Source organism: Streptomyces changchenzhani (genome assembly GCF_039766235.1).
Classification (GTDB): Bacteria; Actinomycetota; Actinomycetes; order Streptomycetales; family Streptomycetaceae; genus Streptomyces.
The window spans coordinates 225,639-281,958 of sequence record NZ_JBDHNH010000001.1 but is presented as its reverse complement, the minus strand read 5'-3'; the positions used below and the strand labels follow the sequence as shown (position 1 = coordinate 281,958).

The following is a 56,320-nucleotide window of genomic DNA, read 5'->3' as shown; positions in this document are numbered from 1 at the left end:
CAAGCCGCCGCTGCGCGACGCGCTGACCCAGCCAGTGCGGGTCCTGCTGCCGGACGGGACGACGCAGACCGTACGCCCGTACACCGCCTGGTGGCTGCGCGACCACCCGGTGCTCGGCGGGCGCCGTCCCGCGGGTCTGCGCGCGGCGGGCAGCGACCCGCTGCTCGACGGGCTCTACACCCCGGCGGACGCGACCGGCTTTGACGACGAGCAGGTCCTGCGGGCCCTCGGCGTACGGACCACCGTCGCCGCCCTGCTCGAAGAGCCCGGCGGCGCGGCGGAACTCCTGGGCCGCCTCGCGGACCCGGCCCGCACCGTCGGCCCGCGCCAACTGCACGCCCTGTACGGCATGTTGGCCGACCTCGACCCCGAGCAGGTGACGCTCCCGGACGAGCTGCGCGCGGTCGTGGACGGTGAGCTGCGGGTGGTCGACGCGGCGGACGCGGTGGTCGCCGACGCCCCCGACCTGCTGCCGCTCACCTCGGGCCTGGCACTGCTCCCGGTGGCCCCGTCCCGCGCGGCCGACCTGGCCGAGCTCTTCCAGGTGCGCAGGCTGAGCGAGTCGGCGGACGCGGAGGTCACCTCGCAGGGCACGATGCGCGAGGTCCCCGAAGCGGTGCTGACACTGCTCGGCGCGGGCACCCCGGCCACGTACCTCGAACACGAGGAACTGCTGGCCGGCGGCGTCGAGTTGGACTGGCGCCGCACCCCGGACGGAGTTGTCCACGCGGCCACCCTTGAGGGTGTGGCCGCGGCTCTCGCCTGGTCGGCGGGGCAGTGGCCGCGCCGCTTCGAGGTGGCGGCGCTGCTTGAGGACTCGTCGCGTACGGACGAGATGGAACGGGACCGCTGGTTCGACTGAGGGCCCGCCCGAAGAACTCGGTTTACTGATCCTCCACATACTCCATACACTTTGGTCAACATTTTAAGATCCTGCCGGGGGGAACGCGGCAGGGTCGCTTCCACGTGGGGAAATACATTGCGCATACGCGCCACTGTGGCCGCCGTGACCGGCGTCCTGGCTCTGACAGCTCTTGGCGTACCGGCCGCGCAGGCGGACGAGGCACCGAAGTCCAAGGCTGCGGCTCTGACCGTCCTGGCTCCGAGCGACGGTGACAGCTCGGCGGGCGACACCAAGATCACGAAGGTGGTCGTCAACGGCGGCAAGAGCCTGTCGCTCGGCACCACCGCGCGGAAGACCATCACCGCGGAGGTGACGGCCACCGACCCGGAGGGGATGTACGAGACCCACTCCTTCCTCTGGAACGGGCCCGGCGCCGACGCCACGAACAACGCGCTCGGCATCTTCCAGCCGAACAGCCCGACCGGTACCTGCACCGAGGTCAACGCCACCACCACGACCTGCAAGTACACGATCGTCGTCGACCCCGCGCGCATGTCCAACAGCACCGCGGGCACCTGGAAGCTGTGGGTCTACGCCATCGGCAACGACGGCGACCACGTCGCCAAGAACGTCGCGGGCACCACCAAGGTCCTGCGCGCCTCCACGCTGACGGCCAACGCCGCCCCGGAGCCCGTGCGGAAGGGCAAGCCGATCACGGTCACGGGCAAGCTGGCCCGTGCCAGCTGGGACACGTTCCAGTACGCCGGTTACAGCGCCCAGCCGACGCAGCTCCAGTTCCGCGCCGCGGGCACGAGCACGTACTCCACCGTCAAGACGGTGAAGACGAACGCCATCGGCAACCTGAAGACCACCGTCACGGCCGTCAAGGACGGTTACTGGCGCTGGAACTACACGGGTTCGTCCACGTCGACCCCGGTTGCCGCCGCAGGCGACTACCTCGACGTGCGCTAGTCCGGTCAGTCACCACTGAACCACCCCCGCTACGCGGGAAAGCGGCGGCCGACCCAGCGCCACACCAGCTCCAGGCCGGCCGCCGCCACCGCCGCGATGCCCACTGCGGCCCACGGCATCGTCGTGCCCACCAGCTTCAGGGCGAAGAAGTCCTGCAGCCACGGCACGACCAGCACGATCAGGAAACCCAGGCTCATCGCGGCGACCAGCCCGATACGCCACCATGTGTACGGGCGGGCGATGATCGCCAGGACCCAGATGGAGACCAGGAAGAGCGCGAGTGTCGCCGCGCTCGTCTCCGCGGCCAGCGCGTCCGGGCCCGAGTAGTGCGACCGGGCCAGCAGGTACGTACAGAACGTCGCGGTCGCCGCGATGATGCCGCTCGGGATCGCGTACCGCATCACCCTGCGCACGAAGTGCGGCTGTGCGCGCTCCGTGTTGGGGGCCAGCGCGAGGAAGAACGCCGGGATGCCGATTGTCAGCGTCGACAGCAGCGTCAGATGCCTCGGCAGGAACGGGTACTCCACCTGGGAGCAGACCACCAGGATCGCAAGGAGCACCGAGTAGACCGTCTTCGTCAGGAAGAGCGTGGCGACCCGGGTGATGTTGCCGATGACCCGGCGCCCCTCCGCGACCACCGAAGGCAGCGTCGCGAAGCTGTTGTTGAGCAGCACGATCTGCGCCACGGCCCGCGTCGCCTCCGAGCCCGCGCCCATCGCGACCCCGATGTCCGCGTCCTTGAGCGCCAGGACGTCGTTGACGCCGTCGCCCGTCATCGCGACCGTATGGCCCTTGGACTGAAGGGCCGCGACCATGTCGCGCTTCTGCTGCGGGGTGACCCGGCCGAACACCGAGTTGCCCTCCAGCGCCTCGGCCATCGCGTCCCGGTCGACGGGCAGCGTACGGGCGTCGACGGTGTTCTCGGCGCCCGGCAGATGGAGCTTGGCGGCGACCGCTCCCACCGACACCGCGTTGTCGCCGGAGATGACCTTGGTGATGACGTTCTGGTCGGCGAAGTACCGCAGAGTGTCGGCGGCGTCGGGGCGCAGCCGCTGCTCCAGGACGACCAGGGCGGTGGCGCGCGTCCCGTCGGTCATGTGCGGGTGGTCGAGCTCCTTCGTGGCACGGGTGAGGAGCAGGACGCGCAGGCCCTGCCGGTTGAGCAGCTCGATCTCGTCGAGCACCGGGTCGCCGTCGGGCAGCAGTACGTCGGGTGCGCCGAGCAGCCAGATGCTGGTCGGGCCCTCGGGCTCCTCGAAGCGTGCGCCGCTGTACTTGCGGGCGGAGGAGAAGGGCAGCGCATCGGTGCAGCGCCACTCCGCGTTGTCCGGGTAGGTGTCCTTGATCGCCTGGAGGCTGGCGTTCGGCCGCGCGTCGGACGCGCCGAGGGCGCCGAGCACGGTGTGTACGTACGCCTCCCGGACCCCGGAGTCCGCCAGCACCCGCACCTCGGTGACATCCATGCCGCCCTCGGTGAGGGTGCCCGTCTTGTCGAGGCATACGACGTCCACGCGCGCGAGGCCCTCGATCGCGGGCAGCTCCTGCACGAGGCACTGCCTGCGGCCGAGCCGGATCACGCCGACGGCGAAGGCGACCGAGGTGAGCAGTACGAGCCCCTCGGGGATCATCGGCACGATGCCGCCGACGGTCCGCGCGAGGGAGTTCTTGAAGTCGTTGTCCTTGACGACCAGTTGGCTGATGATCAGGCCGATCGAGGTCGGGATCATCAGCCACATGACGTACTTGAGGATGGTGTTGATGCCGCTGCGCAGCTCGGAGTGGACGAGCGTGAAGCGGGACGCCTCCTCGGCGAGCTGCGTGGCGTAGGCCTCGCGGCCGACCCGGGTGGCGGTGAACGCGCCGCCTCCCGCGACGATGAAGCTGCCGGACATCATCTGGTCGCCGAGCTGCTTGAGTACGGGGTCGGCCTCGCCGGTGAGGAGCGACTCGTCGACCTCCAGGCTGTCGACCTCGATGACCTCGCCGTCCACCACGACCTTGTCGCCGGGGCCCAGCTCGATGAGGTCCCCGAGGACGATCTCGGAGGTGGAGATCCGGGCGGCGATGCCGTCGCGGCGGACGGTCGGTTTGGCCTCGCCTATGAGGGCGAGCCCGTCGAGGGTCTTCTTGGCGCGCAGCTCCTGGATGATGCCGATGCCGGTGTTGGCGACGATCACGAAGCCGAAGAGGCTGTCCTGGATCGGTGCGACGAAAAGCATGATCACCCACAGCACGCCGATGATCGCGTTGAAGCGGGTGAAGACGTTGGCCCGGGCGATTTCGGTGAGGCTGCGCGAGCTGCGTACCGGTACGTCGTTGACCTCACCGCGGGCGACCCGCTCGGCGACCTCAGTGGTGGTCAGCCCGGCCGGCGTTGCCGGTGGGGTGGGGTGGCGGGCGGACGGGGGCAGGGACGCGGGGTGCACGGGGTCGAGTTCGACGCCCGCGTCGATCATGGGCCCGCTTGTGCCGCTGCTGTCCGTGTCGGTCTTCGGCCGCTGGTCCATGGGTTCGACGGTACGGCGGGATGTGCGGGTTTACCCGTCGAGTGGGGTGGATTGGGGGCTGCGGTGCGGAAGATCGGCCCGAGGTAGGACGGGGGATATGGCGGGGGTCATCCGGGGGTCGTACGAGCGCCGGGGGGTGCGGGGGCGGGTAGGGGACAAGCGCCGCAGGCAACCCGCACCGCCCTACCGGCCGCACGTACCGCACCCGCACCGCCCTACGCGTCCGGAGCCGTCGCTTCGGTGTCGCCCGCCGCCGAGGCGCCCGCGTCAAAAGCTTCCGCGTCCGCCTCCGCCGCCCGCCGCAACGCCGCCTCGCGCCCCCGGACGTACCAGATCCCGATCAGTCCGAGCCCGGCCCCGGCCAGGCAGCACCACACCCACCACGTCCAGCCGCGGTCGTCGAACCAGCCATAGAACGGCAGCTGCACCAGGAAAAGGGCGAACCAGAGGATCGTCCCGCCGACGACGGTGCTGACAACGGGCCCCTCAAGGGCCTCGGGTGCCTCGTGCTTGGGGGTCCACTTCGCCATGGGGACAGTGTAGGCGGCGCCTCGACGCGGCCCCTCGGATCAGGTGGCCCATGGGTCTACGCGCGGAGATAGCGATCTTTGCCTTATGTGTTCATACTGAAACTGCTTGCGCCTGACTGGATTTGTTCGTCAGAACATCCAAGGAGCATCCAAGGCCGACCGTCCCCGGCGCTCCCCGCACCGCGCTCCCTTCTCCCCGCATGAGGTCACGCATGTCCCCCTCGGCCACGGCTCCGGCCGACGCCAAGCAGCAGCCGCCGTCTCCTCCGGAGCCGTCCGGCGGTCTCGACCGCTACTTCAAGATCACCGAGCGGGGCTCCACCATCCCGCGTGAGATCCGCGGCGGACTCGCGACCTTCTTCGCGATGGCGTACATCATCGTGCTGAACCCGATCATCCTGAGCAGCGCGAAGGACATGTACGGGCACCAGCTCGACAGCGGCCAACTGGTCACCGCCACCGTGCTGACCGCGGCCTTCTCCACGCTGCTGATGGGCGTCATCGGCAATGTGCCGATCGCCCTCGCCGCCGGCCTCGGCGTCAACACCGTCGTCGCGCTCCAGCTCGCACCCCGGATGAGCTGGCCCGACGCGATGGGCATGGTCGTGCTGGCCGGCTTCGTCGTGATGCTGCTCGTCGCGACCGGACTGCGCGAGCGCGTGATGAGCGCGGTGCCGCTCAGCCTGCGCAAGGGCATCGCGATCGGCATCGGCCTGTTCATCATGCTGATCGGCCTGGTCGACGCGGGCTTCGTCTCGCGCATCCCGGACGCCGCGCACACCACTGTCCCGCTCCAGCTCGGCGGCGACGGCCACCTCAACGGCTGGCCCGTCCTCGTCTTTGTCCTCGGCACGCTGCTCACGCTCGCGCTGCTGGTGCGCAAGGTGCCCGGCGCGATCCTCATCTCCATTGTGGTGATGACCGTGCTCGCGCTGATCGTCAACGCGGTCGCGGATGTCGCGAGCTGGGGTCTGACCACCCCGGAGTGGCCCGGCAACCCGGTGGCCAGTCCGGACTTTGGTCTGGTCGGCGAGCTCAGTCTGTTCGGCGGCTTCGAGAAGGTCGGTCTGCTGACCGGCGTCCTCTTCGTCTTCACCGTGCTGCTGTCCTGCTTCTTCGACGCGATGGGCACGATCCTCGGCGTCAGTGACGAGGCGAAGCTGCTGGACGAGAAGGGCAACCTGCCGGGCGTCAGCAGGGTGCTGTTCGTCGACGGCATCGCCGTCGCCGCGGGCGGCGCGACCTCCAGCTCAGCCACCACCTGCTTCGTGGAGTCCACCGCCGGTGTCGGCGAGGGCGCGCGCACCGGCCTCGCGAACATCGTCACCGGCGGCCTGTTCGCCGTAGGCCTCTTCCTGACGCCCCTGGTCACCATGGTCCCGTCGCAGGCGGCCACTCCGGCGCTGGTCGCGGTGGGCTTCCTGATCCTGTCCGGCTCGATCCGCGCGATCGACTGGGACGATCACACGGTCGCCATTCCGGCGTTCCTGACCATGGTGATGATGCCGTTCACGTACTCGATCACGAACGGCATCGGTATCGGCTTCGTCGCCTTCTGCGTGCTGCGTCTGGTGGCCGGGCGCGGGCGTGAGGTGCCGGTGGCGATGTACGCCGTTTCGGCGGTGTTCGCGTTCTACTACCTGATGCCGGCGCTCGGCCTGACGTAACACCTGACGTAACAGGCGGGCCGCCAACAGGCCGGCCGCCCGCAGGCCCGGACCCGGGCCTCAGGCGGCCCCGTAGAACTTCTCCGTCTCGTCGACCGCTGTTTTGAAGCGTTCGTCGAAGTCGTCGCGAATGAGCGTTCGGACCACATAGTCCTGGACGCTCATTCCGCGTTTGGCGGCATGGTCCCGGAGGCGGCCGAGCAACTCGCCGTCTATCCGCAGGCTGAGCACTGTCGATCCCATGAGGAACAGGGTCGCGGGAGCTGCCCCGGCGGTACGTCACTTTTCGGAGTCAACTCACTCGTACGGGTGATTATTCATGTCCCACTGCAATCGGGTGGTATTTAGCGTGGGTAATGAGTTAGGCTAACGAACATGTCTGACCTGCCCCACGATGGCAATGCTGCCGCCGTGAATTCCCTGCGCTCCGCCGTCATGCGGCTGGGCCGACGCCTGAAGCATCAGCGCGTCGACGAATCGCTGAGCCCGACCGAAATGTCGGTCCTCGGCACCCTGGCCCGCTGCGGCTCGGCCACCCCCGGTGAGCTGGCCCGCAAAGAGCATGTGCAGCCGCCGTCGATGACCCGGATCGTGGCGCTGCTCGAAGCCAAGGGGCTGGTCAGACTGGAGCCGCACCCCGACGACCGCCGGCAGAAGGTGGTCAGCCAGACCGAGACCGCCGAGGCGATGCTCGAAGAGAGCCGCCGCAAGCGGAACGCCTGGCTGGCCGGACTCACCAGCGGTCTGAACGAGGACGAATGGGCGAAGCTGCGCGCTGCGGCCCCCGTCCTGGAGAAGCTCGCGCATCTCTGACAGCACCCCGCTGACCGCATACGACCCCGCGCGCCGCCAAGGAGGCGAACCACATTTGAGTACGGGACCCGGAGCAGACTCCGCCCCCGCACCGAACACCCACCACGACACGGATTCCACCACATCAAAGCCCAAAGGGACCGGGACCTTCTCGTCCCTGAAGATCCGCAACTACCGGCTGTTCGCCACCGGCGCCGTCGTGTCCAACACCGGTACGTGGATGTCCCGCATCACCCAGGACTGGCTGGTCCTCGACCTCACCGGGTCGGCGGCGGCCGTCGGCATCACCACGGCCCTCCAGTTCCTGCCCATGCTGCTCTTCGGCCTGTACGGCGGTGTCATCGCCGACCGCTACCCCAAGCGCCTGCTGCTGCTCTTCAGCCAGGCCGCTCTCGGCCTGTGTGGTGTCGCACTCGCGACCCTCACGCTCACCGGGCACGTCCAGGTCTGGCACGTCTACCTGATCGCGTTCCTGCTCGGCATGGTCACCGTGATCGACAACCCGGCCCGGCAGTCCTTCGTGTCCGAGATGGTCGGCCCCGACCAGCTGCGCAACGCCGTCAGCCTCAACTCGGCCAACTTCCAGTCCGCCCGGCTGATCGGCCCCGCCGTCGCCGGTGTGCTCATCACGACCGTCGGCAGCGGCTGGTCCTTCATGCTCAACGGGCTGTCGTTCCTCGCCCCGATCGTCGGCCTGCTGCTGATGCGCACCGGTGAGCTGCACAAGGTCGAGCGGGTGCAGCGCGGCAAGGGCCAGCTCAGGGAGGGCCTGCACTATGTCGCGGGCCGCCCCGACCTGCTCTGGCCGATCGCCCTCGTCGGCTTCGTCGGCACCTTCGGCTTCAACTTCCCGATCTGGCTCAGTGCCTTCGCCGACGGGGTCTTCCACGGCGGCGCCGGTCTGTACTCGTTCTTCAACATCCTGATGGCGGCCGGTTCACTGGCCGGCGCACTGCTCTCCGCCCGTCGCCGCTCCTCGCGGCTGCGGATGCTGGTGGCAGCCGCGATGGCCTTCGGTCTGCTCGAAATCGCCGCGTCGCTCTCGACATCGCTGTGGCTGTTCTCGCTGCTGCTCGTGCCGATCGGCATGATCGGCCTGACGGTCAACATCACCGCCAATACGAGCGTCCAGATGGCGACCGACCCGCCGATGCGCGGCCGGGTGATGAGCCTGTACATGATGGTTTTCGTCGGCGGCACGCCGGTGGGCGCACCGCTGCTCGGCTGGGTCACCGACACCTACGGCGCCAGGATCGGCTTTGCCACCGGCGGCCTGATCTCCCTGACGGCGGGCCTGGTCATCGCGATCGTGCTGGCCCGGCTCGGCGGCCTGCGGCTGAAGATCGACCTGCGGCGCGGACACCAGCACGTGAACGTGGTGCAGCGCGAGGGCGTACGCCCCAAGGAGCTCGCGACGGTGGCCTGACACCGCCGCGCATCGCGGAACAGAGCCCGGACGCACCCTGGAAACCGTCCCCGCGTCCGGGCCCTGCGCGTGTCCGTTCCCCTGAACTCGCGTGTCCGTTCCCCTGAACTCGCGTGTCCTTTCCCCCACACAGCCCGGCCCCCGACACCGCCCGATCACCGAAACTGTGCGCATGAGACTCTTCGCCGCCGTACTGCCACCCGCCGGAGCCGTCGACGAACTCGGCCTCGCCGTGGACCGTTTGCAGACCCTGCCCGACGCGGACGAGCTGCGCTGGACCGCGCGCGCCGGATGGCACTTCACCCTCGCCTTCCTGGGCGAGGTGGACGACGCGCTGCTCCCCGCCGTCAAGGAGCACCTCGGCCGGGCCGCCGCCCGCCAGGAGCCCTTCCCGCTGCGCATCGACTCCGGCGGCCACTTCGGGCAGCGCGCCCTGTGGGCCGGTGCCTCGGGCGGCCTCGACCCGATGCGCCGGCTCGCGGAGCGCGCGGACGCGGCGGCGCGGCGGGCCGGAGTGACGATGGAGGAGCACCGCACGTACCGGGCACACCTGACGGTCGCCCGCAGCCGCACGGGGGAAACCGACCTGCGGCCGTACGTCGCGGCCCTCGGCGGGTTCGAGGGCGCCGGGTGGACGGTGGGGGAGCTCGCGCTCGTACGCAGCAACCTGCCGGCCGCCGAGGTGCGCGCCGAGGAGCCCCGGTACGAGACGGTGGCGGCCTGGGCGCTGGGGCACTGACCCAGGGGTGTCCCTCGGCCGTTAGGCTCGGCGGGTGGACCCCAAAATCAGAAACCAGGTCATGGCCGGCGTGCTCGTACTGCTCTTCGTCGTCGTCGCGGTGGCGGCCGCGGTCGGCGGCTGACCGGCCGGGTCCGCCGCCGCGACGCATGCGGCGGGCCGTCCTACCAGGCGAACGCCTCGGGGGACGGGCCGGGACCCGGGAAGATCTCCTCCAGCGACTCCAGCATCTCCTCCGGCAGCCCGAGCTCGATCGCGCGCAGCGCCGAGGCCAGCTGGTCCGAGGTACGCGGGCCGACGATGGGCCCGGTGATGCCGGGCCGGGTGAGCAGCCAGGCCAGGGCCACCTCGCCGGGCTCCAGGCCGTGCTTGGCGACCAGGTCCTCGTACGCCTGGATCTGCGCGCGCACCTTGGTGTTCGCGAGAGCCTCCGCCGACCGGCCGGTGGCCGCGCGGGCCGAACCGCCCTCGCTCTCCTTGCGGATCACGCCGCCCAGCAGACCGCCGTGCAGAGGCGACCACGGGATGACCCCGAGGCCGTACGCCTGCGCGGCCGGGATGACCTCCATCTCGGCGCGGCGCTCGGCGAGGTTGAACAGGCACTGCTCGCTGACCAGGCCGTACGAGCCGAGCCGCCGGGCCGCCTCGTTGGCCTGGGCGATCTTCCAGCCGGGGAAGTTCGACGAGCCCGCGTAGATGACCTTGCCCTGCTTGACCAGGACGTCGATCGCCTGCCAGATCTCCTCGACGGGGGTGTGACGGTCGATGTGGTGGAACTGGTAGAGGTCGATGTGGTCGGTCTGCAGCCGCTTGAGGCTGGCGTCGACCGCGCGCCGGATGTTGAGGGCGGACAGGCGGTCGTGGTTGGGCCACGGGTCGCCCTCCGCCATGTTCGCGAACACCTTGGTGCCCAGGACGACCTTGTCGCGGCGCCCGTCGCCCTTGGCGAACCAGGACCCGACGATCTCCTCGGTGCGGCCCTTGTCGGCGCCCCATCCGTAGACATTGGCGGTGTCGAAGAAGTTGACGCCCGCGGCGAGCGCGGCGTCCATGATGGTGTGGCTGTCGGCCTCATTGGTCTGGGGGCCGAAGTTCATTGTGCCGAGGACGAGTCGGCTGACCTTGAGGCCCGTGCGTCCGAGCTGCGTGTACTTCATGGACGTACAGCCAACGCCTTCGAGCGCGCTCGATGCAAGGGCATCCGTGCGACGGCGGGTCGCCCGTACCGGACTGACGCCCGGGGAAGTGCCGTTCATGGGAGCGGAGTTGCTGAAGGAGATGGCGGACCGCATATTCCGTGCGATACGGTAACCGCGTCATCACGCTCCGTAAGAAACATGGACGGAGCGGTCCCCGGCGGTGCTAACGACACCAACCGAGGACCTTCACCGCAAGTGGAAGAACAGGTCCCACCGGGATGTTCCGGCATGCTATCGCGCCCACCCGGCGCTTCACCAAGGCTTCGCACGATGTCGTGCGCCATCCGCGTCTGAACAACGACGCCAAGATCCTGCTCCTGTACATCCAGGGGCTCCCCGCCGGCGAACTCGGCAAGCCACTCAGCGCACTCGCGCTGCGGGTCGGCGTCAAGGGCGCCGCGTACCAGCGGGTCAAGCAACTCCTCATTGCCTGCGGCTACTTCTTCGAGTGGAGCCACCAGGGCGAGCGGGGGTGATGGGTCACACGCCAACTGCTCGCGAATGTCACCCTCACGGCTGACGAGGCAGTGAGGTGCCGGGACGGTGACGCCGCCGTCCCTCCGCCACCGCCACCGAGTGCCACGTATCCGGTGGCCGGTGAACCGGAACGCCGGGTGGTCGGTGACTCACCCCCACAGGAAGAACAACTACAGAAGAAGAACGATCCCCACCCCCCACCCCAAACAGGCGCGGAGCTCGGGGAGGCCGAAAGGGACACGGGGGCCGACGATCTCGAAGTCCGGGCGGTGGAAAGCATGTTGCTCTCGCTGCGCCACACGCATCGGGAACTGCACCTCGGCGTACGGGAAGCCCGGCGGCTCGCGCAGGACGCGGTGCAGTGGCTGCGGTGCGGGGTGCCGGTGGGTGAGTTGCGGCGGCGGCTGACGGAGGAGCTGCCGAAGGAGGGCGTGCGGTGCGCGGTCGGGTTCCTGCGCTACCGGCTGGTCGAGAAGGCACCCGGGCCGCCCGCCTTCGGACCACCGCCCTCACTGTCGGCGTCAGAGGCCGCGGCGTTGACCCGGGAGCGGTCGGTGCTGGTCACGTGTGAGGGGCCGGGGGCCGAGCATGTCTTCCGGCCGCTGAACGGCGAGACGTGCTGCGCACCCTGCCGCCAGGAGGCCGCCTGGCAACAGCCGGCCCCACCGCCCCCTGCCGCCGCTGACGTCTCCTGGCGCGAACGCGTGGTGACGGCGGCCGCGCGCGGGTGAGTTATGCCGTCACCGGGGACGCATGGGATTCGTAGCGCGCGCCGACGCCCCACGCCTGGTGCATCGCGTCTGCGAACGCCGCCGCGAGTTTGTGTTCGCCGGTCGGGCCAGGGTGTGTGCCGTCGTAGGTGTCGGTGTGGATGTCGTACGCCGTCGGGTGGGACGCCAGGAGCACGGGCGACGCGGGGGCGTCGAGGTCGGCGACCGCCTTTGCTAGGAGCTCGTTGAAGTGGTCGCACTCGGCGGCGAAGGCGGGGTCGGTCTCGGCGCGGATGTTGGGTATGACCGGCAGGAGCACCGCGCGGATGTGCGGGTTCGCCGCGCGGGCCTCCGCGATGAAGTGCCGGGCGTTGCGCGCCGTTTGGGTGGCGTCCGTGTAGAAGCCGAGGTCGATCAGGCCGAGCGAGACGAGCAGGACGTCCGGGCGGGTGGCGGTCACCGTCTCGCGGATCAGCGGGGCCATGTGCAGCCAGCCCTCGCCCCAGCCCGCCAGGTGCTTGTGGGCCTTGGGCGGGAACGCGGGGTCGCCGTACGTGGACGAGACCGGGGCGTTCGCGAAGGTGTCGTACACCTCGGTGCGAGGGCCGACGATACGGAACGGGCCGCCGAAGGACGCCGCCAGGTGCTGCCACATGCGGAAGCGCCAGGTGAAGTCGCCGGCGCGCCCGATGGTCATGGAGTCGCCGACGAACAGGAAGCGCATCACGTCATTGTCGCGGATCTCTGCGGTGACCTGCGACGTGATGCTCGACACCTGATGCTCGACACTTGGTTCATGCGTTCGCTCTTGTACGTCGTTCCCGGTGCCGCCGCCCTCGCCGCCCTCGTCCTGCTGGGGGCCGGTACGGCCGTCGCCGACGACGGTGACTTCACGATCAAGGATCCACGGATCACCGAGTCCAGCGGGCTGGCGGCCAGCCGCGCGCACCCCGGCGTGTACTGGACCCACAACGATCAGGACAAGCCGTACATCTACGGGATCGACTCGAAGACCGGCGAGACCGTCGCGACGATCACCATGCGTGGGGTGGGGACGCCCCGCGACATGGAGGCGATCTCGGTGGGGTCCGACGGGAATGTGTACGTCGGTGACATCGGCGACAACCTCAACGGGAGTTGGAGCCATGTGTGGATCTACCGCTTCCCCGAGCCGAAGCAGCTGAAGGACGCGACGGTCGACGCGACCCAGTTCACGGTGAAGTACGCGGACGGGGCGCGCGACGCGGAGGCGCTGATGGTGCATCCGAAGACCGGGCGGGTTTACATCGCCAGTAAGAACGAGGACGGCGGCGGGCTGTACGAGGGCCCGGCGCAGCTGTCGGCGGGCGGCACGAACACGTTCCGCCGGGTCGATGAGGTGCCGTGGGTGACGGACGGGGCGTTCTCGCCGGACGGGACCCGGCTGGTGCTGCGCTCGTACTTCAGCGCGCGTGGGTATGACTGGAAGAACGGGCGTCTGGGGGCGGACAGTTCGGTCAGTGCGCCCTTCCAGGGGCAGGCCGAGTCGGTGACGTACACCGTGGACGGATCGGCGCTGATGTTCGGCTCGGAGGGGGTCGGGAGCGAGGTGCGCAAGGTCGAGGTGAAGGGCGAGGACGGTGGGGGTGGAGATGGTGACTCCGGGTCCAAGTCGCCGTCCGACGGCAGTGGTTCGGCGGCCGGGGGCGGCGGATCGGACAGCTCGGAGAGCAAGGTCGTGCTCGGGCTCGGTGGGTTCGCGGTGGTGGCCGTGCTGTTCCTGGGGCTGAGGCGGATGATGCGGCGGGATTGAGGGGCGCTGTGCGGGCGGTGGCGGGTCACCGCCCGGCGTTCTCCTCGGCGTTCTTGTCGGTGCCGCTGGCGGTGCGGCGGTTCAAGCGGTTGAGTCGGTGAGGGCGCCCCTCAGCCTTCGGGAGTCTGCTTGCGGGCGCCGGCCTTGAGGATCTCCGCCACATCGAGGGTGACCTTGGCGCCGATGGACTCGGGGAGGGTGACCTGCTGGCCGGGGGCGTAGACGCGATGGCTGTCGTACTCGTTTGCCCCGGGCTCGGTGAGCACGTGGATTCGGCCGTGCTTGCGGTCGACGATCACGTAGACGGGGATCTTGGCCTCGGCGTAGGCGGCGACCTTGGTTTGCAGGTCCTGGTTGTAGTTGTTGGAGGTGACCTCCAGGACCACGCGGAAGCAAGCAGGGTCATCTCGCGCATGGAGAGCATCCGCGCCGGGCCGTAAAGCGATGTGCCCGGTACGGGCGATCTTCCACTCGGCCGAGCGAACGAAACGAGGAGGGGGACCGGCAAACTGCTTGCCGGTCCCCCTCCTCGTGCACGTAAGCCATCGCGTACGTAAGCGCTACAGCTTTTCGATCACGTAATCGATGCACGTCGTGAGCGCTGCGACGTCCGCCGGGTCGACCGCCGGGAACATCGCGACGCGCAGCTGGTTGCGGCCCAGCTTGCGGTACGGCTCGGTGTCCACGATGCCGTTCGCGCGCAGCACCTTGGCGACGGCGGACGCGTCGATCTCGTCCGCGAAGTCGATCGTGCCGATGACCTGCGAGCGCTTGGCCGCGTCCACGACGAACGGCGTGGCGTGCTTCGACTCCTCGGCCCAGCCGTACAGGTTGCGCGCGGAGGTCGCCGTGCGCTCGACCGCCCAGTCGAGGCCGCCCTGGCCGTTGAGCCACTTCAGCTGCTCGTTGAGCAGGAAGAGGGTCGCGAGGGCGGGCGTGTTGTACGTCTGGTTCTTCAGCGAGTTGTCGATCGCCGTCGGCAGGCTGAAGAACTCCGGGATGTGCCGGCCGGACGCGTGGATGCTCGCCGCGCGCTCCAGGGCCGCCGGGGAGAACGCCGCGATCCACAGGCCGCCGTCGGAGGCGAAGGACTTCTGCGGGGCGAAGTAGTAGACGTCGGTCTCGGTGATGTCGACCGGCAGGCCGCCCGCGCCGGAGGTGGCGTCGACCAGGACGAGGGAGCCGGTGTCGGCGCCGGGGACGCGCTTGATCGGGGCCGCGACGCCGGTGGAGGTCTCGTTGTGGGTGAACGCGTAGACGTCCACGCCTTCCTCGGCCACCGGGTCCGGGTGCGTGCCCGGGTCGGAGGACAGGACGGACGGGGCGGCCAGCCACGGCGCGAGCTTGGCGGCCTTCGCGAACTTCGACGAGAACTCGCCGAACGTCAGGTGCTGCGACTTGTTCTCGATCAGGCCGTGGGTCGCGATGTCCCAGAAGGCGGTGGAGCCGCCGTTGCCCAGGATCACCTCGTAGCCCTCGGGGAGCTGGAAGAGGTCACGCACGCCGTCGCGCACCGCGCCGACCAGGTTCTTGACCGGGGCCTGGCGGTGGGACGTACCGAGGAGTGATGTGCCGGTGGCGGCGAGGGCGTCCAGCGCCTCCGTACGCACCTTGGAGGGGCCCGCGCCGAATCGTCCGTCGGCGGGCTTGATGTCAGCGGGAATCCGGATCTCAGCCACGGGTCGAGCGTAGTCGGTACGCGGTGGGGCGGGAGCGGCGTGTCCGGCGGGTGAGATGTGGGGGGCGGGTGTGGGTGGGCGGTGCGGTGCGGGTGGGGCGCCTGCGGCGGGCTTGTCTCCTACCCGCCCCTTCCCGAAGTCCTCAAACGCCGGACGGGCTGGAAGGTTGCCGCAAGCGACAAATCCAGCCCGTCCGGCGTTTGAGGACCGGGGTCTGGGGCGGAGCCCCAGTTCGGGAAGGGGCGGGTAGGGGAACAAGCCCCGTGCAGCGGCCCGGCCCCGCTCACCCCAGCCGGACCGGCAGCTCGTACAGGTCGTTCTGCGTCACCACCGGCTTGTTGCGGAGCTCCGCCGCCGGGATCGCCAGCTCAAGGCCGGGGAAGCGTGCGTACAGCGCAGGCAGTGCCACCCCCGCCTCCAGGCGGGACAGGGCCGCGCCGGGGCAGACGTGCGGGCCGTGGCCGAAGGAGATGTGGCGGTTCGGGGTGCGGGTGATGTCGAAGTCGCCCGCCGTCGGACCGTGCTGCCCCTCGTCACGGCCGATCGCGCCGAAGGAGACGATCAGTGCCTCACCCGCGGGCAGCACCGCACCCGAGTCCCCGACCGTGATGTTCCCGTCCGTGATGTCCCCGTCCGTGACGTCTCCGACGGCGATGTCCTCCGTGGCGAAGCGGAAGAGGACGTGCGAGGTCGGCGTGGACCAGCGCAGGGTCTCCTCGATCACGTTCTCCCACGGGACCTCGCCGGACAGTACGAGCTTGCGCTGCTCGGGGTGGGTCTGGAGGGCGACCACCGCGTTGACGATCAGGCTGATCGTCGTCTCGTGGCCCGCGGCGATCATCAGCTGGAGCGTGTTGAGGATCTCCTCGTCGGTGAGGTGGTCACCGCCCTCGGACGCGGCGATCAGCGCGCTCGTGAGGTCGTCACCGGGGTCCGCCCGCTTCGCGTCGACGACCCGCGTGAACAGCTCCCCGAGGTCCGCCATCATCTGCGGGACCTCCTCCGGGGGAGTCTGCGACGAGAAGAACTTGTCGAACAGCGCCTTCAGCCGGGGGTGGTCGGCCGCCTCCACGCCCATCAGCTCACCGACGACGTTCATGGGGAGGGGGTACGCGAACTCCGCCTTGAGGTCGACGACTTCACCCGCAGGGCGCGCCGCCAGGCCGTCCAGCATTCCGGTGGTGAGCTGCTCGATACCGGCGCGCAGGCGCTCGACCCGGCGCACGGTCAGGGCTTGCGCGACCAGCGTGCGCAGCCGCCGGTGCTCCGGGCCGTCGACGGTCAGCATGGAGCGGCCCGGGTTGGCGAGACCGATCAGCGGCCAGTCCAGGGGTATCTCGCCGCGCTGCCACGCACCCCACACCTTGATGTCCTTCACCAGGCGTGCGTCCGTGAGCAGTTGACGGGCCGCCGCGTGATGGGTCACCGCGTAGCAGGCCACCCCGCCGGGCAGCACCACCCGCGCGAGCGGCCCCGCCGCGCGCAGCAGGGCGCTCTCGGCGTTCAGATCGGCGACGAACGGGTCCAGAGTGATGGAGTCGCCTGCGGCAGCGGCGGCAGCGGCGTGCGGACAGGACGTCATCTGGGGCCTCCGAGAGCGGGTGTTCCGAGGGAAGGGGTCGGGGTGAAGCGCACCGGCAGCACCGAAAGGCCGCGCAGCCACGGCGACGGGCGCCGCTTCAGCGCGTCGGCCGGGATGGAGAGGTCGATGTCGGGCAGCCGGTCGAGGAGCACTTCGATGCCCGTACGCGCGATGACCTCGGCCATCTCCTGTGCCGGGAACGGGCAGCGGTGCTCGCCGTGGCCGAACGAGAAGAACGCGTTGTTCCCGCCGGTCAGCGCCGTGCTGTCGATGTGCACCTGCGGGTCGGCGTTGGCGGCGCCGATGCCGAGCAACAGCAGATCGCCGCGGCGGATGTGGCGGCCCCCGAGGTGCGTATCGCGGGACGCCCAGCGGCCGGCGACGTTCTGCGTGGGGGTGTCCTCCCACAGGACCTCGTTCATGGCCTCGGCGACGCTGTGCCGGCCGCCGGACAGGGACGCGGCGAACCGGTCGTCGGTGAGCATCAGCCGCAGGGAATTGCCGATCCAGTCGGCGGTCGGCTGGTGGCCGGCCGCGATCATGACCATCAGGTCCTCGCCGATCTCCTCGTGGGTGAAGCCGTCCGCCACGCCCAGCTGCCCCGTGATCATGAGGGAGGTCACGTCGGCGCCCGGCTCGGCGCTCTTGTCGGCGATGAGCCGCGCCATGGACGCGCCGAGGTGCACCTGACCGGCGAGCGCGTCCGCGCTGCCGTCGATCATGTCGTTCAGGGCCGTGGCGAGCCCGGGACCCTGGGCGTCCGTGAAGCCGTAACAGCGGGCGAGTACCAGGATCGGCAGCAGCGTTGCGTACCGGCCGATGAGCTCGGTCTCGCCGCTCCCGCAGAACGCGTCGATGAGGGCGTCCGCGAACTGCTCGGCGTGCCGCCGCAGTTCGAAGGGGTCGACGGCCTCCAGCGCGTCGCCGATCATCGTGGCCCGCCGCTGGTGGCGCTCGCCGACCGTATAGAGGATCGACGGCTGCTTACGGCCGATCATCGGCAGCATCGGCCAGTCGTCGGGGATGTGCTCCCACTGGTTCCACAGCTCGGAGTCGCGGCTGAAGAGGACCGGGTCACTGGTGAGCTGGTGCAGCTCGCGGTAGCCGATGACCAGCCACGCCGGTATGTCGCCGGCCAGCAGCACGGGGCCGACAGAGCCGTGGTCGCGGCGCATCTCCCGGTAGAGGGCGCCCGGTTCGGCGTGGAAGCGGTCACCGTTCAGCTGCACGGCGGAGGTGTGGGTGTCGGGCACCGGGATGTGGGCCGGGCACTGGGGCGGGGGCGTGGTGGACGTCACGGTGTGGTGGTCTCCGGAATCGGTGTCGTGTCCCGAGTCGGTGTGGTGTCCCGAGTCGCTGTCGTGTCCACGCGGGCGGCGGAGATGCTCTGGCGGCTCCGGAGACTCTGGAGGTGCTCGACGAGCGTGATGAGCACGTCCTTGCTCGACGTACGGGACCGTGCGTCGCAGTCGATCATCGGTACGTCGTCGGGCAGGTCCAGCGCGTCGCGGACCTGCTGCTCGGTGTGGGCCGGGCCGCCGAAGTTGTTGCGGGCCACGACGAAAGGCGTCCCGTGGTGCTCCAGGCGGTCAATGGCGTACCAGGAGTCGGCGAGGCGGCGGGTGTCGACGAGGACGACCGCGCCCAGCGTGCCGGAGAACAGCCGGTCCCACAGGAACCAGAAGCGTTCCTGGCCGGGGGCGCCGAACAGATAGAGGACCGTACGGTCGTCGATCGAGATCCGGCCGAAGTCGAAGGCGACGGTGGTCGCGGACTTGGTCCGTACGCCGCTGAGGTTGCCCAGGACGTCGACGGACTCGCCCGCCTTGGTCATCGTCTCCTCGGTGTTCAGCGGACGGATCTCGCTGACCGAGCGGACCATGGTCGTCTTGCCGACGCCGAAACCACCGACGATGACGATCTTGAGACCGTTGTCGGCGGTGCGCGCGAGAGCGCGGCGGCCCGGCTCGCTGCCGGACGTTCGGTCAGAGATTGCGGAGTCCAACGAGCACCTGCTCCAGGAGGTCGTGGTCGGGCAGTTCGGCCGAGGACGGCGCCGTGCGCGGGTGGCGGGCGCTGATCCGGCCGGTGTCGAGCAGGTCGCTCAACAGGATGCGGACGATGCTCACGGGCAGATTGAGCTCGGCGGAGATCTCCACGACGGCGATCGGGTGGCTGCACATCCGCAGGATCGCGGCGTGCTCCGACTGCATCCCCGGCGTCGGATCGCACTCGCCGACGACCAGGGTCACCAGGTCGAAGGCGTCCGATCCGGACCGGCTGCGCCCCTGCGTGAGGGTGTACAGCCGGTCCGGGTCGTCGTTGCGGCTGAACCGGGACCTCCCCGCCGGAGGCAGGGGAGGGGTCACGTTGCCACGTCGGCGTCGCGCCGGCCCGCTTCGCCCGGTTCCTTGAGCGGCAGCGGCTCCTGGCGCGGTTCCGCGCTGAGGTATTCGCCCAGCTGCTCCACGAGTTCGCTCATGTTGTGGCCGATCAGGCCGACGTCGGCGTCCTCGCCCGCCACGACGGCGAGATGCGCGCCCGAGCCGGCCTCGACGATGAACAGGATGCCGCCGTAGAACTCGGCCATCGCCTGCCGTACGCCGCCGCTGCCGTCGCCGAACTCGATCGAGGCGCCGTGCGACAGGCTCTGGATGCCCGCGGAGATGGCGGCCAGCTGGTCGGCCTGGTCGACGGAGAGTTCGGGGGTGCGGCAGAGCCTGAGGCCGTCCCGGGACAGGACGAGGGCGTGCCGGGTGCCGGGTGTGCGCTCCAGCAGGCTCTCCAGAAGCCAGTTGAGCTTCTCGTCGGTGGTGGCGGTCATGGGGTGTTGCCCTCCGGGTGAGACGAAGACGGTGACGCGCTCCGGCCCTGCACGGCGCGACGGAAGGTGCTGAACCGTTCGGCCCTGGCCGTCTGGTCCGGCGGCGGTGAGGCCGGGGTGGGGCTGGGGGCGGTGCTGGGGGTGCGGGCCTGCGGGGTTTCGGCATGTGCGGCGGCGAGTGTCCGGCCCCGGCGGCGCTTGGGGAGGCCGCTGTCGCCGAACTGGGGGAGCGTGGCGGTGGTTTCGGCGGTAGTGATGGCTTCTGTAGCCGGCTGGACGGGGGCGGGCGCGGGTGCAGGCGCGGACGGTTGCCCGGGAGCCGGTGCTGCCGGTGCTGCCGGTGCTGCGGTCTGCGCCGGCCGTGCTGCCCGTGTACGGACGGTCGGGCGTGTACGTACGGGCTCGGGCTCCGGGGCCGCTTCGGGGCGGGGGCGGGCGACGAGCTCCTGAGGGAGCATCATCAGCGCGCCCGTGCCGCCGCGCGCGGACGGGCGGAAGGAGACCGTCAGTCCGTGCTTGCGGGCCAGGCAGCCCACCACGGCCAGGCCGAGGCGGGTGCCCGACAGGCTGGTCAGGTCCAACGGCGCCGCCGATACGGCCCGTTCGGCGCGGCGCAGCTGCACATCGCTCATCACCAGGCCGCTGTCCTCGACGGTGATGATGATCCCGGCCGGGACCTCTTCGACGTACACATGGACTTCGGCGGTGGGCGGCGAGAAGTTGGCCGCGTTGTCGAGGAGTTCGGCGAGGGCGTGCATGACGCCCTCGGCGGCGTGTCCCGCGACCGCGACCTCGCTGGTGGAGTGCAGCCGGACCCGCTGGTAGCCGCTGATGCGGCCCATCGCGCCGCGCAGGATGGACTCCATGACGATGGGCTTGGCCCAGCGCCGCCCGGAGCGTGCCCCGGTCAGTACGGCAACACTGTCGGCCAGCCGGCCCGCCTGCGCGGTGCGGTGGTCCAGGTGCATCAGGTCGCCGAGGACGCTCTCGTCGGAGTGCCGGTGCTCCATCTCGCGCAGGTCGGCGGCCATGCTGGTGGCCAGGGCCTGCATGCGGCCCGCGGCGTTGGCACAGGCCGACATGGCGGCGGAGCGCGACGACTCGCCGCGCGCCACCTCCTGGGCGAGCGTGGCCAGTACGCGGCGCGCGGCGACGTCGCCGACGGCAGGCAGCGAGGTCGCCGCCAGGGCGGTCGCGGCGGATGCGCCCTCGCGCAGCCGCGTCACCAGGGCGGGCACCGTCCGGTCGGCGAACCGCTCGGCGCCGGCCTCGATCCAGGCGATCCGCTCACGCAGCAGACGTACGGACTGAAGGGCGTACGTGGCGACCGTGACGGCCACGCTGAGCAGTACGGCGGCGGTTCCCGCACCCCAGGCGAGCGGGCCTTGCACGCGGTCCGGTGCGACGGCCACCGCCCAGAGGGACAGGAGAGCGGTGACGGCGGCGGACAGAAGGAGAGCCGTGGCGGCGGGCCGCAGGGGTGGGCGCTCCGTCCGGCGTTGCGCGTGGGGGGCGTGCGCTGACATCAATCGGGGCCTCAGGACGTCATGGACGGGAGGAAGTCGGGCTCACTATAAGAGAGTTCTTGATCACTTTGGGAAGTTCTTGGTGGAATCCTTGTCACTTATGCCAGGCAACTCGCCCTGGAAGTATCGCTTCGGGGTGTGAGATGCAGCACTGCTTCACGGGTTGCGAGGCATCCTTGAGTGCATGGCTGAACAGCGGGACGAGCGGCGGGACGAGCGGCGGGACGAACAGCGGGACGAACAGCGGGACGAGCCGCGGGACGGGACGACGGTCCAGGTACGCGACACCACGGATCTGGTGCGTGAGCTGAAGTCGGCCGTGCGGGGAGAGGTCGCCTTCGACGCGGCGGCGCGCGCCCTGATGACGATGGACGCCTCCAACTACCGGCGTGTGCCCCTCGGAGTCGTCGCCCCGCGCGACGCCGACGACCTGGCAGCCGCGCTCGCCGTCTGCCGGGCGCACGCGGTGCCCGTCGTGCCGCGCGGCGGCGGGACATCGATCGCCGGGCAGGCCACCGGCACCGGCGTCGTCCTCGACCTCACCCGCCACCTGCGGGCCATCGCCGAGCTCGACCCCGAGGCCCGTACCGCCGTGGTGCAGCCGGGCGTTGTCCTCGACGACCTGCGGGCGGCGGCGGGCGCCCACGGGCTGACCTTCGGCCCCGACCCGTCCACGCACAGCCGCTGCACCATCGGCGGCATGATCGGCAACAACTCCTGCGGCTCGCACTCGGTGGCCTGGGGCACGACCGCCGACAACATCCACCGGCTGACGGTCGTCGGATACGGCGGCGATGTGCGGCACATCGGGCAGGGCTGGCAGGGGGCGCCCGAAGGACTGCGTGCGCTGGTGGACGGCAACCTCGCGCTCCTGCGCACCGGATTCCCCGAACTGCCCCGCCGTATCTCCGGATACGCCCTGGACGCGCTGCTCCCGGAGAAGGGCGTGGACCTGGCGCGCGCGTTCTGCGGGAGCGAAGGCACGCTCGGGGTGGTGAGCGAGGCGACCGTACGCCTGGTGGACGCGCCCCGCGCGCGGGCGCTCGCGGTCCTCGGGTACGCCGGGGAAGGCGCCGCCGCCGAAGCCGCGTCCGCCCTGCTCCCGTACGGGCCGCTGACCGTCGAGGGCATGGCCGAGGACCTGGTCCCGGCGCCGGAGCGGGCCCTGCTGCCGCGCGGCTCCGCCTGGCTGTTCGTGGAGATGGGCGGCAGCAGCCCCGGTGAGGCCCGCTCGCACGCCGAGGCCCTGGTGAAGGCGGCCCAGGCGCTGGACGGCGCGGTCGTCACGGACGCGGCCGGACAGCGCGCCCTGTGGCGCATCCGCGAGGACGCCAGCGGCACGGCGACGAGGATGCCCGACGGCAGCGAGGCGTGGCCGGGTTGGGAGGACTGCGCGGTGCCGCCCGCCCGGCTCGGCGCGTATCTGCGGGACTTCAGGGCGCTGCTCGCCCAACACGGCCTGCGCGGCACGCCCTACGGGCACTTCGGCGACGGCTGCATCCATGTGCGGATCAACTTCGACCTGCTCAGCGAGGCCGGCGTACGCCGCTTCCGGAGGTACTCCGAGGACCAGGCGGAGCTCGTCGTCGCGTACGGCGGCTCGCTCTCCGGCGAGCACGGCGACGGCCAGGCCCGCGCTGAACTCCTGCCGAAGATGTACGGCGACGAGCTCGTCGCGCTCTTCGGCCGCGTCAAGGACGTGTGGGACCCGGCGGGCGGCCTGAACCCGGGCATGCTGGTCCGCCCCGCCCGCCTCGACGAGAACCTCCGCTTCGCCGTGCTGCCCAAGGACCGGGTCGACGTCGCTTTCGCCTACCCGCACGACGGCGGTGACTTCTCGGCCGCCGTACGCCGCTGCGTGGGCGTCGCCAAGTGCCGCACCGAGACGGCCACCGGGACAGCCGTCATGTGCCCCTCCTTCCGGGCCACCGGCGACGAACAGCACTCCACGCGCGGGCGCGCGCGACTGCTGCACGAAATGCTCGCCGGAGAGGTCGTCACGGACGGCTGGCGCTCCACGGAGGTGCGCGACGCGCTGGACCTGTGCCTGTCCTGCAAGGGGTGCAGGACCGACTGCCCGGTGGGCGTCGACATGGCCACGTACAAGGCGGAGTTCCTGCACCACCACTACAAGGGCCGGCTGCGCCCCGCCGCGCACTACGCCATGGGCCGGCTGCCCCAGTGGCTGCGACTGCTCTCCCGGCTGCGGCTCGCACGCGCGGCGAACACGGCGGCACGGGTACGCCCACTGGCCGCCCTCGCGAAGCGTCTCGGCGGGATCGCCCCAGAGCGGAGCATCCCCCGGCTGGCCACGGAGACGTTCAGCGGGTGGTGGCACCGGCGGGGTGGGCAGCTGCACGTGGGCGATGGGCCGACCGTCGTCGTATGGCCCGACACCTTCACCAACCACCTGTCGCCGTCCGTGGGCCAGGCCGCCGTACGGGTCCTGGAAGCGGCCGGGCTGCGGACCGTGCTCCCGCCCGCGATCATCGTCCCCGTCCCCGACGAGGGGGACGGCGAGGTGGCGAGGCAGGGGGCCCGCGTCTTCAGCGCGCGCCGCCGGGGGGTCTGCTGCGGGCTCACGTACGTATCGACCGGCCAGCTCGACCGGGCCCGTGAGGTCATGCGCCGCACCCTCGACCTGATGACACCCCTGCTGACCGGCGGCGCACGGGTCGTCGTACTGGAACCGAGTTGCGCGGCCGCGCTCAAGTCCGACCTGCCCGAGCTACTGCCCGACGACCCGCGCGCCGCCGCACTCGCCTCGTCGGTACGCACCTTCGCCGAGGCCATCGAGGAGTGCGCCCCCCACTGGCAGCCACCCCGCATCGACCGCCCCGCCGTCGGCCAGACGCACTGCCACCAGCACGCGATCCTCGGCGACGCGGCCGAACGCCGACTGCGCGAGCGAGCGGGGCTGACGGGCGAGCTGAGCGGCGGCTGCTGCGGGCTCGCGGGGAACTTCGGCTTCGAGCGCGGGCACTACGAGGTGTCGGTGGCGTGCGCGGAGGAGCAGTTGCTGCCGGCCGTGCGGAGGGCGACGGGAGCGGAGGAGGGCGCGGGCGCGGGGGACGGTGGGCGCGCGGTCGTGCTGGCGGACGGCTACTCGTGCCGTACGCAGCTGGAACAGCTGGCCGGGCAGCGGGCCAGGCATCTGGCGGAGGTACTCGCTGACGGGCTGCCAGAGGGGCAGTAGAGACGGCTGCCGGGACCGGTTTGCGGGGTGTGCAAGCGGGCCCGGTCAGGGACCGGGCTCGGTAAATGAGACCGAGGGGGCCTCGCCCCTCACGCGCGGCGTACATCAATCTGGTACATGGGTTATCGTTGGTACATGTCGATGAAGCGGACAAATGTGTACGCCGATCCGGAGGACCTCGCGATCATCAAAGAGGCGGCCAAGCGGCGCGGCATAAGCGAGGCGGAGATCATCAGGCAGGGCATTCACCTCGCCGCCATGGCGAATCGAGTGTGGGACGAGCCGCTGTTCTCCCGGACCTTCAGTGGTCCGGGCCGCACCCTCGGCAAGGACGAGGTCCGTGATGCCGTCGCCGATGCCGTTCAGCGTGAAGCCGCCCCGGGCTCGGCCACGTGATCGTCGTCATCGCCGACACCTCGGGTCTGTTGGCCGCGCTGGACTCCGTACACCCCGAGCACGAGGCAGCCGCGGAAGCGATCATGGCCGCCGGGCTGCTCGTCATGTCACCGCTGCTGCTCGCCGAGCTCGACCATGTGGCCACTCGGGAACTGGGCCGGCGGGCCGCGGTGAGCGCGGTCGACGACATCCGGGGCTGGATGCGACGCGGTCGTGTCTCTGTACCGGAGATCACCGAGAACCACCTGGGCATCGCCCAGTCGGTGCGGGCACGCTACGGGGCCCTGAACCTGGATCTTGCCGACGCGGTGAACGTCGCCCTCGCCGCCGACTACGACACGGACGCGATCCTCACCCTGGACCGCCGCGACTTCCGTGCAGTGCGCCCGCTCGGCCGTCACAAGGCGTTCCGCGTCCTACCCGATGACCTGCGGTGACATCGCTGCCACGATAATTTTCAAGGACGGGCTGCCGGAGGGGCAGTAGGGACGGCTGCTCGGACCGGATTCCGGTACTGGCCGATGACCGGCTGATGAGACCGGCCGCTACCCGCGTGTGCCAGGCGGGCGGGCGGCAGGCCAGGCGGGCGGCCGTCGCGCGTGCCCCTTTCGGCGCCGCATGCACCCCCCGTAAGGGGTGTGGACCGTGCATGGTCCTGTTCCCCTTACCGTGGAGCGTATGGACCAGCCCACCTCAGCCGCCCTCGGCCACGCACCTGCCCCGGAGATATCCGGATCCCTGCGGAGGTACTCGCGGACGGGCTGCCGGAGGGGCAGTAAGGACGCCTGCCGGGACCGGTTTTCAAGCGGGCTGTGCCGAGCCTGGCCCCTTGCTCAGAAGCTGTTGCTAAAAGGGTCTTGAGGGTTGCGTTTCCGCTGGTCAGGTATGAAGTGGGCTGAGCGCGGAAGGGTTCGGGCGTCATGATTGTCCGAGCGTGGAGGTGCGGGGATGCCGTCGGTGAAAGGGCTGTTCGAGGAGCGGGAACGTGCGGCGAGGCAGCGGGTGGAACTGCTGCGCGAGGAGGCCGAGCGGGTCCTGGCCGCGCTGCGGGAGGCCGAGACGTTCTGGGAACGGAAGGTCGTCGCGTTGGAAGAGCTCGATGACGCCTTGAGCGTGGACCACGGGTCCGTGGCGGTCGAGGTGGGAGGGGAGTCGCGGCCCGACCCGTCGGTGACGGTGTCGGGTTCGATGGTGCCGCAATGGCGGGCGGACCTGTCGGCCTCCGCGCTCCCGCCGGACTATCAGCGCATCATCGGTGTTCTGGTCGGCCGGGAGGCCGGCGGGGCGGATGGTGACCGGTCGATGATCTGCAGGGAGATCGCCGGTGGGCTGGGCCTGGAGTTGGTGCCGGCGAAGGTGGAGGGGGTGCGGTCGAAGGCGAAGAAGATGGTGGCCCGTGGATGGCTGACCGAGGTGCGGGCGGGACGGTTCACGCTCGCGGACGGCCAGCGAGGCGACGGCTCATGACCATGGTCATCGACCACAGGATCATCGCTTCGGCGCTGACGGTCGTGGTCTCGAAGTCGCGGGCCAGACGGCGCGAGCGCATCAGCCAGCCGAAAGACCGTTCCACCACCCAGCGGCGGGGAAGGATCTTGAAGCCCTTGGTGTCGTCACTGCGCTTGACGACCTCCAGCACGATGTTCAGCGCCTTCGCCGCACCGGCGAGGACAGGGCCGGTATAGCCGCCGTCGGCCCAGATGAGACGGAGCCGGTGAAATCTCTTGCTCAGGAAGGGCAGGAGGGCCTGGAACGCGTCACGGTCACCGATGTCAGCAGGGGCGACGTGGACGCTCAGCAGCAGACCCAGGACGTCGGTCACAATGTGCCGACGCCTCCCGTTGATCTTCTTGTTTCCGTCGTAACCCCGTGAGGCGGCCGGAACGTTGGCGGCGGCCTTCACCGACTGTGAGTCCACGATTCCCGCGCTCGGCTCCACGTTCCTGCCCGCCCGCGCCCTCACCTGCTCGCGCAGCCGGTCGTGGAACTCCGCGATCAACCCCTGCTCCCGCCACCGGCGGAAGAACGCGTACACCCGCTCCCAGCAGGGGAAGTCTGCGGGCATCGCCCGCCACTTGACACCGTTGTCGACGACGTAGCGCACCGCGTCGACCATCTGCCGGTGGCAATAAGACTCCGGCCGGCCCGCCTGCTTGCCCAGCCACGCCGGGACCGGCAGCAACGGGCGCACCCGCGCCCACTCCGCGTCCGTCATGTCCGTCGGGTACCGACGCTCACGGCCGGGCTGATCGGCCGCGTTTCCGTACACGTGCGCGAGACAGTCACACGACCGCGCCGAACCACTGGCCACCGGCCCCATCGATGCGGTGAACTGGAACAACAGGGCCTCCTGGAAACGGTGATCTCGACAACCACTCGCTTCCAAGAGGCCCTGCTTTCATGCCCCGCCCCATGAAGATCACCTATCCGGGATCGACGCGAGGAACATCAGATCGACCGCCAGGCCACATGATCGATTGAACTACGGCTTCTCACTGACCTGGTGATCCGGCACGCGTATGAGGCGAAGCGCACTTGGACCGGCCGAAGAGCGATACCTCTTGCCTGCGTCAGCGCGTGTAACGAGCCGCCGTATACGCAATCGGCCCGGTGAAGCCGGTCCCCAACTCGTCAATCATGTCCACGATTTCAAACCCTGCGGCTGATGCGTAGTGCTCCAGCTCGCGCGGGAACAGGACGCGCCGCCGGATCTCGTCCTGGGCGATGACCCCAGAGGCGAGCACCCACCTCCGGTGCATGGTGTTGATCTGTGTCCGTAGGTCCCACTCGTAGCCGATGGTGACCCGCGCGGGTCCCTCTGGTGTCTCGACAACGGCCGTGGTCGACTCGGGGCGGATGACGGGCGATACGGGCGAGCACAGCACGAGGAGTGCCCGCGGTCGTGCATGTGCGGCGAACGTAGCGAAAGCTTGGCTGATCTCGTCGTTGTCGTACAGGTAGGCCAGAGAGTTGCCCAGGCAGGTCACGGCGTCCATGCGTCGCCGGAGCCGAACGGTTCGCATGTCGCCGGCACGGATATCGAGTCCGGACCGTACGTGATGCGCGTAGTCGACCAAGCCGGGCTGTAGGTCCACGCCAACGCACTCGAAGCGCTTGGCCAGGATCTCCAGGTCCCGTCCGGTGCCGCATCCGAAGCCCACCAGCGTGGACGCCTTCGGCCGGTGGCGTTCGATCAGGGCTTGGCATGTCTCGGCGCTGCCGCTGTCCGACTGGATTGCGTCATACAGCGCGGGATCTCGATAGAGGTTCGTTGCTTCCATGCGTTCGGCTTCCGCCTCGGGGCTGGTCACAGGAGGCTCCGCAGTCCGACTTCCAGGGCGAGTACGTCGCACAGCAGATCGGGCACCATAGGTGCATGCTCAGCGTCCTCCCTGGCCTGGGCAAGCGCTTTGGGGGCAACGTAGCCGAGGTCCACCAACAGTGATTCCCGCACCATGCTGTCGGATCGCAGGTCAGAAGGGGTGTCCCGGAACCGGGAGCTCGCTGATCTTCAAGCGTCCAGCGTCGCCCGGCACACGCTGCGGGAGACGCTGTCGATTTCAGTGCGGAGCGTTCTCGATCGCCTCGAAAATGTCGGCGTCGGTCTCCTTCTGCCAGTCCGGCAGCTCCGGCCAGTCCGCTACGTACCCCGGCTTGGGTTCCTTGAAGTGCTTGAACATCTGCGCAGTCCAACACGTTGCGACGAACCGGCTCTTCTGCTCGCGAGACAGTCGTGACGCGTGGCCGCTGCTGAGATCGAGGAACTGGCGTACCTGCTCATAGACAGAACCAGCAGCCTGGCGTTCCCACTCGGGCATTTCCTCCCAGGGGGTGATGTAGCTGGCCTTCGGTACACCAGGGAAGTGCTTACGCACTCCGGTGATCCACGCCTCGCGGAACACCCTTGCGCCCTCGATCTGCGACATGCCTACCCCTCTCGTCACGTCTTGCTCAATGCGCCGATCTCGGCACCAAGCTCGGCCACGCGGCTGTCTCGGGCCAGTGGGCCGAACTCGGCTCGTAGCGTCTGGAGTCTACGGGCGACGTACCCGGAGGAAGATTCACGTGCGAGTTGCAGGGCCTCACGCCCGAAGGTGATGACTTGGTCAGGATCGTGCCGCTTGGCTCCGATGGCAGCCAGGTCCGCAAGGACGACTCCCCGGCGGCGGAACGATTGCCCCTGGGCCAAGGCGCCCTGGTCCAAAGCTGCTTTCAGGGCCCGTTCAGCGAGGTCGAGACGGCCGAGCCGTACGTATCGGGCTCCGCGCTCCTCGGCCAGTCGCGAGCCGTCGAAACGGAGCCAACCACCGTTGTGGCCCGGCCCCGCCAAATGCGTAACCATCTCTGCCTCATCAAGTGCACGCTCGCAGGCTGCCAGGTCACCCAAGCCTGCATGGGCCTCGGCCTGAACCGATGCGACCCAATGCCGCGTCGCCAGCGAGCTGTCTCCCCGTTTGGCGACCCTCTGGGCTGCCGACAGCAGGTCTGTGGCCTCTTTGAAGCGGTGCTCGTTCACGTCGACGTACGCATGTCGAACGAGAGCGCAAGCCCAAAGGTCGAAGGCTCGCGCCTCCTTGCTTGCCGATGCAGCGAGGGCGTAGGAGGCGGCTGCGTCTGCGTAGCGGTTGCCGTCGAAGGCAAGTTCCCCGGCAAGTTGGAAGAGGTCGCCGGCGGCACCGCACAGCGGCTGCACCTCGGCGTCGGATCGGCCGCTCAGCGTTCTGCTCAAGGACGTGAGTTGCTCGCCCACGATGGGACGTATCGAAGCCTTGGAGCGTGCGAGTTGGTACACCTGCCAAAGGTGACCGTTCATGCGCAGGAAGTCCGACGCAGTGCCTCGACGGGCTGCGTCGTCGAGGGCTTCGGTGTCATCGGCGGGAAGGGGCGCGAGTGCTCCGGTTACCGCTATCACGCGCAGGAATTCGCGTCTGATCATTTCCTCGGTGTCCCCCGGACCGTAGTCATTGCTGGGCGGCGCTCCCGCGGACTCCTGGGCTGGGGATTGCGACTGAGCCACCAGGGCGTCCAGTGCGCCAAGGTCTATTTGCAGCACCTCAGCAAGCTTCAGCCGTAACGGTGGCTGAGGTGCAGTCTTGCCGCTCTCCCATCGTCCAACCGTGGTGCGGTCAACGCCGAGCGCCTGAGCAAACGTTTCTTGACTGTAGCCCAGAGCCCTTCGCCGCTCAGCAAGTCTCACGCGCGGCTCCTCTTCCGCAGCGCCCGCAGTGCGCGGACGGTGTATCCAGTGCATCGGATGTGCATCAAGACTGCCGCATGTATGCCGTGGAGTGCATGGCCCTTTGACGGTTCCCTTGAGGTTGTCAGCAACACCTGGTCGGGCGAGGGCAGCAAGAGGTGCCAATGGAGACGCAGCGCATCAAAGCAGAAGTAGAACCGGTACTTGAGCGAGGGATGCAGGAGCAGCCCGTTCTGAGGTGCACCGGTGCACAGCGACGTGCGCTTGCTGAGGCGACACGGACGTACACCGACATGGTGAAGGCGCTTGCGGGGGTGGGCATCTACATGCCGGAGTTGTGCATCGATATGGACGACCGGTCCAGCGCTCCGCAACACGTGATGATCTTGGGCTGGGTATCGACGAGCAGTGCGCGGAAGCTGGTTCGCATCCTTGAGGCGGCCCGGCCGTGACCACTCGATTCGTTCAGGTGGGCGATGTAGTAAGAGACGTTATTCGGTGCCAAGTTGGCGAAGTGAACGCCATCGACGGAGACCGGGTGGAGGTGTGCCGGCCTTCGGGGCTGACGTGGTGGGCGTCGAAGTACCGTCTCCGTCCGGCCACTGCGATGGAGCGCGAGCGCCTGGCGACGAATCGCCAACTACGTCTGAAGTCATTGGCGCGAGCCGCGTTGCATCATCCTGCGTCGCCTTCCTGACTGCTGTCGCGGTCGGCGCGATGTTCATGGCCCTGTGGCTGAGCGCCAGTCCTTAGATACTCCCGAGACTCGGCAGAGCCTGCCTTCCGGCAGTGGCAGGCGTGACGGTTCGACCGCGTCCTGTCGGGTCTCGGGGCAAGACCCGCCCCCGCCGGGATGAGCCGTACAAGCTCCGTCCCCCTCGTCGCTTTCGCGGCACACAGCCCTCGGCGGGGGTGGCCCCAAAACCTCCGCCAGAAGGGTCGAGGGGTTCGCCAACCGTGTGATCAGAGCGGGCACTCCGGGCGCAGGTTTCGGGGGCTGATAGTCGCTACAAGCAGAGGAGAAGTGGCATGGACGCACTGTGGAGTAACGGCAGTAGTGGTGGAGAGGGAGACAAGGTTCCGGGACAGCCGTGGCCGGGCCCAACCGTTCCTCCGTCGCCTGACGGCGGCCCCAACCTGATCGGCTGACTGGTGACGATGACGGACCACGACAGGGCCCGGACGGCATTGGGCCGGGCCCTGCTGCAATCAGGTGCACTGACCTCGGACTGGATTCCGTCGTTCTCGGCCGTACCTCGATCGGCGTTCCTGCCGGATGTGATCTGGCCTCATGACATGAAATCCGGCGAGAGCGTGCGCCTTTCACGCCAGGATGATCTGTTGGCGTGGCGCCGCTCTGCCGATGCGAACGTGCCGATCGTGACCCAGTGGGACGACGGGCATCATGACGGAGGGGGACCCGGCAGGTTGTCGACCAGTTCGGCGTCCATGCCCTCCGTGGTCTTCGCCATGCTCCGGGACCTGGAGGTGGGGGCCGGAGTGCGGGTTCTGGAGATCGGCACGGGGACGGGCTGGAACGCCGCCCTCCTCGCGCACCGCGTGGGCCAGGAGCACGTCACCAGCATCGAGGTGGACTCGGTCGTTGCCAATACCGCGCGCGAAGCATTGCGCCGCTTCGGTCTCCCGGTGAAGGTGATCACTGGGGACGGCTTCGGTGGTGATCTGGACGGCGCACCTTATGACCGGATCATCGCGACGTGTGGCCTGCGCTCACTGCCCGTCGCCTGGGTGCGGCAACTGCATCCCGGTGGGCTGATTCTGGCCCCGTGGGGCACTGATCACGGACACCTCGACGTGACGGTGCGGCTCACGGTGTCAGACGACGGGCTGAGTGCGTCGGGGCCATTCCTTGAGCCGGTGGAGTTCATGAAGCTCCGCGCGCAGCGTCTCACCTGGCCTGAGCTCGCCCTCCAAGATCCCTCCGTGTCGCTGAACGGCGCCGTTACGTCGTACACCAGCATCACGGCGGCTGACCTTGGGCTGGGCCGTTTTGACGTGGCTCACTTTGCGGTCGGGCTGCAAGTGCGTGACTGCTTGCGGGTGGTGGCGGAGAAACGGGACGGGATGCAGCCGGTGTGGTTCTACAGCCTGCGTGACCGCTCCTGCGCGGCCGTGATGTTCCACGATGGCGCTGATTCGGCACGGGTCTTCCATGCCGGGCCCCGGCGGATATGGGACGAGGTGGAGGCGGCGTGGCTCTGGTGGGATGTGTCCGGCCGACCGGACTTCCCGCGGTTCGGGCTCACCGTTACGGCGGAAGGGCAGACCGCTTGGATCGACACCCCGGAGCATCCGGTGCCCATCGTCGGCTGACCGGCGCCCGGAGAAAGGACGGCCTGCCAGAGGGCCAGTCGGGACGGCTGCCCGGACCGGATTCCGGTACTGGCCGATGACCGGCTGACGAGACCGGCCGCGACCCGCGTGTGCCAGGCGGGCGTGCGGCCGGGCGCGCGCCTGGCATGCCCTTCCCGGCGCCGCACGCCCGCCTGTAAGGGGTGTGGACCGCGCATGGTCCTGTTCCCCTTACCGTGGAGCGTATGGACCAGCCCACCTCAGCCGCCCTCAGCCACGCACCTGCCCCGGAGATATCCGGGCCCCTTTCCGACGCCGGGGCCGCCGACGCCTCGGCCGGCCCCGGCGCGCCCGGTACCGGCAAGCACGCCGGGCTGGTGCCGGTTGCGATGGTGGTGGCGGGCGGGCTGTCCGTGCAGTTCGGGTCCGCCGTCGCCGTGACGCTGATGCCGAGCACCGGCGCTGCCGGTGTGGTCGCCGTGCGGCTGACCTTCGCGGCTGTGATGCTGCTCATCGTCTGCCGCCCGCGCGTACGCGGGTACGCACGCGCCGACTGGGGGACCATCGCCGCGTTCGGCGTGGCCATGGCGGGCATGAACGGGCTCTTCTACCAGGCCGTGGACCGTATCCCGCTGGGTCTCGCCGTCACCCTTGAGGTGCTTGGCCCGCTCGCCCTGTCGGTGTTCGCGTCCCGCCGCGCGATGAACCTGGTGTGGGCCGGGCTCGCGCTCGCCGGCGTCGCGCTGCTCAGCGGCGGCGGCTTCGGCCGCCTCGACCTGGTCGGCGTGGCCTACGCACTCGGCGCCGGGGCGTGCTGGGCGGCGTACATCCTCTTCAGCGCGCGCACCGGACGCCGCTTCCCGCAGGCCGACGGGCTCGCGCTCGCGATGGGGGTGGCGGCGCTGCTCAGCCTGCCGCTCGGGCTTGCCGGGGCGGGCACGGCGCTGCTCGAACCGAGGACGCTGCTCCTTGGCGCCGCTGTCGCGCTGATGTCGTCCGTGCTGCCGTACACGCTGGAGCTGGTGGCGCTGCGCCGGCTGCCCGCCGCGACCTTCGCGGTCCTGATGAGCCTGGAGCCGGCCATCGCGGCGGTCGCCGGATTCCTGGTGCTGCACCAAGCCCTGTCCACGACCGACGCGTTGGCGATCGCGCTGGTCATCGGGGCGAGCATGGGGGCGGTACGCAGCCAGACGCGGCGGGGGCGGCGGAAGGCCGTGGCGTAGCGGCCCTCGGACGGGTCCATAGAACAATGCAAGCACGCTTGCTTGTTTCTGTACGGGCTGCCATGCTCCGGGACACACCGCCCACCCTTGAGGGGAGCGCACCGTGTCCGATCCGTCAGCCGTGCTCGACGATCTCCGTGCCGAAGGGGACGCACTCGACCAATTGGTCGGGGGCCTGAGCGAGCCGCAGTGGTCGCTGGTCACCCCCGCTCCGCGCTGGAGCATCGCGCACCAGGTCGCGCACCTCGCCTGGACGGACACGGCGGCCCTGCTGTCCGTCACCGACCCGGAAGCCTTCGCGGCGGAGACCCAGAAGGCGCTCGAATCCCCCGGCACCTTCGTCGACGAGGGCGCGGACGCCGGCGCCGAGCTGCCGGTCGACGAGTTGCTGGAGTGGTGGCGCGACGGGCGCGAACAGTTGCAGCGCGCGCTGCGGGCAGCCCCCGCCGGGGTGCGTTTCCCCTGGTACGGGCCCCCGATGGGCGCCGCTTCGATGGCCACGGGCCGGCTGATGGAGACCTGGGCGCACGGCCAGGACATCGCGGACGCGGTGGGCGTACGGCGTGCACCGACGGCCCGGCTGCGGCATGTGGCGCGGATCGGCGTGCGGGCGCGCGACTACGCGTTCTTCGTGCGGGGCCTCGACGCGCCCGGCGAGGAGTTCCGCGTTGAGCTCACGGCGCCGGACGGGTCCGGCCTGTGGGCGTACGGGCCCGAGGACGCCGCGCAGCGGGTGACCGGGCCCGCGCTGGACTTCTGCCTCCTGGTGACCCAGCGCGCGCACCGCGCGGATGTCGCCGTAAGGGCGGAGGGCGCCGACGCGGAACGGTGGCTGGACATCGCGCAGGCCTTCGCGGGCCCTGCCGGTGAGGGGCGCCCGGCGTCGGGACCGTCGTCTGAAGGCGCGGGCCCGTGAGCCCGGCGCAGCGACGGCCGTTGCGGATCGGGAATGCGTCCGGGTTCTACGGCGACCGGTTCGACGCCGTACGCGAGATGCTCACCGGCGGCGAACTGGACGTACTGACCGGCGACTACCTCGCCGAGCTGACCATGCTCATCCTCGGCCGGGACCGGCTGAAGGACCCCGCGCGCGGCTATGCCAAGACCTTCCTGCGGCAGTTGGAGGACGGGCTCGGTCTTGCCCAGGAGCGCGGGGTGAAGATCGTCGCGAACGCGGGCGGGCTGAACCCGGCCGGACTCGCCGACGCCGTACGGGAGTTGGCCGACCGGGTGGGCGTGCCGGTGTTGGTGGCCCATGTGGAGGGCGACGACCTGTTGGCGCGCGGAGGCTGGGGCGAGGGCGTACTGACCGCCAACGCGTATCTGGGCGGCGGCGGCATCGCCGCCTGTCTGGACGCGGGTGCGGATGTGGTGGTGACGGGCCGGGTGACGGACGCGGCGCTGGTCACCGGGCCCGCCGCGCACTGGTTCGGGTGGGGCACGGAGAGCGCCGAGGACCTGGACGCGCTCGCCGGGGCTGTGGTGGCCGGACATGTCCTGGAGTGCGGGACACAGGCGACCGGCGGGAACTACGCCTTCTTCGGCGGGCTCGACGTACGACGGCCGGGCTTTCCGGTCGCGGAGATCCACCCCGACGGCTCCTCGGTCATCACCAAGCACGCGGGCACGGGAGGGGTCGTCGACGTGGGGACCGTCACCGCGCAGCTGCTGTACGAGACGGGGGGCGCCCGGTACGCGGGGCCCGACGTCACGGCGCGGCTCGACACCGTGCGGCTGGCGCAGGACGGGCCCGACCGGGTGCGGATCTCCGGCGTACGGGGCGAGGCGCCGCCGCCCACCCTCAAGGCCGGGCTGACCCGTATCGGCGGGTGGCGCAACGAGGTCGTGTTCGTACTGACCGGGCTCGACATCGACGCCAAGGCCGCGCTGGTGCGCGGGCAGGTGGAGGACGCGCTGGCGGCGGCGAAGCGGCGGCCGGCGGAGGTGCGCTGGGAACTGTCGCGCACGGACCGCCCGGATGCGGACACGGAGGAGTGCGCGAGCGCGCTGCTGCGGCTGGTGGTGCGGGACAGCGACCCGGAGGCGGTCGGCCGGGTGGTGAGCGGCGCGGCGATCGAGCTGGCGCTGGGCAGTTACCCGGGCTTCCACGTGACGGCGCCGCCGGGCAAGGGGACGCCGTACGGGGTCTTCGAAGCGGTGGCGGTGGATGCAGCGGGCGTCGAGCAGGTCGCGGTACTGCCGGACGGGGCGCGGGTGCTGGTACCGGCCGCGGTCCGGACCCGCGTGCTGGAGCCCCTGGACGCGCCCCAGTTGTCCCCGCCGCTGCCCGTCGGCCCGACGCGACGGGCCCCGCTGGGGCTGGTCGCGGGGGCGCGGAGCGGTGACAAGGGCGGGGACGCGAATGTCGGGGTGTGGGCGCGGTCGGAGGAGGCGTGGCGGTGGCTGGCGCACGAGCTGACGGTGGAGCGCTTCGGCGAACTGCTGCCGGAGGCTGGGGAGTTGGCTGTCACTCGGCATGTGCTGCCGAATCTTTGGGCGCTGAACTTTGTGGTGGAGGGGTTGCTGGGGGAGGGCGTGGCCGCGCAGGCGCGGTTCGATCCTCAGGCGAAGGGGGTGGGGGAGTGGTTGCGCTCCCGGCATGTGGAGATACCGGAGGGGTTGCTGTGAGCGACCCCCCGCCCGCACCGCACCGCACCGCCCCCGCACCCGCGCGCCCCACCCCATCCACCCCACTCCCACCCCTCAGAGGTGACCCCGTGACCACGCTCGCCTCCGCCCTAGACCCCCACGCCCCCGAATATGCCGCCAACCGCGCCACCACCCTCGCCAAGCTCGCCGACCTCGACGCGGAGCACGCCAAAGCGCTCGGCGGCGGCGGCGAGAAGTACGTTGCCCGGCACCGCAAGCGCGGCAAGCTCCTCGCCCGTGAGCGCATCGAGCTGCTGCTCGACCCCGACACCCCGTTCCTGGAGCTGTCGCCGCTCGCAGCGTGGGGCAGCGACTACCAGGTCGGTGCCTCGCTGGTCACCGGCATCGGCGTCGTCGAGGGCGTCGAGTGCCTGATCACCGCCAACGACCCCACCGTCCGGGGCGGAGCCAGCAACCCCTGGACGCTGAAGAAGGCACTGCGGGCCAACGAGATCGCGTTCGCGAACCGGCTGCCCTGCATCAGCCTCGTCGAGTCCGGCGGCGCGGATCTCCCTTCCCAGAAGGAGATCTTCATCCCCGGCGGGGCCCTCTTCCGCGACATCACCCGGCTGTCCGCCGCCGGTATCCCGACCGTCGCGGTCGTCTTCGGCAACTCGACGGCGGGCGGCGCGTACGTACCCGGCATGTCCGACCACACCATCATGATCAAGGAGCGGTCGAAGGTCTTCCTCGGCGGACCGCCGCTGGTGAAGATGGCCACCGGCGAGGAGAGCGACGACGAGTCGCTGGGCGGCGCCGAGATGCACGCCCGCACCTCCGGCCTCGCCGACTACTTCGCCGTCGACGAGCCCGACGCCCTGCGCCAGGCCCGCCGTGTCGTCGCCCGTCTCAACTGGCGCAAGGCGCACCCCGACCCGGTCACGACCGCCGAGCCGCCCAAGTACGACGAGGACGAGCTGGCGGGCATCGTGCCCGGCGACCTCAAGGTCCCCTTCGACCCCCGCGAGGTCATCGCCCGTATCGTCGACGGCTCGGACTTCGACGAGTTCAAGCCGCTGTACGGGGCCAGCCTGGTCACCGGCTGGGCCCGGCTGCACGGCTACCCGGTCGGCATCCTCGCGAACGCGCAGGGCGTGCTGTTCAGCGCGGAGTCGCAGAAGGCCGCCCAGTTCATCCAGCTCGCCAACCAGCGCGACATCCCACTCCTGTTCCTCCACAACACCACCGGCTACATGGTCGGCAAGGAGTACGAGCAGGGCGGCATCATCAAGCACGGCGCGATGATGATCAACGCGGTGTCCAACTCCAAGGTCCCGCACCTGTCCGTCCTGATGGGCGCGTCGTACGGCGCCGGGCACTACGGCATGTGCGGGCGCGCGTACGACCCGCGTTTCCTCTTCGCCTGGCCGAGCTCCAAGTCCGCCGTCATGGGCGCCCAGCAGCTCGCCGGGGTGCTGTCGATCGTGGCGCGCGCATCCGCCGCCGCGAAGGGGCTGCCATACGACGACAAGGCTGCCGAGGCCGACGCGGGGCTGCGCGCCATGGTCGAGCAGCAGATCGAGTCGGAGTCCCTGCCGATGTTTCTGTCCGGGCGGCTGTACGACGACGGGGTCATCGACCCGCGCGACACCAGGACCGTCCTCGGCCTGTGCCTGTCGGCCATCCACACCGCCCCCGTCGAAGGCGCCCGTGGCGGCTTCGGCATCTTCCGGATGTGAGTCGGATATGACCAACAGTGCCACCATGAGTATCAGTTCTGTCCTGGTCGCCAACCGGGGCGAGATCGCCTGCCGGATCTTCCGCACCTGCGCCGAACTCGGCATCTCCACGGTCGCCGTGTACTCCGACGCGGACTCCGACGCGCTCCACGCGCGCGTGGCCGACAGGGCGGTACGGCTCCCGGGCGCGGCTCCGGCCGACACCTACCTGCGCGGCGACCTGGTGGTGAAGGCGGCGCTCGCGGCGGGCGCGGACGCCGTGCACCCCGGGTACGGCTTCCTCTCCGAGAACGCCGGCTTCGCCCGCGCCGTACTGGACGCCGGACTCGTGTGGATCGGGCCGCCGCCGGAGGCGATCGAGGCCATGGCGTCCAAGACCCGGGCCAAGGAGCTGATGGCGAAGGCGGGGGTGCCGCTGCTCGCGCCGGTGGAGGAGGTGACGCTCGAAGACCTGCCTGTGCTCATCAAGGCGGCCTCCGGAGGCGGCGGCCGGGGCATGCGGATCGTACGGGAATTGGACGATTTCGCAGGGGAGTTGGCGGCGGCGAGCGCCGAGGCGCTGTCCGCGTTCGGGGACGGCGAGGTGTTCGTCGAGCCGTATATCGAGCGTGGCCGCCATGTGGAGGTGCAGATCCTCGCCGACCACCACGGCACGGTGTGGGCGCTCGGCACCCGCGACTGCTCGCTCCAGCGCCGCCACCAGAAGGTCGTTGAGGAGGCGCCCGCCCCCTTCCTGCCCGCCGGGCTTGCCGACACCCTGTACGCGGCGGCCGTCCAGGCGGCCAGGGCCGTCGGCTACCGGGGTGCGGGCACGGTGGAGTTCCTGGTCTCCGGGGACCAGGCGTACTTCCTGGAGATGAACACCCGCCTCCAGGTCGAACACCCGGTGACGGAGGCGGTGTTCGACCTCGACCTGGTAGCGCTCCAACTACGCGTCGCCGAGGGCGAGTCCTTGCCGCCCGAGCCCCCGGCCCCGCACGGGCACGCGGTGGAGGCCCGGCTGTACGCGGAGGACCCCGCCCGTGGCTGGCAGCCCCAGACCGGGGCACTGTATGCCCTGCGGCTCACCGAAGCACCCGGACTGCGGGTCGACAGCGGATACGCCGGCGGGGGCACGATCGGGGTGCACTACGACCCGATGCTGGCCAAGGTTGTCGCCCACGCGCCCACCCGCACCGAAGCCGTCCGCAAACTCGCGCACGCCCTGGAGCGGGCCCGTATCCACGGCCCCGTCACCAACCGCGAGCTGCTCGTACGCTCCCTGCGCCACCCGGACTTCGTCGCCGGACGGCTCGACACCGGCTTCTACGAGCGGCACTTGGAGGCTCTGACCAGCGAGGCCCCCGAGGCGACGCCCGCCCTGGCCGCCCTCGCCGCCGCGCTCGCCGACGCCGCCGGACGGCGGGCGGCCCCCGGCACGCTGTCGGCCCGTATCGGCGGGTGGCGCAACGTGGCATCCCAGGCGCAGACGAAGAGCTACCGTTCCGAGCCCGGCGGTACCGAGCACGAGGCCCGCTACCGGGCCACCCGCGACGGCTTCACCGCCGAAGACGCCCCCGGCGTGCGCGTCCATGCCGCGCGCCCCCATCGGGTCACCCTCGAAGTCGACGGCGTACTGCGCCACTTCGACATCGCCGTGTATGACGACAAGGTGTACGTCGACTCCGCCACCGGCGCGCACACCCTCACCGCCCTGCCGCGCTTCCCCGACCCCACCACCCGCACCGAGCCGGGTTCCCTGCTCGCCCCCATGCCCGGCACGGTCGTCCGCGTCGCCGAAGGGCTCGTAGAGGGCGCGCAGGTCACCGCCGGGCAGCCCCTGCTCTGGCTGGAGGCCATGAAAATGGAGCACCGCATCACCGCGCCCGCCTCCGGCATCCTCACCGCGCTGCACGCCGTCACCGGCCGTCAGGTCGAGGTCGGCGCACTGCTCGCCGTCGTACAGGCCGAAGAGGCACCCGCACCGGCCGAATAGGCACCCGTACGGGCAATCGCATGCCCGCACCGACCGAAGAAGCACCCGCAACGGTCCAGGAGGCACAGCACTCATGAGCATCGCCACCGCAGTCGTCGAAACCGAAGAGCACAAGGCACTCCGGTCCGCCGTCGCCGCCCTCGGGCGCCGCTACGGGCGCGACTACCTCACCACCGTCGTACGCGAAGGACGCCACCCCGACGCCCTCTGGGCGGACGCCGCCAAGCTCGGCTACCTCGGCGTGAACCTCCCCGAGGAGTACGGCGGGGGCGGCGGCGGCATAGCGGAGCTCTCCATCGTCCTGGAGGAACTGGGCGCCGCGGGCTGCCCGTTGCTCATGATGGTCGTCTCGCCCGCCATCTGCGGCACCGTCATCGCCCGCTTCGGCACCGACCGCCAGAAGTCCGCCTGGCTGCCCGGCCTGGCCGACGGCAGCCTCACCATGGCCTTCGGCATCACCGAACCCGACGCGGGCTCCAACTCGCACCGCATCACCACCACCGCGCGCCGGGACGGCACGGACTGGCTGCTCACCGGGCGCAAGGTCTTCGTCTCCGGCGTCGACATCGCCGACGCGACCCTCATCGTCGGCCGCACCTCGGACGCGCGCACCGGCAGCCTCAAGCCGTGCCTGTTCATCGTCCCGCGCGAGACCCCCGGCTTCCAGCGCTCGCAGATCGACATGGAACTCCAGGCGCCGGAGAAGCAGTTCGAGCTGGTACTCGACGATGTACGGCTGCCCGCCGACGCGCTCGTCGGCGACGAGGACGCGGGCCTGCTCCAGCTGTTCGCCGGCCTCAACCCCGAGCGCGTCATGACCGCTGCCTTCGCCGTCGGCATGGGCCGCTACGCGCTGGGAAGGGCCGTCGAATACGCCAAGGAGCGCACCGTCTGGAAGGCCCCCATCGGTACCCACCAGGCCATCGCCCACCCCCTCGCCCAGGCGCACATCGAGCTCGAACTGGCCCGCCTGATGATGCAGAAGGCCGCCCACCTCTACGACGCGGGCGACGACCTCGGCGCCGGAGAAGCCGCCAACATGGCGAAGTACGCAGCCGCCGAGGCCTGTGTGAAGGCCGTGGACCAGGCCGTCCACACCCTCGGCGGCAACGGCCTCACCCGCGAATACGGGCTCGCCTCCCTCATCACGGCGGCGCGGGTGGCCCGTATCGCGCCCGTCAGCCGGGAAATGATCCTGAACTTCGTATCCCACCAGTCCCTAGGTCTCCCCAAGTCGTACTAGAAGGCGCGATTCTGGCCACCACCCAATTCAGTGCGGGAGATTCAGTACGGGAGGGGATTGTCATGGTGTTCCACAGTGAGTACGCACCGGTACAGCCCGTCGAACTGCCCATCCACGAGGCGGTGCTTGGCCACGCGGCCGATTACGGCGAGACGCCGGCCCTGATCGACGGCACCAAGGGCGACACCATCACCTACGCCCAGCTGGACGCCTTCCACCGGCGCATAGCCGCGGCGCTCACCGAGGCGGGGGTGCGCAAGGGCGACGTACTCGCCCTGCACAGCCCCAACACCATCGCCTACCCGGCGGTCTTCTACGCCGCCACGCGCGCGGGGGCCTCGGTCACGACCGTCCATCCGCTGTGTACGGCGGAGGAGTTCGCCAAGCAGCTGCACGACTCCTCCGCCCGGTGGATCGTCACCGTCTCACCGCTCCTGGCGGTGGCACGCAGGGCCGCGGAGCTCATCGGCGGGGTCGAGGAGATCTTCGTCTGCGACAGCGCGGAGGGCCACCGCTCGGTCCTCGACATGCTCGGCTCGACCGCGCCCGAGCCGGACATCACCATCGACCCGGCCGAGGACATCGCCGTACTCCCGTACTCGTCGGGCACCACCGGCGTCCCCAAGGGCGTGATGCTCACGCACCGCAGCATCGCCACCAACCTGGCGCAGCTGCAGCCCTTCATCCCCATGGGCCCCGGTGACCGCATCCTCGCCGTACTGCCCTTCTTCCACATCTACGGGCTCACGGCGCTCATGAACGCGCCCCTGCGCAACGGCGCGACGGTCGTCGTGCTGCCGCGCTTCGACCTCGACCAGTTCCTCGCGGCGATCGAGAAGTACCGCATCAACGGTCTTTACGTCGCCCCGCCGATCGTTCTGGCCCTCGCCAAGCACCCGTCCGTCACCGGCTACGACCTGTCCTCGCTGGAGTACATCGTCAGCGCCGCGGCCCCGCTCGACGCCAAGCTGGCCCAGGCCTGCTCCGACCGCCTCGGCCTGCCGCCCGTACTCCAGGCGTACGGCATGACGGAACTGTCGCCCGGCACCCACGTCGTCCCACTGGACGCGCACAACCCGCCGCCCGGCGCCGTCGGCAAGCTGCTGCCCGGCACGGAAATGCGCATCCTGTCGCTCGACGGCACCGGCAAGGAGCTGGGCGTCGATGAGGAGGGCGAGATCGCCATCCGCGGCCCCCAGGTGATGAAGGGCTACCTCGGCCGCCCGGACGCCACCGCCGACATGATCGACGGGGACGGCTGGGTGCACACCGGGGACGTCGGCAGGGTGGATGCGGACGGGTGGCTTTTCGTCGTGGACCGCGTGAAGGAACTCATCAAGTACAAGGGCTTCCAGGTCGCCCCGGCCGAACTGGAAGCGCTGCTGCTCACCCACGAGGGCATCGCGGACGCGGCGGTCATCGGGGTGTACGACGACGACGGCAACGAGGTGCCGAAGGCGTACGTCGTCCGGCAGCCGCGCCTGGGGTTCGCGGACGGAATCCCGGAGGGGCTCGGGGAAGGGCTGACGGCGGCCGACGTGATCGCTTTCGTGGCGGAACGCGTGGCGCCGTACAAGAAGGTGCGGCGGGTGGAGTTCACCGGTGGCATCCCGAGGGCGGCCTCCGGCAAGATCCTCCGGCGTGAACTGCGGGATCGGGAACGCGCGTGACGGCACAGATGTGACGGCACAGATGTGACGGCACAGAATCGACAAGAATAGGGGCCCGCCCATGACGCCCGTACCGCCGCTCGTACGGGCCGCGCACGAGCGCGGCATCACCACCCTCACCCTGGACTCGCCGGCCAACCGCAACGCGCTCTCCGCGCAGCTGGTCGGCGAGCTGGGTGACGCCCTGGCCGCGTGCGCCAAGGACCCCGGGGTGCGGGCCGTGCTGCTCACCCACACCGGCAACACCTTCTGCGCGGGCGCCGACCTCAAGGCGCCGCCCGTCCCGCACGCCTTCGTCCGGCTCATGCGGGCCGTCGTCGAGCTGCCCAAGCCCGTGCTGGCCCGGGTGACCGGGCACGTACGGGCGGGCGGCCTCGGGCTGCTCGGCGCGTGCGACATCTCGGTGGCGGGGTCCGGCGCGAGCTTCGCGTTCACCGAGTCCCGGCTGGGGCTCGCGCCCGCCGTCATCTCGATGCCGCTGCTGCCACGCCTGGACGGCCGGGCCGCCGCCCGCTACTACCTGACGGGGGAACGGTTCGACGCGGCGGAGGCGGCCCGTACCGGGCTGATCACTATCGCGGCCGACGGGGCTGCGGACGATGCCGTCGACGAGGCGCTCGCGCCCGTGCTCGACGGGCTGCGCAGGGCCTCACCGCAGGGGCTGGCCGAGTCCAAGCGCCTGGTCACAGCTACAGTGCTGGCAGCCTTCGACCGGGACGCCGCCGAGCTCGTCGAGCGGTCGGCGGGCCTGTTCACCTCACGGGAGGCGGCCGAAGGCGTGACGGCATTCCTCGAACGACGGGACCCCGCATGGGTGCTGTGACCCCGCCCCCGGCCACAGTCGAAGCACCGGGCAAGGCCCCCGGCCACGCCCCCAAGCAGGACCGCTCCCGGGCCACCCGGCAGCGCCTCCTGGAGGCCGCCGTGTCCTGCCTGGCCGAACGCGGCTGGGCGGGCTCCACGGTGTCCGTCGTCGCGGAACGCGCCGGCGTCTCGCGGGGCGCGGCGCAGCACCACTTCCCGACCCGGGAGGACCTGTTCACGGCGGCCGTCGAGTACGTCGCCGAGGAGCGCTCCATCGCCCTGCGCACCCTCTTCCCCGAAGGCCCGGCGCACCGCGCGGCCGTCGTCGGCGCCCTCGTCGACCTCTATACGGGCCCGCTCTTCCGGGCCGCCCTGCACCTGTGGGTCGCCGCGTCCAACGAGCATCAGCTGGGCACCCGCGTCACCGAACTCGAAGCCCGCGTCGGCCGCGAGACCCACCGCATCGCCGTGGACCTGCTCGGCGCCGACGAGTCGGTGCCGGGCGTACGCGAAACCGTCCAGGGCCTCCTCGATATGGCACGCGGCCTGGGCCTGGCCAACCTCCTCACGGACGACACGACCCGGCGCGACCGGGTGGTGGCCCAGTGGGCCAAGCACCTGGACGAAGCGCTGGGGTGAGCGAGCACGTGACAAACGCCGGACGGGCCCACTCCTCCCGAGAAGTGGGCCCGTCCGGTCCGCTCAGCGCGCGATGTCGTCGAACCCGGTGACCTCGTGCGGATTGCGCGTCGCCGGTCCGATGTAGCGCGCGGAGGGGCGTACGAGCCGGCCCGTGCGCTTCTGCTCCAGGATGTGCGCGCTCCAGCCCGCCGTGCGCGCACACGTGAACATTGACGTGAACATGTGCGCCGGGACCTCCGCGAAGTCCAGCACGATCGCCGCCCAGAACTCGACGTTCGTCGCCAGGACCCGGTCGGGGCGCCGCGCGTGCAGCTCCGCCAGGGCCGCCTTCTCCAGTGCCTCCGCGATCTCGAAGCGCGGGGCGGCGAGCTCCTTCGCCGTACGCCGCAGGACACGTGCCCGGGGGTCCTCGGCGCGGTAGACACGGTGGCCGAAGCCCATCAGGCGCTCGCCCTTGTCCAGGGCCTGTTTGACGTACGCCGTCGCGTCGCCGGTGCGCTCGATGTCCTCGATCATGCCGAGGACACGCGACGGCGCCCCGCCGTGCAGCGGCCCGGACATGGCGCCGACCGCGCCCGACAGCGCCGCGGCGACATCGGCGCCCGTCGATGCGATGACCCGCGCGGTGAAGGTGGAGGCATTCATGCCGTGCTCGGCGGCCGACGTCCAGTACGCGTCGACGGCCTTGACGTGCTTGGGGTCGGGGTCGCCGCGCCAGCGCTTCATGAAGCGCTCGACGACGGTGTCCGCCTTGTCGATCTCCTTCTGCGGCACCATCGGCAGGCCCTGCCCGCGCGCCGACTGGGCGACGTACGACAGTGCCATCACGGCGGCGCGCGCGAGGTCGTCGCGCGCCGTCTGCTCATCGATGTCGAGAAGCGGCTTCAGGCCCCACACGGGCGCGAGCATCGCCAGCGCGGACTGTACGTCGACGCGGATGTCACCGGAGTGCACCGGGATGGGGAAGGGCTCGGCGGGCGGCAGACCGGGGTTGAACGCGCCGTCGACCAGCAGGCCCCACACGTTCCCGAAGGACACGTGCCCGACCAGGTCTTCGATGTCGACGCCCCGGTAGCGGAGCGCACCGCCCTCCTTGTCCGGTTCTGCGATCTCCGTTTCGAACGCGACAACTCCCTCAAGTCCGGGTACGAAGTCGGACATCAGGCGGCTCCTCATGAGGTGTGCAGAATCAGCAGAGTCAGCAGATTCAGGTGTCAATTTCCGTCAGTACCGGGCAGGTTCCGCGGTCTTCTGTGCCGACATGTGTTCATACATGCACGACTCGCGGTCCGTGTCGGTCACCCCGGTGATGCCCCGCACGGCCGGTGCTCACCCAACCGCGCAGGAAGCAGGCACGATATCCCGTGCTGTACGGAGGCCACAGTGCCCAGGGAGACGATTTTGGCGGGTTCCGCCGATGCGGGGAAGCGTGACGTCCGGCAGACTGCTCCGTCTGCGGCCGGGAGGATTGGCGGCACCGGGTGCCGGGCAGGCTGTGTCCCTGCGGCAGGATGGCACTGTGCCGAACCGAGATTTCGACCCCGCCGCCATGCGCGCGCATTACCGCACCGAAGCCTTCACGGAGGCGGACCTCGCCGCCGGTCCGATGGATCAGTTCGCCCGCTGGTTTCAGCAGGTCGCGAACAGCGGTCTGCACGAGCCGAACGCCATGGTTGTCTCCACGGCCACCCCGGAAGGCCGCCCGTCCTCGCGCACGGTGCTGCTCAAGCAGTACGACGAGAAGGGCTTTGTCTTCTTCACGAACTACGCCTCCCGCAAGGGCCGGGAGATCGAGGCCAACCCTGAGGTCGCCCTGCTCTTCCCATGGCACCAGCTGGCCCGCCAGATCACCGTCACCGGCAAGGCGGTCCGTATCGGCCGCGACGAGACGGCGGCCTATTTCCGGACCCGCCCGCACGGCTCGCAGCTGGGCGCCTGGGCGAGCGCCCAGTCGTCGGTGATCGAATCGCGCGAAGAACTGCTGCACAGGTACGAGGAACTGGCTGCCCGCTACCCGGAGAGCGAGCGCGTCCCGGTGCCGCCGGAGTGGGGCGGATTCAGGGTCGCGCCCGAGACGGCGGAATTCTGGCAGGGCCACGAGAACCGCCTGCACGACCGGCTGCGGTACGTCGCCGACGAGGGCGCGTGGCGCGTCGAGCGCCTCTGCCCGTAGGTCCACGGCGGGGTCCACGGCGGGGTCCACGACTGGGTCCACGACTGGGGCATGCAGAAACCCGCGGGCTCAGGTTCCTCCGGAGAGGAGCCGGCCGGACGTACCGGCGAGCCCGCGGGTCGGTGACTGCTTGGGATTGGGCCGGCGACGCCGGCACCGCACACAATGCGACGACGGGCGTCAGCCCGCAATCACCTCACGCGTCCGGTTTCCATACATCGGCCGAAACACCTCCCTCCGTCGTGTGCTCAACACCATAGGAAGCTCTCCCGCACCTCTCAACTCATTTTCCGAAGCCCGCCAGGGCCACCTATTTCCGCGAACACACTGTGGGCTGGGTCACGTTGGAGTTGAATGATCCCCAGTGCAGCAAGGCGACGCCTGCAGGGGGTGCGAGGTGAGTGCTTCCCGGATCAGTAGGACCACCGATGAGCTGGGGCCCGACGAGCCGGGGCCGGGCTCCGACGAGCTTCTGGCCGCGCTTCTCGACGGTATGGACGCGGCGCTCTGCGCGTTCGACGCGGACGGGGTGATCACCCACTGGAACCGCGAGGCCGAGCGGATTCTCGGCTGGACGGTCGGCGAGGCCGTGGGGCGGTCCGGGTTCGCGGGCTGGGCCGCACGGGCTGAGGACGCGGACGAGGTGCAGGGCCGGCTGATGTCGGTGATGCACGCGCCGGGGCGCCAGGTGCACGAGTTCGCGCTGGTGCGCAAGGACGGCGGGCGGTTGCTCGTACGTACCCAGTCGGCCGGGGTGCGGAGCACCGAGGGCAAACCGGCCGGGGTGTACTGCGCGTTCAGTGAGGTACACGCGCAGATCGATCTGGAGCGGGCCATCGCGCTCAGCGAGGCGCTCTTCGAGGACGCGTCCTGGGGCGTTGTCCTGGTGGACGTCGATCTGCGCCCCACGGTCGTCAACAGCCATGCGGCGCGCGCACTCGGCGCGGGGCGCACGACGCTGCTCGGGCGCCCCCTGGGGGAGATCGTCGTCCGGGGCGTGGAGGAGCTGGAGGGCGCCCTCCAGCACGTACTGGCGGAAGGCGCGCCACCCGCGCCGGCCGAGCTGTGGGTGACGCTGCGGACGCCGGAGGGCGGCAAGGGCGAGCGCAGGCGGTGCTGGCGCAGCGGCTTCCTGAGGCTCGCTTCGCCGCTCACGGAGGAGCCGGTGCCGCTTGGGGTCGGCTGGCTGTTCCAGGACATCACCGAGGCGAAGCTCGCCGAGCAGGAAGCCTCCCAGCTGCGTTTCCGCGGCAATCAGCTGCACCGGGCCGGGCGCACCGCCGCGGAGTGCGAGGACCCCATGGAGGCAGCGATGTCGTACGTCGACTTCGCCCTCGCCGGGTTCGCGGACCATGCCCTCATCGACCTCACGGTCGGCGACCACCCGGCCCGCCTGGTCCGGGCGGCGGCGACACCCGCCGGCTCGCCGGGCCCGTGCTTGGCGGCGGCCGATGCGGCGGAGCTCCCGGTCCGCTACGCGCAGGGCCACCCCGCGCTCCAGTGCCTGGACCGGCGCGGCTCGGTCCGGGCGAGCGCGAGCGCGACGGGGACGCCGACATCACAGGAGTGGGCGGCACACCGCCAGTGGCCGCAGGACAGCGTGCACGCCCTGTGCACGGTGCTGCGCAGCCGGGGCCGGACGCTGGGCGTGGCCACGTTCCTGCGGGGCCCGAGCCGCAGCGCGTTCGAGCGGCCGGACGCGGTGTACGCGGAGAACATCGCGGTCCGGGTGGCGTCGGCGATCGACTTGGCCCTGGCGCTGCGGGGCGGGGGGTAGGCGGGCCGGGCCGCTGCGGGGCTTTCCCCGACCCGCCCCTTCCCGAACTGGGGCTCCGCCCCGGACCCCGGTCCTCAATCGCCGGACGGGCTGAAATTCAGCCCGTCCGGGGGCCTGGGGGCTTGCCCCCAGTTTCAGGAAGGGGCGGGTAGGGGACAGCGCCGCAGGCAACCCGCACCCGGAGCCGCCCCGCACCCGCACCCGTACCGGCCCACGCACCCGCCCCCGGCACGCAACGCACGCACCCGGAGCCCCCCAACTCACGCCGCGTGCAACGCCAACGTCGGCGACAGTCGCGCAGCCCGCACCGCCGGGTACAGCCCCGCCACCGTCCCGATCACCAGCGTCGCCCCGAACCCGCCGACGACCGCCCAGGCCGGCACCACCCACGGCAGCCCGCCCGACGTCGCGTAGATCCAGGTCGCGATCGACCCCATCGCGACCCCGGCAAGACCGCCGAGCCCCGAAAGCATCAGCGACTCCGTGACGAACTGGATGCGGATCTGGCCCCGTGTCGCGCCCAGGGACCGCCTGAGCCCGATCTCGTAACGCCGCTCAAGCACCGAGATGATCATGGTGTTGGCGACTCCGACCCCGCCCACCAGGAGCGCGATCCCGCCGAGACCGAGCAGCAGGCTGCTGAAAGCGCCCTCCGTCGCCGCCTTCGCCTGAAGTGCCGACGACGGGTCGGTGACCTGCACGTTTTGCGGGTTCTGCGGATCGACCGTCGGCGCGATCAGCTTGCGCACCGCATTCACGGACGCGTCCGTCGAGCGCTCGTACAGCGATGTCGGATGCCCGTCGAAGCCGAGCAGCTTCTGCGCGGCCTCCCAGCCGACCAGCGCGGAGCGTTCGATCTCCGGCGACAGCGGCAGCGGGGCGAGGATGCCGACGACGGTGAAGTAGCGGTCGCCGACGTAGACCTGCTGGCCAGGCGAGGTGATGCCGAGCCGCTGCGCGGAGACATGGCCGAGTACGACCGAGGGGTAGCGGCCGTTGGCCTTGTTGAGCCAGGTGCCACTCGCCGCCCTGCCGCGCAGCACCTTGAGCAGTTCCTCCGTACTCGCTTTGACGGCGATGCCGCCCGTCTCGTCGTCGGAGATCTTCTCGCTGCGCCGCACCGCTTCCTTGATGTCCCCGGTCGCGGCGGCCTCCTCGATCCCTTCGATGCGCCCCAGCATGCCGAGTGAGCCCTTGGGCAGCTTGACGTCCTCGCCCGAGAACATGCCCTGGCCCGGGGTCGCCACCAGCATGTTCGTGCCCAACTTGTCGAGGCGTTCCATCAGTTGGGCCTTGCTGGACGCGGAGATGCCGACCACCGAGATCATGGTGGCGATCCCGATGGCGATGCCCAGCGCGGAGAGGATGACCCGCATGGGCCGGCTGCGCAGCCCCGCGGAGCCGACGTGCAGGACGTCGCGGGGGCCGAGCCTGGCGGCCTTGAGTCGTGTACGGGCCATCAGATGCCGTTCCTCATGTCCATGTCCGTGCCCCTGTCCGCCACGACCACCAGCGTGTCGTTGACCCTGTCATTGCTCAGGTCCGCCACCACCAGCCCGTCCCGGAGCCGGACTTGGCGGGGCAACCGTTCGGCGATCTCCGTGTCATGGGTGATGACGGCGATCGTCGCCCCTTCCTTGTTGAGGTCGTGGAGCAGCTCCATCACGGCCTCGCCGGAAGCGGTGTCGAGTGCCCCGGTCGGCTCGTCGGCGAGCAGCAGATCCGGTTCGCCGACCACGGCACGCGCGATCGCGACCCGCTGCTTCTGCCCGCCGGACAGCTCGTGCGGCCGGTGGCCCATCCGGTCCGCGAGCCCCACCCGCTCCAGCGCGTCCGCGGCCCGCCGGCGCCGTTGTGCGTGGGAGAGCCCGGAGTAGAGCAGGCCCTCCGCCACGTTGTCCTGGGCGCTGATGCCCGGCACCAGGTGGAACGCCTGGAAGACGAAGCCGACGTGCTGGGCGCGCAGCGCGGACAGCCTGCGGTCGGTGAGCGAGGCGACGTCGTACCCGGCGATGGCGACCGTGCCTGCCGTCGGCCGGTCCAGGGTGCCGATGATGTGCAGCAGGGTGGACTTGCCGGAGCCCGAAGGGCCGACGATGCCGAGCAGTTCGCCCTCCTCGACGGTGAGGTCGACGCCGCGCAGGGCGGCGACACCGCCGGGGTACTCCTTGGTGACCCCGGCCAGCTCGACGACGGTGCTCATATCTTCGGCACCCCGACCTTCATGCCCGCGCGCAGCCCGCCGCCGCTGACCTCGACGCGGCCCTGCCCGAACATGCCGAGCTCGACCTTCACCTCACGCGAGGTGCCGTTCTCGACGACCTCTACGCCGAAGCCGCCCTTGGGCAGGGCGAGCAGTGAGTTGACGGGGACGGACAGGACACCCTGGCGGGTCTCGCCGGTGAGGGAGACCGTGACGGGGGCCTGGTCGACGGCGACGACCTTGTCCGGCTTGTCGAAGGAGACCGTCACGCCGATCTTGGGTGTCGGGTCCTCCGCGCTGTCGCCCGCCTTGGCGGTCTTGGCGATCGAGGAGATCCTGCCCTCGGCGCTGGAGCCGTCCGGCAGCCCCACACTGACCTTGTCCCCGACTTTGGCGATCTTGCTTTCGGAGACCTCAAGCTGGAAGGTGACCACCCGTTCGGAGCCGGTGGTGGTGAAAACGGGCCTGCCGGGCGCGATCTGGTCGCCGACCGCGGAGTCCGCGCTCTTGATACGTACGGCACCTGCCGAGAAGGTGACCTGCTCGGGGCCCACCGTGCCGGTCTGCTTGAGGTCGTGCGACTTCTGCCAGCGTTTTACGGCGGCGGCGGTCAGTGACGAGTACTCGTCGTCGACGGTGAAACCCGTGTAGCCGAGGGCCGCCAGATTCTGCTCCAGCTGCTCGACGTCCCGGCCCTCGTCGCCGGTCTTCAGCGTCCGGTACATCGGCCCCGATCCGTACATCAGGCGCACCGGCTTGCCGTTGATCTCGTACACCCTGCCGTCGCGCTTCACCGCGGAGCCGGTGCCCGCGGCCCAGGTCAGGGTGCCGACCGCGCCCGCGTTGAGCTTGCGCTCCTTGGCGTAGCCGAGCTTCCCGTCGACCTGGGTGCTGTCGCTGAGGTCGCCGCGCTCCACGGGGGCGGTGGCGGGCGGCAGGGCGGAGTCCTGGGGGGACTCCTTCTTGTCGGGGGTGGTCAGGGCGGTGACGGCGACTCCGCCGCCCGCCACGGTGAGCACCACCAGGGCGGTGACGACGATCCTGCGCGCCTTCATCGCACGATGCTTTCGCAGGCCTTGTTGGCCTTCTCGAACTTCTTCATCTCCGGGCCCTTGGGCATCCGCTGCGCGGATACCGACCCGCCGTCCCCGCCGAACTTCGGGTCGGGCATGTTGAACCCGTTCTTGCGCATGCACTGGGCGTGCTTGAGCATCTTGTCCTTGTCGGCCTGGGTGATGCCGGCGCCCGCCGAACCGGGTCCGCCCTTTCCGGCGCAGGCCTTCATGGCCTTCTCCATCTTTTCCTTGCTCATGCCGTCGCCGCTGATGGTCATGCCGCGTCCGTCCTCGCCCGGCTTGGGGTCGGGCACGTCCATACCGTTGTCCCGCAGGCACTTGCGGTGCTTGGCGGCGTCGTCGCTCGCCTGGCCCGCGTTGTTGCCGGTGTCCTTCGACGTATCGCCGTCCTTGTCGCTCCCGCCGTCGGAACCGCAGGCCGAGGCGAACAGGGCGAGTGCGGCGAATCCCGAAGCGAGCGCCGCCGAGCGTGTACGGGTCCTGGTCCTCATGGTGTGTCTCCTCCTGGAGGGCAATCGCGGAAGGTGAAGAGGCCGTGTTCGGGCCGCAGGGGGAGCGTGCCAAGGACCGGCATTTCGTTTCTCTCAGCGAAGTCGCTTACATCGGCGAAAGGTGCACTTCAGGTACACAGAGCACATGCGTGTGCTGGTGGTGGAGGACGAGGAATTTCTGGCCGAGATGATCGCCGAGGGCTTGCGCCGCGACGCGATCGCCGTGGACGTGGCGCCCGACGGCCTGACGGCCCTGCGCAAACTTCAGCTGGGCGAGTACGACGTCATGGTCCTGGACCGGGATCTGCCGGGCGTGCACGGCGACGACGTGTGCCGCAAGGTCGTCACGCAGCGGCTGCTGACCCGCATCCTGATGCTGACGGCCGCCGGGACGGTACGGGACCGGGTCGACGGCCTCGGCCTGGGCGCCGACGACTATCTGACCAAGCCGTTCGCGTACGACGAGCTGCTCGCCCGGGTCCTGGCCCTCGGCCGCCGGGCCCGCCCCGCGCTGCCCCCGGTGCTCGAACGCGCCGGCCTGGTCCTGGACACTGCGCGCAGGCAGGTCAGCAGGGACGGCCGCTACCTCGCGCTGTCGCGCAAGGAGTTCGCCGTACTGGAGGCGCTGCTGCGCGCCGAAGGGGCGGTGGTCAGCGGTGACGACCTGATCGAACAGGTCTGGGAGGAGGACACCAGCTACCGCACCAACGCGGTCCGGGTCACCCTCAGCAAACTGCGCGCCAAGCTGGGCGAGCCAGCGGTGATCGACACGGTCCCGGGCGCGGGCTACCGCGTGGGGGGCGAGTCATGACGGGTGGGCGGGGCGACACACGGGCCGGCGCACGGGCCGGCGGGCCGGGCATCCGTGGACGCCTGACAGCGCTGCCCTCGGGCTGGCGGTGGGGCATGACGAGTGAGCGCGGGCGGCTCACGGCGCTGTACGGCGGTCTGCTCGTACTGGCCGGTGTCCTCCTCATCGGCCTGATCTACCTCCTGGTCAGGGACGCCCTGTACTCCAGCATCAGCTCGGCCATCACCACGGTCGTGCCGCCCGCGGGCCTCGCCCGCGCCCAGGAGTGGCAGGAGGCAGTCCCGGCCCAGCAGACGGTTCCCGGCTACGCCCAGCCGGGGATCGCGGCGAAGGGAGCGGATTACGCGGCCACCCGGCGGCTCAGCACCGCGGCCGAGGACGCCGCCCTGGACAGCCTGTTCGCGGTGTCCGGCGTGGCACTCGCCCTCTTCTCGACCGCCTCCATGGCGCTGGCCTGGTGGATGGCGGGCCGGGTGCTGCGCCCGGTCGGCGTGATCACCGCGCGGGCCCGCCGACTGTCGGGCGAGAACCTGCACGAGCGGCTCTCCCTGAAGGCACCGCCCGGTGAGCTCAAGGAGCTCGCCGACACCTTCGACGGGATGCTCGACCGGATCGAGCAGCTGGTCTCGGCCCAGCAGCGGTTCGCGGCCAACGCCGCCCATGAGCTGCGTACCTCGCTCGCCGTGCAGCGGGCCGCCGCCGAGATCGGCCTGGCCGACGAGCCGTCCCCGCAGAAGGTGGCCCGTATCCGCGACAAATTGATCGAGACGGCGGGGGAGAGCGAGCGGCTGATTGAGGGCCTGCTGCTGCTCGCGGTCTGCGACCAGGGGATCCAGCGCCGCGAACCGGCCGCGCTGGACACGATCGTCAGCACGGTGGCCGCCGCGCTGGAGGAGGAGGCGGAGCGCCGGGACGTCACCGTGGAGACCGTCACCAAGTCGCTGACGGTCCAGGGCGACACGGTCCTGCTCGACCACCTCGTACACAATCTGGTCGCCAACGCGATCCGCCACAACCACCCCGGCGGCACCGTCCGGGTCCGGGTCGGCGCCAACACCCTCCAGGTCACCAACACCGGCCCGGTGGTCGCGCCGAAGGCGGTGCCGCGCCTGTTCGAACCGTTCCGGCGGGCGAAGGAGCGCCGTCACGCACCCGGCGAGGGCGTCGGCCTCGGCCTGTCCATCGTGGCGTCGATCGCCCGCGCCCACGGCGCGACGGCCACGGCGACGGCCAATACGGGGGGCGGCCTGACGGTACGCGTGACTTTCCGGCGGAGCTCGTGACGGGCCCCGCGCGGCCTCAGGTGTCAGTGCCGGACGTGTCAGTGCCGGAAGAAGATCCGGTCGCCGTACTCCGTCATGATCCGGCCGTTCCAGTCGTGGCCGCCGTCGACATTGCCCGAGCGCAGCAGCGGCGGCTCGATGCCGCGCCCCGCCAGATTGCCCGCAGCCGTGGCCATCACGGCCTGCATCAGCGCGCTGGTGACCACCGTCGACGCGGGCGCGAAGGGCGCTTCGATGCCCTCGGCGGTGAGCTCCGCGTCACCCACCGCGATCTTGCTGTCGAGCACGATGTCGCAGTGGTCCTTGAGATACGTGCCCGACTTGTGCCGGGACTTCGTCTCCTCGGCATAGGCCACCGAGGTCACCCCGATGACCGTCAGGCCCAGCGCGCGGGCGTTCATCGCCATCTCCACGGGCAGCGCGTTGCGCCCGGACAGCGAGATCACCACGATCACATCGCCCGAGGTGGCGGGGGACGAGTCGAGCACCGCACCCGCCAGGCCGTCGACGCGCTCCAGGGCGGAGCCCAGGGTGGCGGGCATCACGTCGATGCCGACGACGCCCGGCACGGCGAGCAGATTCATCAGGGCGAGGCCACCGGCGCGGTAGACGACGTCCTGGGCGGCGAGCGAGGAGTGGCCCGCGCCGAACGCGAAGAGCCGGCCCCCCGCGGCGACGGCGTCGGCGATGGCGGTGCCGGCCGCCGTGATGTTGTCCGCCTCCTCGTCGCGCACCCGGTGCAGCAGCCCGATCGCGGCGTCGAAGAACTGACCGGCCAGTTTGCTTTCGCTCATCGCGTCCGAGCCCCTTTCGGCGGTACGTCGTACCTATGTCGTGCGGTGTGCGCCACCGGCGGAACTGATGGTGGCGCGGATCACGTTGCGGTCTGGACCAGTGCCCTGTCAATACGGCTTCCTCCGGCCGTTCCTCCCGCCGCGGCACGGTTGTCAGTGCTATCCGGCAGAATTGGGTCAGGGCCAGCGCACGAGCAATCGAGGGGCACGTATGTCCGGACTGATCGACACAACGGAGATGTATCTCCGCACCATCCTCGAACTAGAGGAAGAGGGCGTGGTCCCGATGCGCGCCCGTATCGCCGAGCGCCTGGACCAGAGCGGCCCCACGGTCAGCCAGACCGTGGCCCGTATGGAGCGCGACGGCCTGGTGACGGTCGCGGGAGACCGGCACCTGGAATTCACCGACGAGGGCCGCAAGCTCGCCATCAGGGTGATGCGAAAGCACCGACTGGCCGAGTGTCTGCTCGTCGACGTGATCGGCCTGGAGTGGGAGCAGGTCCACGCGGAGGCATGCCGTTGGGAGCACGTGATGAGCGAGGCGGTGGAGCGGCGCGTCCTGGAGCTGCTGCGCCACCCGACGGAGTCTCCGTACGGGAATCCGATCCCGGGTCTGGAGGAGCTGGGCGAGAAGGCCGAGGCCGATCCGTTCCTGGACGACAGCATGGTCAGCCTGGCCGATCTGGCGCCGGGCCCGGAGGGCAAGACCGTGGTCGTGCGGCGGATCGGCGAGCCGATTCAGACGGACGCCCAGCTGATGTACACGCTGCGAAGGGCGGGCGTGCAGCCCGGCTCCGTGGTAAGTGTGACGGAGTCGCCCGGCGGGGTGCTGGTCGGCAGCAGTGGCGAGGCCGCCGAGCTCAATGCGGACGTGGCCTCGCACGTCTTTGTCGCCAAGCGCTGACGGCGCGCGGCCCACAGGCAACACCGTGCTTTTGTAAGGCAGTTGGGACCTCGCGGCGATCCCGCGGAATCCCAGCGACCGGACGAATCGCGTGCGAGGCTGTGACAGGGGCACAGGACGTGAGGGCCGCCGGACGGAACTGCCCGTCCGGTCGGGGAGGGGGGCAGGGGATGCGCCCGTCGTGCAGGCGCCGAGCCGGTGCTGTTGGGGTGGGTACGGCTGACGCCGTCCGCGCGCCTCATGCTGCCCGTACGCCGTGCGTGATCCGTATGGACTGTGAGGTCCGGGCCGATGGCTCTGTCCGTCCCGCACGGTCTGTACGGTCCGTGCGTCGCGCGCGGTGCGAGTGCTCCGCGCGGGGCGTGTGCTCCCCACGGTGCGCAACGACACCCTCTACTCGCACAGAGGGCTCCGGCGCCCTGAGGCGCCGGAGCCTGTCCTCCCCTGTGCTGACCCGGAGCCCCGAGCTCCCAGGGTCAATCCCCTCGGACCGTCTTCCCCGATCGGCCCGCCTCCCGCAGAAGATCTCCCCCC

At 70.3% G+C, this 56,320-nt stretch carries 52 protein-coding genes and 1 pseudogene (1 of these 53 running past the window's edge); 29 read left to right on the top strand and 24 right to left on the bottom strand.

Going from position 1 to position 56,320, the window contains the following annotated elements:
• A protein-coding gene (locus ABCR94_RS01385; protein ID WP_347117096.1) for a sacsin N-terminal ATP-binding-like domain-containing protein crosses the window boundary here: on the top strand, positions 1-862 show its end. The gene continues 2,318 nt to the left of window position 1, outside the view; only the last 862 of its 3,180 coding nucleotides appear in the window; its start codon lies off the left edge, out of view; the stop codon is at positions 860-862.
• Positions 863-1,006: 144 nt separating this feature from the next.
• Entirely contained in the window at positions 1,007-1,816 is an 810-nt protein-coding gene (locus ABCR94_RS01380; protein WP_347117095.1) for a calcium-binding protein, read from the top strand.
• Positions 1,817-1,845: 29 nt separating this feature from the next.
• Here ABCR94_RS01380 and ABCR94_RS01375 read toward each other — a convergent pair whose 3' ends face one another.
• On the bottom strand, positions 1,846-4,323 hold the full coding sequence (locus ABCR94_RS01375; protein WP_347117094.1) for an HAD-IC family P-type ATPase: 2,478 nt from the start codon (positions 4,321-4,323) through the stop codon (positions 1,846-1,848).
• Positions 4,324-4,538: 215 nt separating this feature from the next.
• Positions 4,539-4,853: a DUF2530 domain-containing protein gene (locus ABCR94_RS01370; protein ID WP_347117093.1), complete on the bottom strand. Its 315-nt coding sequence runs from the start codon at positions 4,851-4,853 to the stop codon at positions 4,539-4,541.
• Between the two features lie 212 nt (positions 4,854-5,065).
• Here ABCR94_RS01370 and ABCR94_RS01365 point away from each other — a divergent pair, with 212 nt between their 5' ends.
• Complete coding sequence (locus ABCR94_RS01365; RefSeq protein WP_347117092.1) at positions 5,066-6,520, top strand: NCS2 family permease; 1,455 nt, start codon at positions 5,066-5,068, stop codon at positions 6,518-6,520.
• Positions 6,521-6,580: 60 nt separating this feature from the next.
• Here ABCR94_RS01365 and ABCR94_RS01360 read toward each other — a convergent pair whose 3' ends face one another.
• Positions 6,581-6,763 carry a ribbon-helix-helix protein, CopG family gene (locus tag ABCR94_RS01360; protein ID WP_283521775.1) on the bottom strand — a complete coding sequence of 61 codons (183 nt, stop codon included), beginning with the start codon at positions 6,761-6,763 and terminating at the stop codon, positions 6,581-6,583.
• A 132-nt stretch (positions 6,764-6,895) separates the two neighbouring features.
• Between ABCR94_RS01360 and ABCR94_RS01355 the strand changes: the two genes are divergently transcribed.
• From ABCR94_RS01355 to thpR, 3 genes are all read left to right on the top strand, one after another.
• Entirely contained in the window at positions 6,896-7,333 is a 438-nt protein-coding gene (locus tag ABCR94_RS01355) for a MarR family winged helix-turn-helix transcriptional regulator (RefSeq protein WP_347117091.1), read from the top strand.
• A gap of 55 nt (positions 7,334-7,388) precedes the next feature.
• The gene (locus ABCR94_RS01350; RefSeq protein WP_347117090.1) at positions 7,389-8,759 is read left to right on the top strand and encodes an MFS transporter; all 1,371 of its coding nucleotides are present in this window, start codon (positions 7,389-7,391) and stop codon (positions 8,757-8,759) included.
• Positions 8,760-8,931: 172 nt separating this feature from the next.
• Complete coding sequence (gene thpR / locus ABCR94_RS01345; protein WP_347117089.1) at positions 8,932-9,498, top strand: RNA 2',3'-cyclic phosphodiesterase; 567 nt, start codon at positions 8,932-8,934, stop codon at positions 9,496-9,498.
• 164 nt (positions 9,499-9,662) lie between these two features.
• On the opposite strand, the gene ABCR94_RS01340 is transcribed toward thpR, so the two are convergent.
• On the bottom strand, positions 9,663-10,655 hold the full coding sequence (locus ABCR94_RS01340; protein WP_347117088.1) for an aldo/keto reductase: 993 nt from the start codon (positions 10,653-10,655) through the stop codon (positions 9,663-9,665).
• Between the two features lie 260 nt (positions 10,656-10,915).
• On the opposite strand from ABCR94_RS01340, the gene ABCR94_RS01335 reads away from it, so the two are divergent.
• Positions 10,916-11,173 carry a hypothetical protein gene (locus tag ABCR94_RS01335; RefSeq protein ID WP_347117087.1) on the top strand — a complete coding sequence of 86 codons (258 nt, stop codon included), beginning with the start codon at positions 10,916-10,918 and terminating at the stop codon, positions 11,171-11,173.
• A 279-nt stretch (positions 11,174-11,452) separates the two neighbouring features.
• Positions 11,453-11,905, top strand: coding sequence for a hypothetical protein (locus ABCR94_RS01330; RefSeq protein ID WP_347117086.1), 453 nt, complete (start codon positions 11,453-11,455; stop codon positions 11,903-11,905).
• Between the two features lies 1 nt (position 11,906).
• Here the strand turns inward: ABCR94_RS01330 and ABCR94_RS01325 are convergent, their stop codons facing one another.
• A complete protein-coding gene (locus ABCR94_RS01325; RefSeq protein ID WP_347118418.1) occupies positions 11,907-12,608 on the bottom strand; it encodes a GDSL-type esterase/lipase family protein in 702 nt (233 codons plus the stop codon).
• A 72-nt stretch (positions 12,609-12,680) separates the two neighbouring features.
• Between ABCR94_RS01325 and ABCR94_RS01320 the strand changes: the two genes are divergently transcribed.
• Positions 12,681-13,676, top strand: coding sequence for a WD40 repeat domain-containing protein (locus ABCR94_RS01320; RefSeq protein WP_347117085.1), 996 nt, complete (start codon positions 12,681-12,683; stop codon positions 13,674-13,676).
• A gap of 110 nt (positions 13,677-13,786) precedes the next feature.
• On the opposite strand, the pseudogene ABCR94_RS01315 reads toward ABCR94_RS01320, so the two are convergent.
• The 8 genes and pseudogenes from ABCR94_RS01315 to ABCR94_RS01280 form a co-directional block, all read right to left on the bottom strand.
• Positions 13,787-14,080, bottom strand: a pseudogene (locus ABCR94_RS01315) (Uma2 family endonuclease); the annotation flags it as partial.
• A 156-nt stretch (positions 14,081-14,236) separates the two neighbouring features.
• Complete coding sequence (gene serC, locus ABCR94_RS01310; RefSeq protein WP_347117084.1) at positions 14,237-15,355, bottom strand: phosphoserine transaminase; 1,119 nt, start codon at positions 15,353-15,355, stop codon at positions 14,237-14,239.
• Positions 15,356-15,638: 283 nt separating this feature from the next.
• On the bottom strand, positions 15,639-16,937 hold the full coding sequence (locus ABCR94_RS01305; RefSeq protein ID WP_347117083.1) for a cytochrome P450 family protein: 1,299 nt from the start codon (positions 16,935-16,937) through the stop codon (positions 15,639-15,641).
• On the bottom strand, positions 16,934-18,235 hold the full coding sequence (locus ABCR94_RS01300) for a cytochrome P450 (protein WP_521975940.1): 1,302 nt from the start codon (positions 18,233-18,235) through the stop codon (positions 16,934-16,936). The genes ABCR94_RS01305 and ABCR94_RS01300 overlap by 4 nt, the downstream gene beginning before the upstream one ends.
• Positions 18,232-18,942, bottom strand: a complete 711-nt coding sequence (locus tag ABCR94_RS01295; RefSeq protein WP_521975938.1) for a GTP-binding protein — start codon at positions 18,940-18,942, stop codon at positions 18,232-18,234. Before ABCR94_RS01295 ends, ABCR94_RS01300 begins: the two co-directional genes overlap by 4 nt.
• The gene (locus ABCR94_RS01290) at positions 18,923-19,306 is read right to left on the bottom strand and encodes a DUF742 domain-containing protein (RefSeq protein ID WP_347117082.1); all 384 of its coding nucleotides are present in this window, start codon (positions 19,304-19,306) and stop codon (positions 18,923-18,925) included. Before ABCR94_RS01290 ends, ABCR94_RS01295 begins: the two co-directional genes overlap by 20 nt.
• On the bottom strand, positions 19,303-19,761 hold the full coding sequence (locus ABCR94_RS01285; protein WP_347117081.1) for a roadblock/LC7 domain-containing protein: 459 nt from the start codon (positions 19,759-19,761) through the stop codon (positions 19,303-19,305). The genes ABCR94_RS01290 and ABCR94_RS01285 overlap by 4 nt, the downstream gene beginning before the upstream one ends.
• Complete coding sequence (locus tag ABCR94_RS01280) at positions 19,758-21,287, bottom strand: sensor histidine kinase (RefSeq protein ID WP_347117080.1); 1,530 nt, start codon at positions 21,285-21,287, stop codon at positions 19,758-19,760. Before ABCR94_RS01280 ends, ABCR94_RS01285 begins: the two co-directional genes overlap by 4 nt.
• Before the next feature lie 184 nt (positions 21,288-21,471).
• On the opposite strand from ABCR94_RS01280, the gene ABCR94_RS01275 reads away from it, so the two are divergent.
• From ABCR94_RS01275 to ABCR94_RS01260, 4 genes are all read left to right on the top strand, one after another.
• On the top strand, positions 21,472-24,483 hold the full coding sequence (locus ABCR94_RS01275) for an FAD-binding and (Fe-S)-binding domain-containing protein (RefSeq protein ID WP_521975935.1): 3,012 nt from the start codon (positions 21,472-21,474) through the stop codon (positions 24,481-24,483).
• A gap of 135 nt (positions 24,484-24,618) precedes the next feature.
• Positions 24,619-24,879: a ribbon-helix-helix domain-containing protein gene (locus ABCR94_RS01270; RefSeq protein ID WP_347117079.1), complete on the top strand. Its 261-nt coding sequence runs from the start codon at positions 24,619-24,621 to the stop codon at positions 24,877-24,879.
• On the top strand, positions 24,876-25,316 hold the full coding sequence (locus tag ABCR94_RS01265; protein WP_347117078.1) for a PIN domain-containing protein: 441 nt from the start codon (positions 24,876-24,878) through the stop codon (positions 25,314-25,316). The genes ABCR94_RS01270 and ABCR94_RS01265 overlap by 4 nt, the downstream gene beginning before the upstream one ends.
• 511 nt (positions 25,317-25,827) lie before the next feature.
• On the top strand, positions 25,828-26,346 hold the full coding sequence (locus ABCR94_RS01260; RefSeq protein WP_347117077.1) for a zinc ribbon domain-containing protein: 519 nt from the start codon (positions 25,828-25,830) through the stop codon (positions 26,344-26,346).
• Here ABCR94_RS01260 and ABCR94_RS01255 read toward each other — a convergent pair.
• The 5 genes from ABCR94_RS01255 to ABCR94_RS01235 form a co-directional block, all read right to left on the bottom strand.
• On the bottom strand, positions 26,309-27,094 hold the full coding sequence (locus tag ABCR94_RS01255; protein ID WP_347117076.1) for an IS5 family transposase: 786 nt from the start codon (positions 27,092-27,094) through the stop codon (positions 26,309-26,311). The genes ABCR94_RS01260 and ABCR94_RS01255 overlap by 38 nt on opposite strands.
• Before the next feature lie 355 nt (positions 27,095-27,449).
• A complete protein-coding gene (locus tag ABCR94_RS01250) occupies positions 27,450-28,160 on the bottom strand; it encodes a class I SAM-dependent methyltransferase (protein WP_347118413.1) in 711 nt (236 codons plus the stop codon).
• A gap of 26 nt (positions 28,161-28,186) precedes the next feature.
• Positions 28,187-28,336, bottom strand: a complete 150-nt coding sequence (locus ABCR94_RS01245; RefSeq protein WP_347117075.1) for a hypothetical protein — start codon at positions 28,334-28,336, stop codon at positions 28,187-28,189.
• Positions 28,337-28,439: 103 nt separating this feature from the next.
• Positions 28,440-28,805: a hypothetical protein gene (locus tag ABCR94_RS01240; RefSeq protein WP_347117074.1), complete on the bottom strand. Its 366-nt coding sequence runs from the start codon at positions 28,803-28,805 to the stop codon at positions 28,440-28,442.
• A 14-nt stretch (positions 28,806-28,819) separates the two neighbouring features.
• Entirely contained in the window at positions 28,820-30,076 is a 1,257-nt protein-coding gene (locus ABCR94_RS01235; protein WP_347117073.1) for an NsdA family TPR-like regulatory protein, read from the bottom strand.
• Between the two features lie 164 nt (positions 30,077-30,240).
• On the opposite strand from ABCR94_RS01235, the gene ABCR94_RS01230 reads away from it, so the two are divergent.
• The 11 genes from ABCR94_RS01230 to ABCR94_RS01180 all read left to right on the top strand — a co-directional run bounded on the left by ABCR94_RS01230 (position 30,241) and on the right by ABCR94_RS01180 (position 44,271).
• Positions 30,241-30,528, top strand: a complete 288-nt coding sequence (locus ABCR94_RS01230; protein ID WP_347117072.1) for a hypothetical protein — start codon at positions 30,241-30,243, stop codon at positions 30,526-30,528.
• A gap of 706 nt (positions 30,529-31,234) precedes the next feature.
• Positions 31,235-32,410 (top strand): methyltransferase domain-containing protein, encoded by a 1,176-nt coding sequence (locus ABCR94_RS01225; RefSeq protein WP_347117071.1) that lies wholly within the window; start codon positions 31,235-31,237, stop codon positions 32,408-32,410.
• A 224-nt stretch (positions 32,411-32,634) separates the two neighbouring features.
• The gene (locus ABCR94_RS01220; protein WP_347117070.1) at positions 32,635-33,612 is read left to right on the top strand and encodes an EamA family transporter; all 978 of its coding nucleotides are present in this window, start codon (positions 32,635-32,637) and stop codon (positions 33,610-33,612) included.
• 103 nt (positions 33,613-33,715) lie between these two features.
• On the top strand, positions 33,716-34,528 hold the full coding sequence (locus ABCR94_RS01215) for a TIGR03084 family metal-binding protein (protein WP_347117069.1): 813 nt from the start codon (positions 33,716-33,718) through the stop codon (positions 34,526-34,528).
• A complete protein-coding gene (locus ABCR94_RS01210) occupies positions 34,525-36,240 on the top strand; it encodes an acyclic terpene utilization AtuA family protein (protein WP_347117068.1) in 1,716 nt (571 codons plus the stop codon). Before ABCR94_RS01215 ends, ABCR94_RS01210 begins: the two co-directional genes overlap by 4 nt.
• 89 nt (positions 36,241-36,329) lie before the next feature.
• Entirely contained in the window at positions 36,330-37,940 is a 1,611-nt protein-coding gene (locus ABCR94_RS01205; RefSeq protein ID WP_347117067.1) for an acyl-CoA carboxylase subunit beta, read from the top strand.
• Between the two features lie 25 nt (positions 37,941-37,965).
• On the top strand, positions 37,966-39,915 hold the full coding sequence (locus tag ABCR94_RS01200) for an ATP-binding protein (RefSeq protein WP_347117066.1): 1,950 nt from the start codon (positions 37,966-37,968) through the stop codon (positions 39,913-39,915).
• A 73-nt stretch (positions 39,916-39,988) separates the two neighbouring features.
• Positions 39,989-41,158 carry an acyl-CoA dehydrogenase family protein gene (locus ABCR94_RS01195; protein ID WP_347117065.1) on the top strand — a complete coding sequence of 390 codons (1,170 nt, stop codon included), beginning with the start codon at positions 39,989-39,991 and terminating at the stop codon, positions 41,156-41,158.
• Positions 41,159-41,220: 62 nt separating this feature from the next.
• Complete coding sequence (locus tag ABCR94_RS01190) at positions 41,221-42,828, top strand: 4-coumarate--CoA ligase family protein (protein WP_347117064.1); 1,608 nt, start codon at positions 41,221-41,223, stop codon at positions 42,826-42,828.
• 61 nt (positions 42,829-42,889) lie between these two features.
• Positions 42,890-43,651 carry an enoyl-CoA hydratase family protein gene (locus ABCR94_RS01185; protein ID WP_347117063.1) on the top strand — a complete coding sequence of 254 codons (762 nt, stop codon included), beginning with the start codon at positions 42,890-42,892 and terminating at the stop codon, positions 43,649-43,651.
• A complete protein-coding gene (locus tag ABCR94_RS01180) occupies positions 43,639-44,271 on the top strand; it encodes a TetR/AcrR family transcriptional regulator (RefSeq protein WP_347117062.1) in 633 nt (210 codons plus the stop codon). The genes ABCR94_RS01185 and ABCR94_RS01180 overlap by 13 nt, the downstream gene beginning before the upstream one ends.
• 63 nt (positions 44,272-44,334) lie before the next feature.
• Here ABCR94_RS01180 and ABCR94_RS01175 read toward each other — a convergent pair whose 3' ends face one another.
• Complete coding sequence (locus ABCR94_RS01175) at positions 44,335-45,435, bottom strand: citrate synthase 2 (protein ID WP_347117061.1); 1,101 nt, start codon at positions 45,433-45,435, stop codon at positions 44,335-44,337.
• Positions 45,436-45,823: 388 nt separating this feature from the next.
• Here ABCR94_RS01175 and pdxH point away from each other — a divergent pair, with 388 nt between their 5' ends.
• Together pdxH and ABCR94_RS01165 are read left to right on the top strand one after the other, a co-directional pair.
• Entirely contained in the window at positions 45,824-46,447 is a 624-nt protein-coding gene (gene pdxH / locus ABCR94_RS01170; protein ID WP_347118412.1) for a pyridoxamine 5'-phosphate oxidase, read from the top strand.
• A 397-nt stretch (positions 46,448-46,844) separates the two neighbouring features.
• Positions 46,845-48,224 (top strand): PAS domain-containing protein, encoded by a 1,380-nt coding sequence (locus ABCR94_RS01165; protein ID WP_347117060.1) that lies wholly within the window; start codon positions 46,845-46,847, stop codon positions 48,222-48,224.
• A gap of 260 nt (positions 48,225-48,484) precedes the next feature.
• Here the strand turns inward: ABCR94_RS01165 and ABCR94_RS01160 are convergent, their stop codons facing one another.
• The 4 genes from ABCR94_RS01160 to ABCR94_RS01145 are packed head-to-tail and all read right to left on the bottom strand — an operon-like array spanning position 48,485 to position 51,994.
• Positions 48,485-49,684 carry an ABC transporter permease gene (locus ABCR94_RS01160; RefSeq protein ID WP_347117059.1) on the bottom strand — a complete coding sequence of 400 codons (1,200 nt, stop codon included), beginning with the start codon at positions 49,682-49,684 and terminating at the stop codon, positions 48,485-48,487.
• On the bottom strand, positions 49,684-50,427 hold the full coding sequence (locus tag ABCR94_RS01155; protein ID WP_347117058.1) for an ABC transporter ATP-binding protein: 744 nt from the start codon (positions 50,425-50,427) through the stop codon (positions 49,684-49,686). Before ABCR94_RS01155 ends, ABCR94_RS01160 begins: the two co-directional genes overlap by 1 nt.
• Entirely contained in the window at positions 50,424-51,482 is a 1,059-nt protein-coding gene (locus ABCR94_RS01150; RefSeq protein WP_347117057.1) for a peptidoglycan-binding protein, read from the bottom strand. The genes ABCR94_RS01155 and ABCR94_RS01150 overlap by 4 nt, the downstream gene beginning before the upstream one ends.
• Complete coding sequence (locus ABCR94_RS01145; protein ID WP_347117056.1) at positions 51,479-51,994, bottom strand: hypothetical protein; 516 nt, start codon at positions 51,992-51,994, stop codon at positions 51,479-51,481. The genes ABCR94_RS01150 and ABCR94_RS01145 overlap by 4 nt, the downstream gene beginning before the upstream one ends.
• A gap of 145 nt (positions 51,995-52,139) precedes the next feature.
• Between ABCR94_RS01145 and ABCR94_RS01140 the strand changes: the two genes are divergently transcribed.
• Together ABCR94_RS01140 and ABCR94_RS01135 are read left to right on the top strand one after the other, a co-directional pair.
• On the top strand, positions 52,140-52,805 hold the full coding sequence (locus ABCR94_RS01140; RefSeq protein ID WP_347117055.1) for a response regulator transcription factor: 666 nt from the start codon (positions 52,140-52,142) through the stop codon (positions 52,803-52,805).
• Entirely contained in the window at positions 52,802-54,088 is a 1,287-nt protein-coding gene (locus ABCR94_RS01135) for an ATP-binding protein (protein WP_521975926.1), read from the top strand. Before ABCR94_RS01140 ends, ABCR94_RS01135 begins: the two co-directional genes overlap by 4 nt.
• 38 nt (positions 54,089-54,126) lie before the next feature.
• Here ABCR94_RS01135 and ABCR94_RS01130 read toward each other — a convergent pair whose 3' ends face one another.
• The gene (locus tag ABCR94_RS01130; RefSeq protein ID WP_347117054.1) at positions 54,127-54,882 is read right to left on the bottom strand and encodes an SIS domain-containing protein; all 756 of its coding nucleotides are present in this window, start codon (positions 54,880-54,882) and stop codon (positions 54,127-54,129) included.
• A gap of 211 nt (positions 54,883-55,093) precedes the next feature.
• On the opposite strand from ABCR94_RS01130, the gene ABCR94_RS01125 reads away from it, so the two are divergent.
• A complete protein-coding gene (locus tag ABCR94_RS01125) occupies positions 55,094-55,786 on the top strand; it encodes an iron-dependent transcriptional repressor DtxR (protein WP_347117053.1) in 693 nt (230 codons plus the stop codon).
• Positions 55,787-56,320: the final 534 nt, after the last annotated feature.

Coding starts and splice junctions, on each gene's coding strand:
- ABCR94_RS01255 (WP_347117076.1), bottom strand. CDS start 27,094: ATGACGGACGCGGAGTGGGCGCGGGTGCGCCCGTTGCTGCCGGTCCCG.
- ABCR94_RS01160 (WP_347117059.1), bottom strand. CDS start 49,684: ATGGCCCGTACACGACTCAAGGCCGCCAGGCTCGGCCCCCGCGACGTC.
- pdxH (WP_347118412.1), top strand. CDS start 45,824: ATGCGCGCGCATTACCGCACCGAAGCCTTCACGGAGGCGGACCTCGCC.
- thpR (WP_347117089.1), top strand. CDS start 8,932: ATGAGACTCTTCGCCGCCGTACTGCCACCCGCCGGAGCCGTCGACGAA.
- ABCR94_RS01155 (WP_347117058.1), bottom strand. CDS start 50,427: ATGAGCACCGTCGTCGAGCTGGCCGGGGTCACCAAGGAGTACCCCGGC.
- ABCR94_RS01180 (WP_347117062.1), top strand. CDS start 43,639: ATGGGTGCTGTGACCCCGCCCCCGGCCACAGTCGAAGCACCGGGCAAG.
- ABCR94_RS01250 (WP_347118413.1), bottom strand. CDS start 28,160: ATGGAAGCAACGAACCTCTATCGAGATCCCGCGCTGTATGACGCAATC.
- ABCR94_RS01340 (WP_347117088.1), bottom strand. CDS start 10,655: ATGAAGTACACGCAGCTCGGACGCACGGGCCTCAAGGTCAGCCGACTC.
- ABCR94_RS01230 (WP_347117072.1), top strand. CDS start 30,241: ATGGAGACGCAGCGCATCAAAGCAGAAGTAGAACCGGTACTTGAGCGA.
- ABCR94_RS01185 (WP_347117063.1), top strand. CDS start 42,890: ATGACGCCCGTACCGCCGCTCGTACGGGCCGCGCACGAGCGCGGCATC.
- ABCR94_RS01275 (WP_521975935.1), top strand. CDS start 21,472: ATGGCTGAACAGCGGGACGAGCGGCGGGACGAGCGGCGGGACGAACAG.
- ABCR94_RS01140 (WP_347117055.1), top strand. CDS start 52,140: ATGCGTGTGCTGGTGGTGGAGGACGAGGAATTTCTGGCCGAGATGATC.
- ABCR94_RS01190 (WP_347117064.1), top strand. CDS start 41,221: ATGGTGTTCCACAGTGAGTACGCACCGGTACAGCCCGTCGAACTGCCC.
- ABCR94_RS01365 (WP_347117092.1), top strand. CDS start 5,066: ATGTCCCCCTCGGCCACGGCTCCGGCCGACGCCAAGCAGCAGCCGCCG.
- ABCR94_RS01335 (WP_347117087.1), top strand. CDS start 10,916: ATGTTCCGGCATGCTATCGCGCCCACCCGGCGCTTCACCAAGGCTTCG.
- ABCR94_RS01370 (WP_347117093.1), bottom strand. CDS start 4,853: ATGGCGAAGTGGACCCCCAAGCACGAGGCACCCGAGGCCCTTGAGGGG.
- ABCR94_RS01240 (WP_347117074.1), bottom strand. CDS start 28,805: ATGTCGCAGATCGAGGGCGCAAGGGTGTTCCGCGAGGCGTGGATCACC.
- ABCR94_RS01270 (WP_347117079.1), top strand. CDS start 24,619: ATGTCGATGAAGCGGACAAATGTGTACGCCGATCCGGAGGACCTCGCG.
- ABCR94_RS01375 (WP_347117094.1), bottom strand. CDS start 4,323: ATGGACCAGCGGCCGAAGACCGACACGGACAGCAGCGGCACAAGCGGG.
- ABCR94_RS01125 (WP_347117053.1), top strand. CDS start 55,094: ATGTCCGGACTGATCGACACAACGGAGATGTATCTCCGCACCATCCTC.
- ABCR94_RS01130 (WP_347117054.1), bottom strand. CDS start 54,882: ATGAGCGAAAGCAAACTGGCCGGTCAGTTCTTCGACGCCGCGATCGGG.
- ABCR94_RS01320 (WP_347117085.1), top strand. CDS start 12,681: ATGCGTTCGCTCTTGTACGTCGTTCCCGGTGCCGCCGCCCTCGCCGCC.
- ABCR94_RS01150 (WP_347117057.1), bottom strand. CDS start 51,482: ATGAAGGCGCGCAGGATCGTCGTCACCGCCCTGGTGGTGCTCACCGTG.
- ABCR94_RS01195 (WP_347117065.1), top strand. CDS start 39,989: ATGAGCATCGCCACCGCAGTCGTCGAAACCGAAGAGCACAAGGCACTC.
- ABCR94_RS01285 (WP_347117081.1), bottom strand. CDS start 19,761: ATGACCGCCACCACCGACGAGAAGCTCAACTGGCTTCTGGAGAGCCTG.
- ABCR94_RS01135 (WP_521975926.1), top strand. CDS start 52,802: ATGACGGGTGGGCGGGGCGACACACGGGCCGGCGCACGGGCCGGCGGG.
- ABCR94_RS01200 (WP_347117066.1), top strand. CDS start 37,966: ATGAGTATCAGTTCTGTCCTGGTCGCCAACCGGGGCGAGATCGCCTGC.
- ABCR94_RS01330 (WP_347117086.1), top strand. CDS start 11,453: ATGTTGCTCTCGCTGCGCCACACGCATCGGGAACTGCACCTCGGCGTA.
- ABCR94_RS01355 (WP_347117091.1), top strand. CDS start 6,896: ATGTCTGACCTGCCCCACGATGGCAATGCTGCCGCCGTGAATTCCCTG.
- ABCR94_RS01245 (WP_347117075.1), bottom strand. CDS start 28,336: ATGGTGCGGGAATCACTGTTGGTGGACCTCGGCTACGTTGCCCCCAAA.
- ABCR94_RS01280 (WP_347117080.1), bottom strand. CDS start 21,287: ATGTCAGCGCACGCCCCCCACGCGCAACGCCGGACGGAGCGCCCACCC.
- ABCR94_RS01360 (WP_283521775.1), bottom strand. CDS start 6,763: ATGGGATCGACAGTGCTCAGCCTGCGGATAGACGGCGAGTTGCTCGGC.
- ABCR94_RS01220 (WP_347117070.1), top strand. CDS start 32,635: ATGGACCAGCCCACCTCAGCCGCCCTCAGCCACGCACCTGCCCCGGAG.
- ABCR94_RS01260 (WP_347117077.1), top strand. CDS start 25,828: ATGCCGTCGGTGAAAGGGCTGTTCGAGGAGCGGGAACGTGCGGCGAGG.
- ABCR94_RS01325 (WP_347118418.1), bottom strand. CDS start 12,608: ATGCGCTTCCTGTTCGTCGGCGACTCCATGACCATCGGGCGCGCCGGC.
- ABCR94_RS01145 (WP_347117056.1), bottom strand. CDS start 51,994: ATGAGGACCAGGACCCGTACACGCTCGGCGGCGCTCGCTTCGGGATTC.
- ABCR94_RS01305 (WP_347117083.1), bottom strand. CDS start 16,937: ATGACGTCCTGTCCGCACGCCGCTGCCGCCGCTGCCGCAGGCGACTCC.
- ABCR94_RS01225 (WP_347117071.1), top strand. CDS start 31,235: ATGACGGACCACGACAGGGCCCGGACGGCATTGGGCCGGGCCCTGCTG.
- ABCR94_RS01175 (WP_347117061.1), bottom strand. CDS start 45,435: ATGTCCGACTTCGTACCCGGACTTGAGGGAGTTGTCGCGTTCGAAACG.